The sequence below is a fragment of the Actinosynnema sp. NPDC049800 genome (assembly GCF_040656635.1).
Lineage (GTDB): Bacteria > Actinomycetota > Actinomycetes > Mycobacteriales > Pseudonocardiaceae > Actinosynnema.
Window position 1 is genome coordinate 1 of the sequence record NZ_JBFAMT010000059.1, and the last position, 55174, is coordinate 55174.

The following is a 55174-nucleotide window of genomic DNA, read 5'->3' on the forward strand; positions in this document are numbered from 1 at the left end:
GGTCAGCCGGACCGCGCTGGGCTGGGCGGTCGAGGAGGCGAAGCTGCGCGGCTGCGCGGTCGAGGCGGTCCTCGCCTGGCACGTGGACCACGCCATGGTGATCGGGCCGATGTCGGCGACCGTCGCCGCCATGATGGACCGCGACAAGCTGCGCGAGGAGCACCAGCACGTGCTCGACGAGGTCGTGGCGGAGGCCGGTGGCGACGTCCGCGCGGTGCTCGCCGAGGGCGACGCCCGCGACGTGCTGACCAAGGCGTCCGAGCACGCGGCGCTGCTCGTGGTCGGCAGCAGGGGAGCGGGACCCATCCGCGGTGCCCTGCTCGGTTCGGTCAGCTCCTACTGCGTGCACCACGCCACCTGCCCCGTGGTGGTCTTGCGCGCGCCCAAGCCGGAGCACGTCGACCCGAAGCCCGTCATCACGCCGGGACCGCTGCTGTGACCGCCGCGCTGAACGTCGACCGGGCGTTGCTGGCGGACGGGTCGGTGGTGGCGGTGCGCGAGCTGGGCCCGGCCGACGCGGACGCCCTGCTCGCGCTGCACCGCGACCTGCCGGTGGACGACCGCTACCTGCGGTTCTTCAGCGCCGCGCCCCGCCACCTGGACGAGTTCGTCGTTCGGCTGACGTCACCGGGGGAGCCGCTGCACGTGGTGATCGGGGCGCTCGACTCGGACGTGCTGGTGGGTGCCGCGAGCTACGTCCTGCTGGACGACGACACGGCCGAGGTGGCGCTGGTGGTGGCGCACGACCGGCAGTCCCACGGCGTCGGCACGCTGCTGCTGGAACACCTTGTCTCACTGGCCAGGCGGCGTGGCGTGCGGCGGTTCCGCGCGGACGTGCTCGCGGTGAACTCGAAGATGTTGCGGGTCTTCGCCGACCTCGGTCTGGTGTGGACGTCCGCAGCGGCCGACGGCGAGGTGCGCGTCGACCTCGGTCTCGACCCCGGTGAGCGGTACTTGGAGGCCGTCGCCGACCGCGAGCAGGCCGCCGACGTGGCCAGCCTGCGCGCGGTCCTCGAGCCCGCCTCGGTCGTCGTGGTCGGCGCGAGCCGCAAGTCGTCCTCCGTGGGCAACGCGGTGCTGGCCAACCTGCTCGACGGCGGCTACGCCGGAGCCCTGTACGCGGTGAACCCGCACGCCCGGCGGGTGTTGGGGGTGAAGTGCCACCCGAGGGTGACCGACCTGCCCGAGGCGCCCGAGCTGGCGGTGGTGTGCGTGCCCGCCGAGGCGGTCGCGCGGGTCGCCGAGGACTGCGGTCGGCGTGGGGTGAAGGCGTTGGTCGTGATCACCTCCGGCGTCGATCCCGACGGACTGCTGGAGGTCGTGCGGCGGCACGGCATGCGCATGGTCGGCCCGAACTGCGTGGGCGTGTCCAGCACGGACCCGGACGTGAGGCTGGACGCGACCTTCACCCGCGACCGGACGGAACCGGGTGGGATCGGCCTGGTCACCCAGTCCGGTGGTGTCGCGATCGCCGCGGCCGAGCGGCTGCGGCGGCTGGGTCTGGGCACCTCGCAGCTGGTCTCGACCGGGGACAAGTACGACGTGTCCGGCAACGACCTGCTGCTGTGGTGGGAGCGCGACGAGCGGACCCGGGCGGTGGCGCTGTACCTGGAGTCGTTCGGCAACCCGCGCAAGTTCTCGCGCCTGGCCCGACGGGTGGCGCGCCGCAAGCCGGTGCTGGCGATCCGGGCCGCGAGCAGCGAGGCCGGTCAGCGTGCCGCCGCCTCCCACACCGCCTCGACCGCGACCCCGGCGGTAACCCGGGACGCGCTGTTCCGGCAGGCGGGCGTGATCGCGGTGGACGGCGTCGGCGAGATGGTCGACGTGCTGGCCGCGCTGCACGCCACGCCGCTGCCCGCCGGTCGCGGTGTGGCCGTGCTGGGCAACGCGGGCGGGCTGGGTGTGCTGGCCGCGGACGCCTGCGTCCACCACGGGCTGACCATCGCCGACCTGGGCCCGGGCACGGTCGAGGCGCTCACGTCGCTGCTTCCCGGCACCGCGAGCCCGCACAACCCGGTCGACACGACGGCGGTCGTGGACGACGCGACGTTCGCCCGTTGCCTCGACGTCCTGGTCGCCGACCCGGCGGTGGACGCGGTCATCGCGGTCACCGTGCCCACCTCGTTGGGCGACCCGGCGGGCGGCATCCACCGCACGGCCATGCCGGTGCTAGCGGTGAGCGCCGACCAGGACGGGTCGGTGTCGCTGCGCGCCGACGGTATCGCCTGCTACGCCGAACCCGCCCGCGCCGCCGCCGTGCTGGCCGCGCTGGTCGAGCGCGCAGCGTGGTTGCGCCGTCCGCCGCCGGGGCCGACCGAGCTGCCTGGGACCGACCTGCCGACTGCCCGAGCCGTCGTCGCCGAGCACCTCACCGCCGAGCCCGGAGGCGGCTGGCTGGACCCCGACCAGGTGGTGCGCCTGCTGACCGCGTTCGGGCTGCCCGTTCTCGGCGGCGTGCTGGTGCCTGATGCCGAATCGGCGGTGGCGGCGCAGCAGTCCTTCGGCGGGCCGGTCGTGCTCAAGGCCGTGGCACGCGGGCTGCTGCACAAGAGCGAGGGCGGCGGTGTGCTGCTCGACCTGGCCGGCGAGGACGCCGTGACCTACGGCTTCGAGTCGCTGCGCGAGCGGTTCGGCGATCGGTTGCACGGCGTGTTCGTGCAGCCCATGGCCGAGCGGGGGCGTGAGCTGATCGTCGGCGTGGTGACCGATCCCCAGTTCGGGCCGCTCGTGGTGACCGGTCTGGGTGGGGTGGACACCGACCTGGTGGACGACCGCGCCGCCGCGCTCGCGCCGTTGTCGGAGGCGGACGTGGACGACCTGCTGCACGGCTTCCGCGCCGCACGCCGGGTGTTCGCCGACTACGACGAGGCGGCTGTGCGGGACGTGCTGCTGCGGGTCGGCCGACTGGCCGAACTCGTCCCGGAGATCGCCGAGCTCGACCTCAACCCGCTCGTCCTGACCGACCACCGCGCGCTGGCCGTGGACGCGAGGGTGCGCGTCGCGCCCGCCCAGCCGGTCGACCCGTTCCTGCGCCGGCTCCGCGACCCGAGGAGGACGCCATGACCGTCATCGCCACCGCCCCGGTCGAGGTGACCTACGAGTCCGGTGAGGAGTACGTGGTCCGGCTGCGTGATCACTGGGTCGGCACCGACCAACCGGCGGCGTCCGGCGGCCACGACCTGGGCCCGAGCCCGGTCGAGCTGCTGGTCGCGTCGATGGCCGCCTGCACCGCCTTCTACGCGGGCCGGTTCCTCGACCGCCACGGCCGATCGCGCCAAGGCCTGGCGGTGACCGCCGAGTACCGGACGGCGTCCGACCCGCTCGACCGCGTCGCCGAGGTGTGGCTGACCGTGCGCGTGCCGTCCGGGCTGTCCGAGCGGCACAAGACCGCCCTGCTGGCCGTGGTCCAGCACTGCACCGTCCACAACACGCTCCGGCGAGCGCCGGAGATCGTCATCGAGTTGAACGAGGTGAAGTCATGAACGCAGGTCCGATCGTGGTCGGCATCGACGGCACCCCCGCGGGTGACCGCGCGCTGCGCTGGGCCATGGACGAGGCGGTGCAGCGCGAGCTTCCGCTGCACGTGGTCAACGCCTACGCCTACGAGCCGCTGGCCGACTGGGCGATGACGTCCGAGCAGGACGCGCGGGTCCGGTCGGAGGCGCTGGTCGAGGACGCGCTGCGCGCCGCCTCCGTGGGCAGGCTGAGGTTCCCGCGGATCATCCGGCACTGCGTGCGCGGACCGGCCGCCGAGGCGCTGGAAGCACAGGCGCGGGGCGCGTCGATGCTGGTGGTGGCCTCGCACAGCGGCAGCCGGCTGCGGCGCGTCCTGTTGGGCAGCACCAGCGCGCACTGCGTGCGGCACGCGACCGTGCCCGTGGTCGTCCTTCCTCCGAGCGACGAGCGGCACGACGGGGTCGAGGTCCGCGCGGGACAGGAGGCCGGGCGATGAGGGTCCGCGACCTCATGACGCGCGAGGTGGTGACCGTCTCGCCCGAGACGCCGGCGCGTGACGCCGTGGCGCTGCTGGCCACCAAGGGGTTCACCGCCCTGCCGGTGGTCGACGGAGCCGGCACCCTGGTCGGCGTGGTCACCGAGACCGACGCGCTGCGCGACCGGCTGCCGGTCGACCCGCGCTCGCTGGTGCACGGGCAACCGTCACGAGCGCGTCCCGTCCCGCGCAGGACGGTCGCCGACGTGATGAGCGAGCCGGTCGCCGGCGCGTCGCCCGGCACGGACGTCGCGGAGCTGGCCAGGCGGATGCTGGAGCACGGCGTGCGCAGCGCGTGCGTGGTCGACGGCAAGCGGCTCGTCGGCATCGTCACCCGCCGCGACATGCTGCGGGCGATCAGTCGCGACGACCGCACGCTGGCCGCCGAGGTCCGGCACCGCTTGGGCCTCTACGCCGGCCCGCACCGCTGGACGGTGTCCGTGGTGGACGGTCGGGTGGCGATCGTGGACGAGCTGGACGACGAACGCGACCGCCACGTGGCCGCGGTGCTCGCGGGCGCCGTGCCCGGCGTGGTCGACGTCAGCTTCCCGGAGACCCGTCATGCCGTCGACCACGGCTGAACGCGAGGCCACGCCGCACGGCATGCCGGTGCACGAGGTCGTGCTGCTCGCCGAGACCGACGCCGACACCGGCCTGTCCGGCGTCGGCGCCGCCGAGCGGCTGGCCTCGCTCGGACCGAACAAGCTGCCCGAACGCCGCGGCCCCGGACGTCTGCGACGGATGCTCGCCCAGTTCCACAACCCGCTGATCTACGTGCTGCTGGCCGCCGCCGCGCTGACCGCCGTGCTGGGCGAGACCGTGGACGCCTCCGTGGTGCTGGGCGTGGTGCTGGTCAACGCGATCGTCGGCTACCTGCAGGAGGTTCGCGCCGAACGCGCGCTCGACGCCCTGGAAGCCATGGTCCGCACCGAGGCCACGGTGATCCGCGACGGCACCGCCGCGCGGATCACCTCCGACGAACTCGTGCCCGGCGACCTCGTGGTGCTGGAGGAGGGCGACCAGGTGCCCGCCGACCTGCGGCTCGTGCGCACGCGCGAGCTGCGCGTGGACGAGTCCGCGTTGACCGGTGAGTCGCAGCCGTCCGCCAAGGACCCGCTGCCCGTGCCGCACGACGCCGCGCTGGCCGACCGCACCAACATGGCCTACTCCGGCACGCTGGTCACCACTGGTGGCGGGCGTGGCGTGGTGGTCGCCACCGGCGCGGACACCGAGATCGGGCAGGTCCACCGACTGGTCGGCACCACCACGACCGTGCAGACGCCGCTGACCCGCAAGCTCGCCCGGTTCAGCAAGCTGCTCACCGCCGTCATCCTCGGCCTGGCCGCGGTCACCGTCGTGATCGGCGTGCTGCGCGGCGAGCCGTTCGCCGAGATGGTGACCGCCGCCGTCGCCCTGGCCGTCGGCGCGATCCCCGAAGGGCTGCCCGCGGCGGTCACGGTGACGCTGGCCATCGGCGTCGCCCGCATGGCCCGGCGCAACGCCGTCATCCGCCGCCTGCCCGCCGTGGAGACGTTGGGCAGCACCACGGTCATCTGCACCGACAAGACCGGAACGCTCACCGCCAACGCCATGACCGTGCGCCAGGTCGTCGCCGGTGGGCAGCGCTGGGAGGTCGACGGCATCGGCTACTCGCCGCTGGGGGAGTTCCCGCCGCCGTCACCGGCCGTGCGTGACGTGCTGCTGGCGGGGCTGGCGTGCAACGACGCTCACCTGGTGCTCCAGGACGACCGGTGGACCGCCGTCGGCGACCCCACCGAGGCGGCGCTGGTCGTGTCGGCCCGCAAAGCCGGGCTGACGCCCGACGACGTGCCCGAACGGGTGGACGAGCTGCCGTTCACCTCGCAACGCCGGTTCATGGCCACCCGGCACGCCGGCGGCGTGGTCTACCTCAAGGGCGCGGTGGAGCGGATCTTCGAGTTCACCGGTTCCACCGACCACACCGAAGCCGATCAGCTCGCGCACGAGGGGATGCGCGTGCTGGCGTTCGCGCGAGCGCACGTGCCCGAAGGCAGCCCGTTGACCGAGGACGCTCTGCACGGCGCCGTGCCGCTGGGCCTGCAGGCGATGCACGACCCACCTCGACCCGAGGCCATCGAGGCGGTCCGCGCCTGCCAGGAGGCGGGCATCGAGGTCCGCATGATCACCGGCGACCACCTCGGCACCGCCCGCGCCATCGCCACCCACTTCTCCCTGCCCGACGACGCCGTGCACGCCCGCGTGTCACCCGAGGAGAAGCTGAGGCTGGTCAAGCAGATCCAGGCGGACGGGCACGTGGTCGCGATGACCGGCGACGGCGTCAACGACGCCCCGGCCCTGCGGCGCGCCGACATCGGCGTGGCAATGGGCCGCGGCGGCACCGAGGTGGCCAAGCAGGCCGCCGACATGGTGCTGACCGACGACAACTTCTCGTCCATCCGCGCCGCGGTGGAGGAGGGGCGCGCGGTCTTCGACAACCTGCGCAAGTTCATCATCTGGACCCTGCCCACCAACATGGCGGAGGGCCTGGTCATCCTCACCGCGATCCTGCTGGGCACCGCCCTGCCGATCCTGCCGGTGCAGATCCTGTGGATCAACATGACCACGGCCGTGGCGCTCGGGTTGACGCTGGCCTTCGAACCACGTGAGCCGAACGTCATGCGACGCCCGCCGCTGCCGCCGTCCCTGCCGCTGCTGACCGGGGCCCTGATGCAGCGCATCCTGCTGGTGTCGGCCGTGCTGCTGGCCGGCTCGTTCGCCGCGTTCCACCTGCACGGCGGCACGCTGGACCAGGCCCGGACGGTCGCGGTGAACGTCTTCGTGGCCGCCCAGATCGCCTACCTGTTCAACTGCCGGTCGCTGCGCGACCTCCGGCCGCGCGTCGGATTCCGCCGCAACCCCTGGCTGGTGGTCGGCATCGCCGTCACCGCCGCCCTCCAACTGCTGTTCACCTACGCGTCGTTCATGAACACCCTGTTCCACACCGCGCCGATCGGCTGGCGTGACTGGACGGCCGTGGTGGCGCTGGCCGTCGTCGCCTACGGGGTCGTCGAAGTGGAGAAGTGGTTGCGACGCAAGTGAGCCGGTGATCCGGGAGCTGTCCAGCGCTCCCGGATCACCGGCTCCGTGACGACGGGTTCAGCGGCCCATGTCGGCGAGTTGGTGCTGCAGCTTGTCGTGCAGCAGGTCCACGGCCTCTTGGTAGGTCTCCGCGGTCGCGTCGGCGTTGACCGGCGTGCCGTTGACGTCCAGCGTCGCGTGGGCAACCAGCAGTCGCGGCCCGTCGGTGCTCAGCCGCACCTTGGCGTAGGAGATGTCGGCGGGGGCGTACTTGGCGATGGCGGCGACCTTGGCGCGGGCGTACTCGGCGGCCTCGCCGGGCAGTCCGGTGGCCAGGTCGACCCGGATGTTGACGATCTCGTGCACGTGGCTCATGCCTCCAGACTCCTCTCCGCGCCGAGCACGTCGACAGTGACCAAAGTCCCGGCCGGCAGGGACTCCCGGAACTGGGGCCGGCCCGACGGCGGAACCAGGCTGGGAACCAACACCCCCAACCCTGGTCAGGAGAGCGAGATGTCGCAGCAGCCGGAGAACACCGCGCCGGACTTGTCCTTGGTCGACGCCTACTGGCGGGCCGCGAACTACCTCTCGGCAGGGCAGATCTACCTGCTGGACAACCCGCTGCTGACCGAGCCGCTGACCCCGGAGCACATCAAGCCCCGCCTGCTCGGCCACTGGGGCACCACGCCCGGCCTGAACTTCCTCTACGCCCACCTGAACCGCGTGATCAACGACCGTTCCCAGGACGTGCTCTTCGTGACCGGGCCGGGGCACGGCGGCCCGGCGCTGCTGGCCAACACGTGGCTGGAGGGTTCCTACACCGACACGCACCCGAACGTGCCGCGTGACGGCGAGGGGATGCGCAAGCTGTTCCGCCAGTTCTCCTTCCCCGGCGGCGTGCCCAGCCACGTCGCGCCGGAGGTGCCGGGGTCGATCCACGAGGGCGGTGAGCTGGGCTACTCCCTGGCGCACGCGTTCGGCGCGGCGTTCGACAACCCCGACCTGGTCGTGGCATGCGTGGTCGGCGACGGTGAGGCCGAGACCGGGCCGCTGGCGGCGAGTTGGCACGGCACCAAGTTCCTCGACCCGGCCCACGACGGCGCGGTGCTGCCGATCCTGCACCTCAACGGCTACAAGATCGCCAACCCGACGATCCTGGCGCGCATCCCGAACGAGGAGCTGGACTCGTTGCTGCGCGGCTACGGCTACGCGCCGTACTACGTGGAGGGCGACGACCCGGCCGTGCTGCACCCGCGCATGGCGGAGGTCTTCGACGAGGTGTTCGACGAGATCCGCCGCATCCAGGAGGTTGCCCGCGCGGGGGACACCGAGCGTCCCCGTTGGCCGATGATCGTGCTGCGCACCCCGAAGGGCTGGACCGGGCCGTCCGAAGTGGACGGCGTGCCGGTGGAGGGCACCTGGCGCTCGCACCAGGTCCCGCTCGCCGGTGTGCGCGACAACCCCGACCACCTCCGGCAGCTGGAAGCGTGGCTGCGCTCCTACCGCCCCGAGGAGCTGTTCGACACCGACGGACGGCCGCGACCCGAGCTGCTCGCGCTCGCCCCGCGCGGTGAGCTGCGCATGGGCTCGATCCCGCACGCCAACGGCGGTCTGCTGCTGCGTGAGCTGCGGATGCCCGGCACCACCCCGTACTCGGTCGAGGTGACCAAGCACGGCACCACCACCTCCGAGCCGACCCGCGCGCTGGGCCGGATGCTGCGGGACGTGATGACGCTCAACGAGGCTGAGAGGAACTTCCGCGTGTTCGGCCCGGACGAGACCGCGTCGAACCGGTTGGACGCGGTGTTCGAGGTGACCGCGAAGCAGTGGCTCGCGTCGAAGTTGCCCACCGACGAGCACCTGGACACCAACGGTCGGGTGGTGGAGGTGCTGTCGGAGCACCTGTGCCAGGGGTTCCTGGAGGGCTACCTGCTGACCGGTCGGCACGGGCTGTTCAACTGCTACGAGGCGTTCACCCACATCGTGGACTCGATGTTCAACCAGCACGCCAAGTGGCTCAAGACTCATCGCGAGATCGACTGGCGGCGTCCGGTGGCGTCGTTGAACTACCTGCTGTCCTCGCACGTGTGGCGGCAGGACCACAACGGCTTCTCCCACCAGGACCCGGGCTTCATCGACCACGTGATGAACAAGAAGGCCGAGGTCGTCCGCGTCTACCTGCCCGCCGACACCAACACCCTGCTGTCGGTGGCCGACCACTGCCTGCGCAGCCGCGACTACGTCAACGTCATCGTCTCGGGCAAGAACTTCACCCCCGACTGGCTCAGCCCCGAGGAAGCGGCGCTGCACTGCGCGCGTGGCGCGGGCATCTGGGAGTGGGCGGGCACGGACGACGGCCTGACCGAACCCGACGTGGTCCTGGCCTGCGCCGGCGACGCACCCACGTTGGAGGTCATGGCCGCCACCGCCCTGCTGCGCGAGCACCTGCCCGAGCTGAAGGTCCGCGTGGTCAACGTGGTCGACCTGGCCCGCCTGCAACCGGAGACCGAGCACCCGCACGGCATGCCCGACCACGAGTTCGACGCCCTGTTCACCCCCGACAAACCGGTCCTGTTCGCCTACCACGGCTACCCGTGGCTGATCCACCGCCTGACCTACCGCCGCACCAACCACCACAACATCCACGTCCGCGGCTACAAGGAAGAAGGCACCACCACCACACCCTTCGACATGCTCGTGCTCAACGACATGGACCGCTACCGGCTGGTCATCGACGTCATCGACCGCGTCCCCGGTCTGGGTGTCAAGGCCGCCGGGCTGCGCCAGCACATGCAGGACCAGCGCACCCGCCACCACGCCCACATCCGCGAGCACGGCGAGGACCTGCCCGAGATCCGCGACTGGACCTGGCCGTACTGATGGACGTGCTCGTGGTCAACGCGGGCTCGTCGAGCCTGAAGTTGTCGGTGCTGGGCGAGGACGACACCGTCCTCGCCCAGCACCACGTCGAACGCTGGGACGGCAGCCCCGGCCTCGACCTGCGCCTGCCGCCCGTGCACGCCGTGGGCCACCGCGTCGTGCACGGCGGCACCGGGTTCACCAGCCCGACCCTCATCACCGCCGACGTCCGCCGCGAGATCGCCGCCTTGACCGACCTGGCGCCGCTGCACCAGCCGAGGGCCCTGGCCGGCATAGACGCCGCCCAGGTGCTGTTCCCGGCCGTGCCGCACGTGGCGTGCTTCGACACCGCGTTCCACCGCACCCTGCCCGCCGCCGCGTCCACCTACCCATTGCCGGCCGCCTGGCGCGACCGCTGGGACCTGCACCGCTACGGCTTCCACGGCCTCTCGCACGCATACGCTTCCCGCCGCGCGGTCGAGCTGGCGGGCGGCGGCACCCGCGTCGTGACCTGCCACCTCGGCGCGGGCTGCTCGCTGTCCGCCGTCCACGACGGCCGCTCGGTCGACACCACGATGGGCTTCACCCCACTGGCCGGTCTGCCCATGGCCACCCGCAGTGGCGACCTCGACCCCGGCCTGCTGCTGCACCTGCTCGACCGCCTCACCACCGACGAACTCGCCGACGGCCTCGCGCACCACTCCGGCCTGGCGGGTCTGTCCGGACACGCCGACCTGCGCGATGTCCACGCTGCGCTCGCGGCCGGTTCCGCCGACGCCGCGCTGGCCCTGGACGTGTTCACCCACCGCCTGCGCCAGGGCATCGCCGCCATGGCCGCGTCGATGGGCGGACTGGACCTGCTGGTCTTCACCGGAGGCATCGGCGAGCACGACGACCAAGTGCGAGCCCGAGTGGTGGACGGCTTGGCGTTCCTGGGTCTCACCCTCGATCGCGAGGCCAACGCCGCGGCTTCGGGCGATGCCGGAATCGGCGCGAAGACGTCCCGGACGCCGGTCTGGGTCGTCACCGCCCGGGAGGACGTCGAGATCGCGGCCGGCACGCGGACCACGTTGGCCGCCGACACCGTGTTGTAGAGTTGAAGAAGTTTTCAACTTTGCAACTTGTCGGAGGCCGTCGTGCCACTCCCGCTGTACCAGGCCAAGGCCGAGTTCTTCCGCATGCTGGGGCATCCGGCGCGCATCAGGGTGCTCGAGCTGCTCCAGGACGGCCCGAAGCCGGTGCGCGACCTGCTTGCCGACATCGGCATCGAGGCGTCCAGCCTCTCGGCCCAGCTGGCGGTGCTGCGCCGTTCGGGGATCGTCACGGCTACCCGGGACGGCACGACCGTGGTCTACGCGCTGACCAGTGACGACGTGGCCGAGCTGCTGCGCGTCGCGCGCAAGGTCCTGACAGGTCTGCTGACCGGCCAGAACGAGCTGCTGGAGATGCTGCGCGAGGAGGAGCGGGCGTGACGGCGTTCCTGCCGGCCAGAGCGGACTGGGCCGGCGCGACGCGAAGAGACCTCGTGGCGGGGGTGACGGTGGCGATCGTGGCCCTCCCGCTGGCCCTCGGGTTCGGTGTCGCCTCCGGGCTGGGGGCGGCGTCCGGCCTGGTCACGGCCGTGGTGGCGGGTGCGCTGGCGGCGGTGTTCGGTGGTTCCAGCCTCCAGGTGTCCGGACCCACCGGTGCGATGACGGTGGTGCTGGTGCCGATCGTCGCGCGCTACGGCGTGGACGGCGTGCTCACGGTGGGGCTGCTGGCCGGGATCTTGCTGGTGCTGCTCGCGGTCGCGCGTGCGGGCCGTTACATGCGGTACGTGCCCGTGCCGGTGGTGGAGGGTTTCACGATCGGCATCGCGGCGGTGATCGCGTTGCAGCAGGTGCCCGCAGCCCTGGGGGTGTTCGCACCCGGCGAGGACCACGTGGTGCTCGCCGCCGTGGCGGCTGTCGGGGACTTCGTCGCGGCACCGCGCTGGGAGGCCGTCGCCCTGGCGGCCGGGGTGGCGTCGGTGATGCTGATCGGCGCCCGGTGGCGTCCCGGCGTGCCGTTCTCGTTGCCCGCCGTCGTGGTGGCGACGGTCGTCGCGCAGTGGGCCGCGCTGCCCGTTGCCACGATCGGGGCGCTGCCGAGGGTGCTGCCCGCAGCGTCGTTGGGGTTCCTGGACCTCGGCGCGCTGTGGTCGCTGTTGCCGTCGGCGGTGGCGGTGGCCGCGCTCGCCGCGTTGGAGAGCCTGCTGTCGGCCGCGGTCGCCGACGGGATGAGCGTCAACCAGCGGCACGACCCGGACCGGGAGCTGTTCGGCCAGGGCTTGGCGAACCTGGTGGCGCCGTTGTTCGGCGGTGTGCCCGCCACGGCGGCCATCGCGCGCACGGCGGTCAACGTCCGCTCCGGCGCGACCTCCCGGCTCGCGGCCCTCACCCACGCCGTCGTGCTCCTGTTGATCGTGCTGGTCGCCGCGCCGTGGGTGGCCGGCGTCCCGCTCGCCGTGCTCGCCGGCGTGCTGCTGGCCACGGCCGTCCGGATGGTCGAGGTCGGCTCGGTGCGCGCCCTGGCCCGGGCCGGTCGGCCCGACGCCGCCGTGCTCGGGCTGACCGCCGTGGCGACGCTCGCGCTGGACCTCGTCACCGCCGTCATCGTCGGTCTCGTGCTGGCCGGCGTGTTCGCCCTGCGCGCGGTGTCGCGGACCGCGCGCCTGGAGGAGGTGCCGCTGGAACCGGGTGACCACCGCGAGGAGGAACGCGCCCTGCTGGCCCAGCACATCGTCGCCTACCGGCTGGACGGCCCGTTGCTGTTCGCCGCCGCCCACCGGTTCCTGCTGGAGCTGACCGAGGTCACGCCCGTCGCGGTGGTGATCCTGCGGATGTCGCGGCTGTCCGCCGTCGACGCCACCGGCGTGCAGGTGTTGCGCGACGCCGTGCGGCGCCTGGAACACCGCGGCATCACCGTCCTGCTCTCCGGCGTGCGGGACGAGCACCGCCGCGCACTGGGCACGACGGACCTGCCCGTGTTCGACCACACGCCCGACGCCATCGACCACGCCCGAACCTTGCTGAGGAAACGGGACCTGCTGCCTTGATCAGGCCCGCAGGCCGTGCGCCGCGAACTGGCCGCGCACCCGCTCGACCAGTTCCGCGTCGGGCGTGGGGGTGTCGGCGAGTGGGAACGGCAGGCCGATGGCTTCGTACTTGGGTGCGCCCATTTTGTGGAACGGCAGCACGTCGACCCGCTCGACCGACGGCAGCGTGGCGACGAACGAGGCGATGCCGTCGACGTTGTCGGGGTCGTCGGTCTGTCCTGGTACCAGGACGAACCGGATCCACATCGGTTTGCCCAGGTCGGCGAGGCGGCGGGCGAACCGCAGCGTGGGTTGGACCTCGCCGCCGGTGACGTGGCGGTAGGTGGTCGGGTCCCACGACTTGATGTCGAGCAGTACCAGGTCGGTGTCGGCGAGCAGTTGGTCGGTGGCGCGGTCGCCGAGGAAGCCGGAGGTGTCCAGGGCGGTGTGCAGGCCCAGGTCCTTGACGGCGTGCAGCAGTTCGGCGGTGAACTCGGGCTGGAGCAGTGGTTCACCGCCGCTGACGGTCACGCCGCCTCCGGCGACTTCGATGAACCGGCGGTACTTCGCGATCTCGGCAATGACGTCGTTCACCGTGACGCGCCGGCCGTACCGCGTGAACCGGGTCTCCGGGTTGTGGCAGTACAGGCAGCGCAGCGGGCACCCGGCGGTGAACACGACGAACCGGGTGCCGGGGCCGTCCACGGCCGTGGCGAGGTCCCAGGAGTGGACGGCCCCGGTGGTCATCACAGTCCTCCGTGGAACGTGCGGTTGACCACGTCGCGTTGTTGTTCGGGTGTCAGGCGTACGAAGTTGACCGCGTAGCCGGACACGCGGATGGTGAGCTGCGGGTACTTGTCGGGGTGTGCCATGGCGTCGAGCAGCACCTCGCGGTTGAGCACGTTGGCGTTGAGGTGGAAGCCGCCGGCGTCGGTGTAGGCGTCGAGCACGCCGACGAGGTTGGTCACCCGCTCTTCGGTGTCGCGGCCCAGCCCGTTCGGTGTGATGCCGGCGGTGAGCGAGATGCCGTCGAGCGCTTCGTCGTAGGGCAGCTTGGCGACCGACAGGGCCGCGGCGACCAGGCCGTGGCGGTCCTGGCCGTTGGACGGGTTGGCACCGGGTGCGAACGGTACGCCCCCGCGCCTGCCGTCCGGGGTGTTGCCGGTGTGGCGGCCGTAGACGATGTTGGAGGTGATGGTGAGCACCGACTGGGTGTGCACGGCGTGCCGGTAGGTCGGGTAGCGGCGCACCAGGGCCATGAAGTCCTCGACCAGTCCGACGGCGATGGTGTCGGCGCGGTCGTCGTTGTTGCCGTAGCGGGGGAAGTCGCCCTCCACCGCGAAGTCGACGGCCAGGCCCGTGTCGTCGCGGATCACCTTGACGCGTGCGTGCTTGATCGCGGAGAGGCTGTCCGCGACGACCGACAGACCGGCGATGCCGCAGCCGAGCAGCCGTTGGGCGGGGTGGTCGTGCAGTGCCATCTCGATGCGTTCGTAGGCGTACTTGTCGTGCATGTAGTGGATGATGTTGAGCGCGTCCACGTAGGTGCGGGCCAGCCAGTCGAGCATCCGGTCGAACGCGGCGCGGACCTCGTCATAGTCGAGGTACTCGCGCGCGAGCGGAGGACGGTGCGGTGCGACCTGTTCGCCGGTCATCTCGTCGCGGCCGCCGTTGATCGCGTACAGCAGCGCCTTGGCCAGGTTGACCCGCGCGCCGAAGAACTGCACCTGCTTGCCGACCTTCATGGCCGACACGCAGCAGGCGATCGCGGTGTCGTCGCCGAAGCGGGGCCGGATCAGCTCGTCGTTCTCGTACTGGATCGAGCTGGTGTCCACCGAGACCTTCGCGCAGAACCGCTTGAAGCCCTCCGGCAGCGCGGGCGACCACAGCACGGTCAGGTTCGGCTCCGGCGCCGGGCCCAGGTTGTAGAGCGTCTGCAGGAACCGGAAGCTCGTCCTGGTCACGAGTGGACGGCCGTCCTCGCCGATGCCGCCGATGCTCTCGGTGACCCAGGTGGGGTCGCCGGAGAACAGCTCGTCGTAGGCCGGGGTGCGCAGGAACCGCACGATCCGCAGCTTGATCACCAGGTCGTCGACCAGTTCCTGCGCCTGCGACTCGGTCAACCGACCGGCGTCGAGGTCGCGCTGGAGGTAGACGTCCAGGAACGTCGACGTGCGGCCCAACGACATCGCCGCGCCGTTCTGCTCCTTCACCGCCGCCAGGTAGGCGTAGTACAACCACTGCACGGCTTCACGGGCCGTGGTCGCCGGCCGGGAGATGTCGCCGCCGTAGGACAGCGCCATCTGCTTCAGCTCGTCGAGCGCCCGGATCTGCTCGGCCAGCTCCTCGCGGTCCCGGATGATCTCCTCGGTGGACGGGACGTCGTCGATCGCGGCCCGTTCGGCCCGCTTGGCGTCGATCAGCCGGTCCACGCCGTACAGCGCGACCCGGCGGTAGTCGCCGATGATCCGCCCACGTCCGTAGGAGTCGGGCAGGCCGGTGATCACCCCGGCGCGGCGGGCGCGCTTGATCTCGTCGGTGTAGGCGTCGAACACGCCGTCGTTGTGCGTCTTGCGGTACTTGGTGAACACCTCGCGAACGGCCGGGTCGAGCTCGTAGCCGTAGGCCTCCAGACTCGCCTCCACCATGCGCAGGCCGCCGTTGGGCATGATGGCCCGTTTGAGCGGCGCGTCGGTCTGCAACCCGACGATCAGCTCCTGTGCGCGGTCGAGGTAGCCCGGCCGGTGGGAGGTGATGGTGGACGGGGTGTGCACGTCCACGTCCAGGATGCCGCGCCTGCGCTCCTCGGCGAACAGCCCGGACAGGTCCCGCCACAGGCCCGTCGTCCGCTCGGTCGGCCCGGCCAGGAACGCGTCGTCGCCCTCGTAGGGGGTGTAGTTGTCCTGGATGAACCCGCGCACGTCGATGTCGTGCCGCCAGTCCACGCCGCGGAACCCGGTCCACGCGTCCAGCCGTTCCTCCACGGCGGTCATCGGGTCAGCACCACCTTCAGCGCGCCGGTCTCGCCGGCCCGCGCGAACACGTCGTAGGCGAGGTCCATCTCGTCCAGCGCGAAGTGGTGCGTGGCGAACCGCTCGGCGTCGAGCCGGCCGTTCGCCAGCATCGTGAGCAGCGTGGGTGTGGTCACGGTGTCGACCAGGCCGGTGGTGATGGTGACGTTGCGGATCCACAGCTGCTCCAGGTGCAGCGTGGCGGGCTTGCCGTGCACGCCGACGTTCGCGACCCGGCCGCCGGGGCGGATCAGCCGCGCGCACAGCTCGAAGGTCTCCGGCACGCCCACCGCCTCGATCGCGAGGTCCGCGCCCATGCCGCCGGTCAGCTCGGCCACCACCCGCTCGACATCGTCGGCCGCGTTGACGGTCAGGTCCGCACCGAACTGCTTGGCCGCCTCCAGCCGCGACTCGGCCACGTCCACCGCCACGACGTGGCCGGGGCTGTAAAGGCGGGCGGTCTCGATCGCGGCCAGACCGATCGGTCCGGCGCCCACGACGACGATCGTCCGGCCCGGCTCTACCTTGCCGTTGAGCACGCCGACCTCGTACGCGGTGGGCAGGATGTCCGACAGCATGACCGCGGCGGCGTCGGAGACGCCGTCGGGCAGCAGGTAGGTCGAGGTGTCCGCGAACGGCACCCGCACGTACTGCGCGTGCGTGCCGTCCACCGTGTGGCCCAGCACCCAGCCGCCCCCGCCCAGGCACTGCCCGTACACACCGGTCCGGCAGTACGAGCACCGACCGCACGCGCTGATGCACGACAGCAGCACCCGGTCACCCGGCTTGATCCCGGTGACCGCCGCGCCGACCCGCTCGACCACGCCGACACCTTCGTGGCCCAGGATCCGACCAGGCTCCACCTCGGGCACGTCGCCCTTGAGGATGTGCAGGTCCGTGCCGCAGATCGTGGCCGCGGTGATCCGGACGATCGCGTCGGTCGGGTCGACCAGCTCCGGGTCGGGCACGTCCTCCCACGCCCGTCGGCCCGGACCGTGATAAACGAGTGCCTTCATCGTCTCCTCCTCGAATTCCGTCCACTCCGAGCGTCCACCCGGGCCGGTCCGGGAGGCAGAGCCCGAGGTCCCGGCAGGACAGGGCAGTTGGCCGCTGTCGGCCGGTCCGCGGGAGGGGCAGCGTGGTGAGACGACGAAGCAGAGAAAGGTGGTACCGGCGATGGCACGGGCACTCGTGGTCTTCGAATCCATGTTCGGCAACACCAGGGCGGTCGCCGAGGCGGTGGGTGCGGCCTTGGCGGAAGGCAGGCAGGTCGACGTCGTGGAGGTCGCCGCGGCGCCGGACGTGCTGCCCGAGGGCGTCGACCTGCTCGTGGTCGGCGCGCCGACGCACGCGTTCAGCCTGAGCCGGGTTTCCACCCGCAAGTCCGCCGCCGACCAGGCGACCGGTGGACTGGTGTCGCGTGGACGCGGCGTGCGCGAGTGGCTCGACGCGCTCGCGCCCGTCGACCGCACTGTGAGCGCCATCGCGTTCGATACCAAGGTCAAGGTGGGATGGCTGCCGGGCTCGGCCGCCAAGGCGATCACCAAGCGCCTGCGGCGACTGCGCTTCACCCTCGCGGGCGCGCCGGTGTCGTTCTACGTCGGAGGCACCCCGGGCCCCTTGCTGGAGGGCGAGATCGAGCGTGCGACGGCCTGGGTCCGGACCATCCGCGCCACCAGCCGGACGTGACCCGCCTGGTCGTGCGGGGTGCGCTCACGACCGACAGGACGGCAGAGCACCAGCCACACCGCTGCGGACGGTGAACGGTCCGTGGTCCGCCGCGCGTGGTTTCCGGTCCGGTGTGCCGGGTAGGCGCTGGTGAGGACCCGCCGGCAAGGAGTGGCCGCCCACCGGAAGGCGCTGTCGACGGAAATCACCGGATCAGGGGAAGATTGCGATGAAGGCCCAGGACCTGATGACACACGCCGTGGTGACCGTGCGGCCGGGGATGGCCGCCAAGGACGCGGCGCGACTGCTGGTGGAGCACGGTTTCACCACGCTGCCGGTGGTCGAGGGCGGCGACCGCCTGGTGGGCGTGGTCGCCGAGGCGGATCTGCTGCGCAACCGCGTCCTCCCCGACCCGCGGACATTCGTGCACGGACAGCCGCCCGAGCCGCTCGCGCCGGCGTCGACGACCGTCGCGGAGGTCATGACGACCGACGTGGTCGCGGTCGACCCGCGCACGCACGTGTCCGAGTTGAGCAGGCTCATGCTGGACAAGCACCTGCGCGTCGTCCCTGTCGTGCGAAACGGCGTCCTCGTCGGCGTGGTCAGCAGGCGCGACCTGTTGCGCATGATCGCGCGGGACGACGACGTGATCGCGACCGACGTGCGGCACCAGCTGGCCGTCGCGGCGGGGCGCGTGCCGTGGCGGATCTCCGTCACCCATGGGGTGGTCACTCTTGCGGGTGAAGGTGCGAACGACGGGGAGCGGCACGTCGCCACCGTGGTGGCCGGTGCGGTGCCGGGGGTGGTCGGCGTGGAGGTGGCCGAGCCCGACGGCACCGCGTGAGGTGCACTGGCGTGTCAGTCGGGCACTGTGCTGTAGGTGATGTCCGCGTTCGTGTAGTCGAACTGGGCGTAGGCGAAGGGTCCGTCGGGCAGGTGCCAGACGGCGGTGCCGCGACGGGGGCGCATGCGGCCCGCGACCAGGCACCAGCCGTCGACGGGGGTGGACCAGCGGGTCTTGACCAGGCCCTCGGGCAGGTCCGCCCAGCGGTCGTCGGTGCTGAACTCGCGTGGTGCGCCTCGGTCGTCCACGGTGACCTGTGCGGTGACGGTGTTGTCGTGGTCGGTGAGGGTGAGGCCGAAGGTGTGCTCGTCGATCGGAGTCCACTCGACGGGAAGGCGCAGCAGCATCGACGGGGCCAGCAGGACGGCGTCGTCGAGGAAGGTGACCAGCTCGCCGAGGTCGAACTCGCGGCCCTCGCCGTCGGCGACGGGAAACAGGCCCAGGGCGGTGGCGTGCATCCGGCCGTGTCCGTGCTCGTAGACGTCCTGCGCCCGCACCGGGATGAGGTGCGCGAGCCTGAGGCGCAGGCGGAAGTCGCGGGTCAGGCTGGTGGCGTCGTTGTGCTGCTCGCTGGTGCAGGCGACCCAGCGCTGGTCCGGGCGGGTCCGGAAGAAGCCGTGCGCGGTGGCGTGGAACGACACGTCGGCCGGACGTCCCGGCACGAGGGCGAACCTCAGGTAGCGCTGTGCCGGCTCGGGCAGGTGGGCGAGGTCGCCCGCGGTGATCGGACCGGCGTGAATCGTGCTCGTCATGAGTGGCACCTCCACGTCTGAGCCTGCTCGAACCCCTGGGCGGGCGGCAGGGCCGAAGGCAACCGTCGGGAGAGGACTTCCGGCCGCGTCATGCCGGTGAGCCGCTCGTGCCGTCGACCATGCCCGGTCCGAACACCTCGTGGTGGATGCGGTCGGCGGGCACGCCCCGGCGCAGCAGGCCGTCCCGCACGTGACGCATGAACGGCAGCGGGCCGCACAGGTGCGCGGTGACGTCGTCGGGCAGCGGGAGGGCGTCGACGTCGATCAGGCCGGGCAGTCCGTCCTCGCCGGTCTCGTACCAGGTGAGCACGTCGGCGTCGGTCAGGCCGGTGGCGAGGTGGTCGACCTCGACGCGCAGGGCGTGCCGGTCGGGGGAGCGCTTGGCGTGCGCGACCACCACCTGTCGGGTGGGGTCGGTGCGGGAGATGTGGTCGAGCATCGCCGCGGTGGGGGTGATGCCGATGCCGCCGCTGACCAGCAGCACCGGTCCGGTGCCGGCGGCGAGGGTGTTCTCGCCTGCCGGTGGGCCGACCAGCAGGGTGTCGTCGGTGTGGACGTGGTCGTGCAGGTGGTTGGACACCGCGCCGTCCGGGGCGTCGCCGAGAGCGCGCACGCGGCGCACGGTAATCCTCAAGGAGCCGCGCGCCGGGCCCTGCGACAGGGAGTACTGCCGGGGCTGGCGTCGCCCGTCGGGCAGGTCGACGGCGACGGAGACGTACTGGCCGGGCGCGAAGTCGGGCACCGGGCCGCCGTCGTCGGGCACGAGCGTGAACGACACCGCGTCGACGGCCTCGTCCTGGCGCTTGGCCACCCGCCATCGGCGCCAGAGCGCCACGGGGTCGACGCCGCCGCGCTCGTACAGCCGTGCCTCGGCGGCGATCAGCTCGCACGCGAGCAGCCAGTAGACCTCGTCCCACGCGGAGGCGACCTCGGCGGTGACGGCGTCGCCGAGGACCGTGCCCACGGCGGCCATGAGGTGGCGGCCGACGATCGGGTACTGCTCGGCGCGGATGCCCAGCGACACGTGCTTGTGCGCGATGCGCTCGGCGATCGGGGCGAAGGGCGGGGCGGCGGGGTCGAGCAGGTGCTCGGCGAAGGCCACGACGGCGGAGGCCAGCGCGACGCGCTGTTGCCCGTTGGCCTGGTTGCCCTGGTTGAACAGGTCGAGCAGCTCGGGGTGGGCGGCGAACATCGACGGGTAGAACACGCCGGTGATCTGCACGGCGTGCTCGCGCACGGCGGGCAGCGTGGCGCGCACCACCTCGGCGGAAGCAGCGGACAGCACGGGTTGTCTCCTCAGGGTGGGGAGGGGGGTCTCGGCCACAACACTGGACAACGCCCGCCTCGGCGGCCAGGGATCATGGGGCCACCTCGGTCGGGACTTTGGCCTCTGCCGCTCCTCCGGGTGGTGCGCGGGCACATCGGGCACCTCGGAGCCGTGCCCGACGTCCCGGCCGCAGCGGGTCCGTCGACCCTGTTCCACCGCCCACCCGCGAGGTGGACTGGGGGGCATGGTGCTCGTGTCGGGAAGCCATCACACGCCCGAGGGTCGGCGTGCGCCCCTGGTGAACCGGGTGGTGCTGCGCCTGCTCGGCACGGTGGGACGCCGTGCGCTGGACGGCAAGGTGTGCGGGTTGCGGTATCGCGCGGGCGGTGGTGCCACCGTCGAACTGCCGGTGCAGTACGTCCGCGACGGCGACCGGCTGGTGGTGGTCGCGGGTCGGGCGTCGGGCAAGCGGTGGTGGCGCCACTTCCGCGTTGCTGCGCCCGTCGAGGTGCGGTCGGGCGGTCGGTGGGTCACCGCGTCGGGCGTGGTGCTCGACGCCTCGGAACGCACGGCAGCGCTGGAGGTCTACCGCCGAGTCTTCCCCCGGACCACCGACGACGTCCAGGTCGTGGCGATCATCGGCCTGCCCGCCGGCGGTCCGCCGTTGCGCGGACGGGCCCTGTTCCGCACCTGGTTCCCGCTCGTCACCTTCGCGGAGTTCCTCGGGTTCGCGGTGCCTGCGGGTGTCGGTGCGCTCACCGCGGACAAGGCAGCCGCGCTGGTCGTCCCGGCGCTTCTGGCCGCGGGCGCGGTCGAGGGGGCGGTGCTCGGATGGGGTCAGGCCACCGTGCTGCGGCGGGCACTGCTGGGGGTGTCCCGCTCGCGCTGGGTGGCAGCGACCTCGGGAGCGGCCGTCGTGGCGTACTCGGCGGGCCTCGCGCCGTCCACCTGGGCTGCGGGGATGGCGACGTGGCACCCGGTGCCGTTGGTCGTGGCGTCCGCCGCGCTCGGGTGCGTGCTGCTCGGGTCGATCGGCGCGGCGCAGTGGCTGGTCCTGCGCGGGCACGTGCCGCGGGCGGGCCGTTGGATCGTCACCACGGCGGTCGCCTGGCTGCTCGGGCTGGCGGTCTTCCTCGGGTTCACCATGCCGCTGTGGCAGCCCGGGCAGGCCCTCGCGGTCACCGTGGCCATCGGAGTCGTGGGCGGCCTGCTGATGGCCGCCACCACCGCCGCCGTCACCGGCTACGTCCTGCGACGCCTGCTTCCCGCGTCATCATGATCCGATGGACGTCAACGAGGTGCTGTTGCCCGGTGTGGGGCTGCGCTACGAGTTCACCAACGCCGACGGGGACCGGATCGGCGTGATCGCCCGCCGGGACGGCGACTTCGAGCTGGTCGCCTACCCGCCCGAGGACCCCGACGAGGGCCGGCCGCTGTTCCGGCTCACCCGGCAGGAGGCGGACACGGTCGCCGAGATCCTCGGTGCCCCGCGCATCGCCGAGCGGTTCGCCGACCTGTCCAGGGAGGTCCCCGGACTGGTGTCGGGCCGCGTGGACGTGCCGGCCGGGTCACCGCACGTCGACCACCCGCTGGGCGCGATGCGGGCGCGCACCCGCACGGGCGCGTCGGTGGTCGCGGTCGTCCGCGGCGAGGACGTCGTCGCCTCGCCCATGCCGACGGAGGTCATTCGCGCGGGTGACGTGCTGGTGGTGATCGGCACGGTCGAGGGCATCGAGGGCGTGCGCCGGATCGTCGAGGGCTGAGCACGGGTGCACACGTCACTGGCCCTGCTGCTGGAGCTGGGCGTCATCCTGGTGGTCCTCAGCGCGCTCGGCACGGCCGCCCGCCGGTTCGGTCTTCCGCCGATCCCGCTGTACCTGGTGGCGGGCCTGGCGCTCGGCGAGGGCGGCGTCGCTCCGGTGCCCGCGGCCGGCGGGTTCGTCGAAGCCGGCGCCTCGATCGGTGTCGTGCTGCTGCTGCTCACGCTGGGACTGGAGTTCTCCACCGCCGAGTTCACCCACAGCCTGCGCCGCCACGTGCCCTCCGCCGCGGTGGACCTGGTGCTGGGCGCGGGGCCCGGCGCGGGCGCGGGGTGGCTGCTCGGCTTCGACGCCGTCGGCATCGTCGCGCTGGCCGGCGCGACGTGGGTGTCGTCCTCGGGCATCATCGCCCGCCTGCTGGGCGACCTGCGCCGGCTGGGCAACCGGGAGACACCGGCCGTGCTGGCGGTGCTGGTCATGGAGGACTTCGCCATGGCCGTCTACCTGCCCGTGCTGGCCGTGCTGGTGGCGGGCGGCACGTGGTGGCAGGCGACGCTGGGCGTCCTGGTCGCGGTGGCGGCCGTCGCCGTCGCGTTCGTGCTGGCCCACCGCTTCGGCCACCACGTCAACCGGTGGCTGGCCCACCCCGACGCCGAGCAGCTCATGCTCCGGGTGCTCGGCACGACCCTCGTCGTGGCCGCCCTGGCCGAGTACGTCAACGTCTCCGCCGCCGTGGGCGCCTTCCTCGTCGGCCTCACCCTCACCGGCGAGGCCGCTGAACGTGCCCGCCAGGTGCTGGGACCGCTGCGCGACCTGTTCGCCGCGGCGTTCTTCCTGTCCATCGGCCTGGCCGTCAGCCTCGCCGACCTGCTGCCCAGCCTCCCGACGGCGCTGGCGCTGGCCGTGGTCGGCGCCGCGGGCAAGGTCGCCACCGGCTGGTACGCCGCCCGCCGCGACGGAGCCGCCCGCCGGGGCCGACTGCGTGCGGGCACCGCGCTGATCGCCCGCGGCGAGTTCTCCATCGTCATCGTGGGCCTGGTCGGCGCCGTCCAACCCGAACTGGGGCCGCTGGTCACCGCCTACGTGCTCGTCCTGGCCACCACCGGACCGCTGATCACCCGCTGGGCCGGCTCACCGACCGCAGGCCCACCCCGGAGAGGGTTCCGGCGGACCCCGATGTGAGGTCGGGCAGACCCACCGGCGCGGGCCGGGGGGACCGTCACGATCCCGCGCTTTCTCACCCGGACGTGCCAGAGCGGGCGAGCCGTCGAGCCCGCCCGCTCCAGTGGTCGTCATCGCAGCCAGGCGTGGTCGCGGACCACAGGCAGGGTCGCCCACCAGCGGCCGAGGCCCCAGGTGGCGCCCGCGCCGGCGAAGGCGACCGCGATCAGGGCGACGGCGTAGATGATGTGGTAGTCGATGACGGGGTTGGTGGACATGCTGGGTTCGCCGGCCGAGGTGAATTGGGCGAGTGGCCATTCGGCGGCCCACATGAGCAGCATCATGAGGGTTCCGGCGGTGGCGGCGAGGCGCAGGCCGATGCCCGCCACCACCGCGACGCCGATGGCGAGCAGGCCGAGCATGAACAGCCAGTCGGCCCACCAGGCGCCTGCCACGGCGTGGAAGGTGGACTCGAACGGTCCGACCGCGACCCGGCTGAGGAAGCCCTTGGTGGGCGACCCGCCGTTGATCCACGCGTTGGCGGCCTTCGTGGCGTAACCGAGGCCGAACAGCTTGTCGAAGAACGCCCAGAGGAACACGAACCCGGTCGTGATCCTCAGGACCGCGAGCGCGATGCCCCCGGCGTCGGCGCGGACCGCCGTCGTCGCGGTCGTACGGGCCGTGGCCTTTGTCGTGGCACCGGAGTGGCTGAGCGCTGTCATGGCTTCTCTCCTCTTGCTCTCGTCTTCGCCATGAGCTTCGCGCCGCCGACGGTCGTGCGACGCGGGCGAAGGTCCCTGATCGACTGGGACGTCCGGCACCACGTGAGGCTCGTGGTCGTCACGGGTCGACGTCCGGTGCGACCAGGGCGTGCAGGAGCTTGACGAGCTGGACCAGGAGGGCGATCGACACGGCGACGAGCACGATGGTCAGCGTCGTGCGTGTGATCGTCGTCCACGGGATTTCCGCGTCGTCGAACCGGAACGGCCACACCGCCGACATCGATGTCAGCGCGGCCAGCGTCGCCGTCGTCGTCAGCACGTCGCCGAGCAGCACCAGCCGGCGTCGGGGGAACAGCGCGCAGAGCGTGTTGACGACGATGCCGAGCACCAGCCCGACGTCGACCCACACCACCACGTCGACCGCGTCCTCGGTGAGGAACGGAACGGCACGCCACCCCGGTGACACGTTGACCAGGACCAGCAGGATCACGTTGACCACGGTGCCGACCAGATAGCCGGCACGTGGTCCAGTCGTGACGGTCGGTCGGATCGATGTGCTCGTCATCGTCTCCTCCTGACCGGTCAGGTCCGCGGTGGTTCGTGCCGCTCGACGTCGATCGACCACTCGGTCGCCAGGGCCGCGATCGCCGCGACGGCGGTCACGACGGGGGCCACGACCGCCGCCACGACGCCCGCCGTCACAGGGATCTCCATCACGGTGTGGCCCTTGTCGTCCTTGATGACCAGACGCCGGACGTTGCCCTCGTGGAGCAGTTCCTTGACCTTCTCGACGAGTGCTTGCCCGCGCAGGCGCGTGGTCCGCGGGGTTTCCAACTGCTCGGTCATGTCGAACCTCCGTTCCCGGTCACCTGGTCAGGTGCGCCGGCTCGTGGGTGACACCCTCGATGTCGGACGTCGCGGCGTCGAGGAGTTGGTGGGCGAGGTCGGACAGCGCCCTCGCGGTGGCGAGTTCGTCGCCGATCTCGGGGATGTCGGTGTCGGCCGGGTTCAGCCTTGCCGTGCCGACACCGACCAGGTGGGTGTCGTCGCGTGTGTGCAGGCGCGCCTTCGCCCTGGTCTTGTCGTCGTGCTCGTCGATGGTGACGTTGACGCGCCACTGCTTGGTCTCTCGCATCGGGTCCTCCTTCACTCTCGTGTCCGTGGTCAGCGGTCGCGGGGTTCGACGTGGTGCTCGATCCGCACGGCGACGCGCTCGAGCGCGGCTCGGTGGCGGCGTTCGTGGTGGTCGCAGAACGTCAACTGCCCGTCCCTCAGCACAATGCGCACCCGTCCACGCGCACCACACCGGTCACACCGGTCCGCGACGGGGTTGAGGCTGGTCGTGATGGTGTCGAGCGCGGCGGTCATGGCGTCCCTCTCTCCTTTGTGCTTTCCAGCCTTCTCCCGGGCGGTGCGGCGGTACAGGGACCTTCGACCCGCGCAGGCCGGGATCCGCGCCGAGTGCCGGGACTTGGCCCGTGAGGACCTCCGACCCTGGGGTTCGCGGTTCCGGAAGGCGAAGGTGGAAGCGCACGGGCAGGTGTTCGAAGCGTCACGTCCACCCGGAGGAGGAACCGCCATGACCAGTCGCATGAACGACCACGGCACACGCACGGACCAACCGAAGGACTTCGTGGTCTCGTGGCCCCCGGAGGCCGATCCTCCGGAGACCTTGGCGTTCCCGACGGTCCGGTCCGACACGCCGGCCGGAGAGCGTCCGCTCGACGGGTTCCACACGGGACGGCTGTGGACCGGTGGAGCCGCGACCGCGCTGGTCGCCGGACTGCTGGCGGTCGTCGGGATCCTCGTGGCCCGCGGGTTGCTCGACATCGCGGTGCTCGCACCGAAGGGCGAGGGCGCCTGGGGCAGCGCCAACACCTTGACCTACGCGCTTGTCTCGGCGGTGTGCGCGTTCGCGGCCACCGGCCTGGTGCAGTTGCTGCTGACGACCACCCCTCGTGCGGTCCGGTTCTTCACCTGGATCATGGTGCTGTTGACCGCGATCGCGGTGGTGCTGCCGCTGAGCCTCGACGTGGCCACCGAGAGCCGTGTGTTCACGGCCGTGCTCAACGCCGCGATCGGCTTCTCGATCACGGCGCTGCTGTCCGGTGTCGTGGGCAGCGCCCGCCGACGGTGGAACGCGTGAGCCGTACCGGACGCGTCCAGTAGACGAGGTCGGTGAGTCCTGATGCGACGGTTCCGTGCGCTCTCGCGCGAGCTGCTGCTGTTGATCGCGGTGAGTGCGCTGCTCGTCGGTGGCGGGATCGCCCGGTTGTCCGGGTCGGTTCCGGCGGATGTGTTGTGGGCGGCCGCGGCCGGTGTGGCGTTGGTCCCGGCGATCGCCTGGGTCGTGGCGGACCTGCGTGCCGGTCGGTGGGGCGCCGACCTGCTCGCCGTCCTCGCTCTCGGCGGCACGCTGGCCGTGGGTGAGTTCCTTGCGGGGGCGATCATCGCCGTGATGGTGGCCACGGGACGAGTGCTGGAGAGCGCGGCGCGCCGCCGCGCGCGACGCGACCTCTCCGCCCTGCTCGAACGGGCGCCGAACCGCGCGCACGTGCGACGGGGCGACCGGGTGGACACGGTGGTGATCGGTGACGTCCGGCGTGACGATCGTGTCGTGGTGCTTTCCGGTGGGATCGTGCCGGTCGACGGCGTGCTGCTCGACGGCGGTGTGTTCGACGAGTCGGCGCTCACCGGGGAGGCCGCGCCCGTTGCGCGTGTCCGTGGGGACTCGGTGCGCAGCGGTGTTGTGAACGCGGGGGCCGCTGCGGACCTGACCGCGTCGGCCACGGCCGAGGACAGCACGTACGCCGGTGTGGTGCGGTTGGCCCGTGAGGCTGCCGCGGGCAGTGCCCCGTGGCGAGGCTGGCGGATCGGATCGCGGTGTGGTTCCTGCCCGCGGCCTTGTTGCTCGCCGCGGTCGCGTGGGCGGTGACCGGGGACCCGGGACGTGCGGTGGCGGTGCTGGTCACCGCGACGCCGTGCCCGCTGCTATCGACGTGGCGGTGATCCTCAACGCGCTGCGCGCCCTGCGCAGCCCTGTCCGACGCCACGTCACCGACGAGGCCGACCGGCTGCTGCACCGGTTCGCGCACGAGCACGGGGAGCTGCTCGCCGCGCGCAACGCCGTCCGGCAGGCCGCCGACGCACTCTCGGACGGAGCCTGCCCGGAAGCCGACGCCGCCATCCGCCGGGCGCACCACCTGCTCGCCGAGCGGATCCTGCCGCACGAACGAGCGGAGGAGACCGAGCTGTACCCCGCGTTGGTCGGGCTCCTGAGCGGGCCGGAGAGCACGGTGACGATGAGCCGCGGCCACGCCGAGATCGAGCGCCTGGGCCGCAGGCTGGATCGGCACCTGCGCGAATCACCCGACGGTATCGAGCCGGAGCAGGTCGACGACGTCCGCGCCACCCTCTCTACGGACTGGACGCCGTGCTGACGCTGCACTTCGCCCAGGAAGAAGAGGCCTACTTCACCCTCGCCTCGGCTCATGAGCCGACGCCCCGGAGCTGAGGGCACCACCATCACCCCAGCCGCTCGGCCGCCCGGATAACGCGATCGCTCGGGCCGCTCGGCGCTGCCTGAGCCACACAGTCGTCAGCCCGATGGGCCTCCCGAACGTCGGGTGGCCGGCGGACGCCCGTCCGGGGTCGGCAGACGGATGGTGCAGGTGCTTCCCCCGGCCGCTCCCGACGCAGCCGTGACGGTGCCGCCGTGGGCCCTGACGACCGCGAGGCCGCGGCACCGCGTGCGCCACCAGGGTGGTCCGGGCGGTGGCCCGTGAGAAGGATCGGCCGTCGCAGGAGTCGGGGGGTGATCCCGAGTCCCTGTGTCGTGCCGGATCCACGACTCTGGCGTACCGCACGGCGGCGCCGTCGTGTGACGGTCGGTGCTCGGCGGTTGGTTTCACGCTGTCGAACCGTGTTGTCCACGTCGATCAACGCGACGGACAAGTGCAACCGGGTCTCACCGGACGTGTCGGCGCGGACCGCCGACATCCTGTCACCGCTCGTCCTCCTTTCCGCGCACCACCAGAACCGGGCACGGCGCTTGGTGGATGACGGCGCGGCTGGCGGAGCCGAGGGCGTAGCCGGTGAGCGAGCTCCGACCGCGACAACCGACGACCAGTGGTGACGACGCCGTCGAGTCGTCCGGTCCGCACCGTGGGTCAGGTGCCCTGTGGCACGCGGATGACGTCACCGGGGTTGATGACGTTGGGGTTGGTGATGGTGAGCGGGTTGGCGGCTACCAGTCGGTAGTAGAGGTTGCCGGAGCCGTAGTAGCGGGTGGCGATCGCCCACAGCGTCTCGCCCGCCGAGACGACGTGCTCGAGGTAGGAGTGGTAGCCGGGGACGATCTTGGAGCCGAGGACCACGGGGACGATCACCTTGTCGAGTTCCTCACCGTCTTTGGGGGAGGTGTGGTAGACCTCGATGAATACCCGGTTCAGGGTGAACGCCGCCCCGGTCACGTCCGCGGCGACCTGGAACTGGCCGTGTCCGCCGGTGCCGTCACCGGCCATGAAGTACCCGACCACCTCGTCGTGGCCCTCGTGCACGCGGTAGTTGAAGTTGGCCTCGAACGCGCCGCCGGCCACCCCGGCGAGTTGGATCACGTCGCCCACCAGGTCGTAGGCCTTCGGTTGTTGCACGTCGATCGACATGGTCACACCTCTCTTGTGGACATTCCCGTGGCGATGGCGGGATCACCGCGGAACGCGACCGCCTCGGTCGCGGCTCGAAGCCGATGACCACGAGCCTTCAACGACTCCTCCGACCAGTCTCGGACGCGCTGCGGCACGCCTCCAGGGCAGAAAGTCCCGGGATGGCGGGGAACCCGCCCCGAAGGACCGATCGACCGATGAATCCGGCAGCGGGCCGCACGCGCACGGGGCGAGAGGGGCGAAGTCGCCGCCGCGCCCGTCGCATTGCCGATGGGTGGTCGAGTCGAGGAGCAGGCGGTGCGGCTCGACGAACCCGTGCCCGTGCGCAGGTGGTCCACCGCTTCGTCGGCCCGCGTCCGGATCCGGTCGAGCGGCGGGTCGCGAACACGTCGCGTGGTCCGGCACACCAGCGGACGGCGAGGGGCACCGTCGGGCCGGGACTCCCGACCCTGGGATCCACACGGCGCCGGTGCCGGCGTTGGCGGTTAGAGGTCCGCGTCGAAGGGGGCCGACCCCTTCCGGGACGACGCCGGCGTGTGGGCAGCCGGTTGCCGCACCGGTGAAAGGCGCGGCGAGTCGGACTTCGTTGTGCCGTCACGTCCGTGGTGCCCTCCGGATTCGTCGTCCGAGGGCGTCCTCGGGTCGGGACTGCCGGACCGGCGGGCAACGGCGCCGCGAGACGGAACGGCTGCAAGCGGCGACCGTCCGCTCGCGAGCTGTGGACTACCTACCGGGAATATCGGACGCAGTTGCGGGACGAGTCGATACCCGTGCGTCGAGGCGGACCACCGCGACGTTGAGCCGATTCCGGCATCGGCCGGCGCACCGCCGTTGCCCGAGGTCGGAGGCCGCGGTGGGAAGTGCGTGTCCCGGTGTCGGGCGGTGTCCGATGCGCCCCGTGGTGGCCAGGGACGTTCGGAGCGTCGACCGGGGACCTTCGGCAGCGGCGTGGCCGATGCGGCCGGTGCATCGTGAGAGGGCGGGATGGGACCGGATGGAGTGCCGTCATGAGCGGTTTGATCGTCTGCGGCATCGCGGTCTTCGGGCTGTTGCCGGAGGCGGCGTCGATCAACGTCCTGAAGCGGCGTGAGCAGGGACCACCCCGTGCGCGTGCCGGTCCGAGTGAGCCTCCCGGCTTCCGCCGTGCCGTCCAGGCACCTGTTCAGAAGCGACTGAAAGAGGAGCGATGACGATGCCCAAGTACGTGTACGACTTCGCCGAGGGCAACCGGTTCATGGCGGACCTGCTCGGCGGAAAGGGCGCCAACCTCGCGGAGATGACCGTGATGGGGCTCCCCGTGCCGCCCGGGTTCACGATCACCACCGAAGCCTGCCGCGCCTACCTGGCCACCGGTGCGGTGCCGGAAGGGCTGGCCGCGGAGGTGGACGAGCACCTGCACGCGCTGGAGCGGGCGATGGGCCGCAAGCTGGGGCAGGTCGACGAGCCGCTGCTGGTCGCGGTCCGCTCCGGCGCCCGGTTCTCGATGCCCGGCATGATGGACACGGTCCTGGACATCGGGTTGACCGACGACTCGGTGGCCGGGCTGGCCGCGTGGGCGGGGGACGAGCGGCTCGCGTGGGACTCCTACCGCCGGCTGGTGCAGATGTTCGGCACGACGGTGCTGGGTGTCGACGGGGAGCACTTCGCCGCTGCCCTGCGGGAGGCCAAGCGGGCCAAGGGCGTCACCGGCGATCTCGGCCTGGACACCGCCGACCTGCGCGCGCTGACCGCGACGTTCAAGGACATCGTCCGCGAGCACACCGGCCGGGAGTTCCCGCAGGACCCGCGTGAGCAGTTGGACATGGCGATCGCGTCGGTCTTCGCGTCGTGGCGCACCGAGCGCGCCCAGGTCTACCGGCACGCCGAGCACATCCCGGAGGACCTGGGCACGGCGGTCAACGTGTGCGCGATGGTGTTCGGCAACCTGGGTGACGACTCGGGCACCGGTGTCGCGTTCACGCGCGACCCGGCCACGGGTGCGCCCGGCGTCTACGGTGACTACCTGCCCAACGCCCAGGGCGAGGACGTCGTGGCCGGCATCCGCAACACGCTGCCGCTGCACCGCCTCGCCGACCTGCAACCGAGGGGTCACGAGCAGCTGATGGGGATCATGGCGACGTTGGAGGAGCACTACCGCGACCTGTGCGACATCGAGTTCACCATCGAGCGCGGCAAGTTGTGGATGCTGCAGACCCGCGTGGGCAAGCGCACCGCGGCCGCCGCGTTCCGCATCGCCGACGCGTTGCGCGAGGAGGGCTTGATCGACGACGACGAGGCGCTGCGGCGGGTGACCGGCGCGCAGTTGGCCCAGCTGATGTTCCCGCGCTTCGGCGACACCGACCGGGCACCGCTGGCCACCGGTATCGCCGCGTCGCCCGGCGCGGCGGTCGGCGAGGTGGTGTTCGACTCCGCGACCGCGGTCCGCCGGGGCGAGGAGGGCGCGGCGGTGATCCTCGTGCGCCGCGAGACCAACCCCGACGACCTCGACGGGATGATCCACGCCCGAGGGGTGCTCACCAGCCGAGGCGGCAAGACCTCGCACGCCGCGGTCGTCGCCAGAGGTCTCGGCCGGACCTGCGTGTGCGGTGCGGAGTCGCTGACCATCGACGCCGAGGCCCGCCGCTTCACCACCGCCGACGGCACGGTGGTCGCGGAAGGCGACGTGATCTCGGTCGACGGGACCTCCGGCACGGTGTACCTCGGCGAACTGCCGGTGGTCCCGTCCCCCGTCGCCGACTACTTCGAGGGCCGCCGCCCCGCCGAGGGCGACGACCTGCTGCGGGCCGTGGACCGGATCATCATCCACGCCGACCGCCGGCACCGGCTGGAGGTGCGGGCCAACGCCGACACCCCCGAGGACGCCGCCCGTGCCCGCCGCCTCGGCGCCACCGGCATCGGACTGTGCCGCACCGAGCACATGTTCCTGGGCGACCGCCGGGTGCTGGTCGAGCGGCTGATCCTTGCCGGCGACGAGAACGCCCGTGCCGAGGCGCTCGCCGCGCTGCTCCCGTTGCAGCGCGCCGACTTCACGCGCATCTTCGAGGAGATGGACGGCCTGCCGGTCACGATCAGGCTGCTCGACCCGCCGCTGCACGAGTTCCTGCCCGACCGCGTCGAGCTCACCGCTCGCGTCGCGGTCGCCAATGCGCTCGGCGAGACGGACGCACCGGAGGACCTGCTGCGCGCGGTCGACCGGCTGCACGAGCAGAACCCGATGCTCGGCACCCGCGGCGTGCGGCTCGGGCTGCTCATCCCGGCCCTCTACGACCTGCAGGTCCGCGCGATCGCCGAAGCCGCGGCGTCGCGGATTCGGGCGGGCGGGAAGCCGCACGTGGAGATCATGATCCCGCTGGTCGGCGACTCGCGCGAGTTGGAGGTGGTCGCGGCGCGGGCCCGGCGAACCGTCGCCGACGTCGCCTTCGAGTCCGGCGTGGGCATCCAGTACCGCATCGGCACGATGATCGAGCTGCCACGCGCCGCGGTCACCGCGGGCCGCATCGCCGGGACCGCCGAGTTCTTCTCGTTCGGCACCAACGACCTGACGCAGACCGTGTGGGGCTTCTCCCGCGACGACGTCGAGGGCTCGTTCTTCCCGGTGTACGAGGCCGAGGGCGTGTTCGACGTGTCGCCGTTCGAGACGATCGACCGCGAAGGCGTCGGCCGGTTGATCCAGATCGCGGTGAGGGAGGGCCGTGCAGCGCGTCCGGACCTCGCACTGGGCGTGTGCGGCGAGCACGGTGGCGACCCCGCGTCCATCCGGTTCTTCCACGAGGTCGGCCTCGACTACGTGTCCTGCTCACCGTTCAGGGTGCCCGTCGCCCGCCTTGAAGCAGGCCGTGCCGCGGTCGGCGAGGCCGACGCGACCACCGACAACCGTTAACAAGGGCCCGTCGACAGGACGCTCACCGGAGAACGTCCTGTCGACGGTCTCCCGGACGTGCGCGGGGTGCTTCGGCTACTTGGGGTCGTTGCGGACCTCGACACCACCGAACAGCGCCGTGGCGTTGACCTTGAGCACGGGCGCGTCAAGGGCGTTCGCCGTCTCGCGTTCGGTGTTGTCGTCGTAGCCGCCGAAGAACGGCAGTCCTCCCATCGAGACGCGCCACCCCCTCGGAACGAGGATCTCCACGCCGCCGAACAGCGCGAAGGCGTCGACAGAAGCTTCGTCGTCGATGTGCGCGTCGCGGAGGTCGAGGACCGCTCCGCCGAACACGGCCGACACGCTGGCGCGGGTCAGGTGCTCGGCGCGGCTGCGTACCTTCGTGCCGCCGAACAGCGCCACGGGCACGCCGATGTCGTCGGTGTCGTGGTGGTCCGCCGTGTGGAGGGTGCGCAGTCCGGCGAGAACGGCGACGCCGACGAGCAGCAGCAGGACCGGCCACAGCAGGTTGCCGGTGGTCCACCCCTGGCGGTCGGCCAGGAGCACGAGCCCGATCGCGCTCACCACGGCCGGGCCGAGCGAGACGTGCTTCTGGGTGAGCATGGCGGTGAGGCCGACGCCGATGACGGCGATCGGCCACCAGTCGCCCAACGTGGTGCCGAAGTCGAGGACGTCCGTGGCGTCGAGCACGCCGAGCACGCCGAGCGTGACGAGCACGGTGCCGATCCAGATCCGCACGGGCTTCATGATGGTGCCACCTTCCGGTCCTGGTGCCGTTCGAGGGTGATGGTCCAGCCGCACGAGAGGGCGGCGATGGCGGCGACCGCGGTCACGATCGGCACGAGGGCGCCGAGGACCACGCCGGCGATGACCGGCATCTTCACCACCGGATGACCGTCGTCGTCCTTGACGACGACGTACCGGGCGCCGGCTCCGCGCGCGAGTTCCTCCGCCTTGTCGACGATCGCCTGACCCGTGACCTGTGCGGTGTAGGTCCGTTCCTGTTGTGTGGTGGTCATATCCGTCTGCTCCTGTCATCGTGTGACGTCGTGGCGTTGGAACACTGCAATTGCCGCGCCCATCAGGACTGCTGTGACGAGCAGCAGCACCGCGATCCCGCCCCAACCCGGGTGACCGGCGAGCGCGTCGTCGATCCCGGCGTGGTGGAAGGGCGAGAGCACTCGCCACGGCCGCAGGTCGTCGCTCAGCGCGGACAAGGCGTCAAGCAGGAACGCGGGCAACGCGACACCGACCGGCACCGCCACCGCCCACCCCGGACGGCCGGTCGTCGCACCCACCAACAGGGCGAGCGCCCCGAACGGCAGCGCGACGACCGCCGAAGCGGCGCACGCGGCCATCAGGCCGGGAACCGGCACGTCCAGACCGGCCATCCGGCCACCGACGACGAGCACGGCGGCCAACGCCGCCGTGACGGCCAGCAGGCTCACCACGATCGCGAGTGCTTTGTCCGCCAGAACCCTGGTGCGGGACACCGGGTTGGCCAGGAGCAGGTCCAGGGTCCCGGCGCGCTCCTCGGCCGCGGTGGCGCGGGCGGCTTGGCCGATCACGACGCCGAGCAGCACCAGCGGCGCGAGGAAGCCGAAGACCTCGGCCTGCACGTACCCGACGCCACTGGTGAACGAGCCCTGCACGCCGAACAGCGCCTTGAACGCCTCGGGGTAGGCATCGAGGAGTTGGTCGAGGTCGGCGCGGGCATTGCGGACCGCCGGGTAGACGGCCAGCTGGAGACCGACGCTCGCGACCAGTACCGCACCCCAGCCCAGCGCGCTGCCCCGGTTGTCCCGCAGGGTCTTCCCGATCAGCTCAGCGGCCACGGTCCTCGCCCTCCACGTAGTCGAGGAAGATCTCCTGCAAGTCGGGTTCCTGACTGGTCACGTTGACCAGGGAGTACAACGCCGCGGCACGGACCAGTTCGCCGACCGGGCCCACGACCCGGCAGTGCACGGACATGCCGTCGGCACGCACCTCGCGCACGCCGGCGACGCCTTCGAACACCGAGGCCGGCACCGGCTCGGCGAAGGTGAATGTCAGGGCACGCAACGCCTTGGCCTTCAACGCGTCGACCCGCGCGTCGACGACCAGGGTCCCCGAGAGCAGGATGCCGACGCGGTCGGCGACCTGCTCGACCTCGGACAGCACGTGCGAGGAGAACAGGGCGGTGCCGCCGTCGGCGGCGAACTCGCGCAGGTGTGCGTGGAACTCGCGCTGGGCCACCGGGTCCAGACCGCTTGCGGGCTCGTCGAGGATCACCAGCTCGGGGTGGTGCAGGAAGGCCTGCACGATGCCCAGCTTCTGCCGGTTGCCCTTGGACAGCTCGCCCGCGCGGCGGCCCAGGTCCAGGTCGAGCCGCTTGGCCAGCACGCGGGCCTCGGTCAGGTCCGGGTGCCCGCGCAGCCCCGCGAACAGCCGCAGGTGCTCCTCGCCGGTAAGCCGGTCGTAGAGCACCAGGTCACCCGGCACATAGCCGATGCGCTGACGCGCCTGGACCGAGCCGGTGGCGAGGTCCTCGCCGAAGAGCACCACCCGGCCCCGCGTGGGGCGGATGAGGTCCATCAGCAGGCGGATGGTGGTGGTCTTGCCCGCGCCGTTCGGTCCGAGGAGCCCGTAGACCTCGCCGGCGTGCAGGTCCAGGTCGAGCTGGTGCAGCGCCCGCCGACGGCCGTAGTCCTTGCTCAGCTGTTTGGTGTGGACGACGACGGTCATCGGGTGCCACCTCGTTCGGCGTGTTCCTTGATCGACCGCAGGACCGCGTGTTCCAGCAACGTGACGAATGGGCCGGCCAGGTGCCAGTAGCGGCGCAGGCGTGCCCACGACCGCGGGTCGGTCGCGGTGGTCCGCGTGTCATAGGTCAGCAGCGTCCGCCGCTGCCCGTAGGGGACGACCGACAGGGAGCAGACGACCTTGCCGTAGCCCGGCCGGACGAAGTCGGGGAAGTCGCGCGCTTCGAGATCGCGGACGTGCACGAACGGCCGCCAGAACGTGCCGATGGCGCCGAACACGATCTCGGTGCCCGGCAGTTCGGCGAGGCGGACCCACCCCGAATCGGCGGGGATGTCGTCCAAGGTCATCCGGGCGTGCCAGGTGGGACGCCCCTTGAGCAGGTTGGGCAGCCTGCGCGCCCAGGTCATCGCGTCCAGCACGGGCCCGTGGAGGTCACTGAAGTCGAGCTCGCGCAGCGCGTCGTAGGTCGCGACCGGGTCGGCCTCGACCACGACGTGCGCGGACCGGGTGAAATCAGGCCGCGGCGCGAGCTGGTCGATCAGCAGCGGACGCGGGAGGGTGGAAGTCACGGCGGATCACCTCGGTTCAGGGGTTTCGCAAGAGGTCGCGCACGCGCCGGAACTCGTCCGCGTCGATCTCGCCCCTGGCCAGTCGGGCCTCGAGGACGCGCAGCGCGGAGCCCTGGTCTTCGTGCGGGCGGCGCATCGCCAACACGGTGATCGCGACCGCACCACCGAGCAGCAGGAGTCCGATCAGGGCCATCATCACGCTGCCGTAGCCGATGCCATACCCGTGATACCAGTGCATGACCACTCCTCTCGTCGACACCAGTAGCTCACCCGGCACCCCTCGGTGGATGCGGTCGAAGGCCCTCGACGAGCGGGGCACTAGGTCCAGCGATCGGAGTACAAGGACCCTGTGGTCTCGCACGCCACCGGGAGGACGCTGGCCGGTATGAAGAGGCACAAGACCTGGTTGGAGATGACCTCCGCGCAGCGGCGCGGCATCCTGGCGCTGAGCGCGGTCGAGGTCGCGCTCGCGGGCGCGGCGTGGGCGGACCTCGCGCGGCGGCCCGCCGAGGCCGTCAACGGCCGCAAGCGCTGGTGGGCCCTGGCGATCGCGGTGAACATCGTCGGCCCACTGACCTACTTCCGCTGGGGCCGCAAGGGGCACGCCCCCCGACCTCACCGGGACAGCGACCGGTGCAGGCGCCACGCGCCGAACGCGAACAGCACGACCGCGTAGCCGGCCAGCACGCCGATCTCGGGCAGCACGTCCACCAGACCGCCGTGCCGGGCCAGTTCGGCGAACGCGTTGTTCGCCCACGCGTGGGGCGTGACGAGCGCGATGGTCCGGACGGTGTCGCCGAACAGCTCCAGCGGCACCATCGACCCTCCCAGGGCGGCGAACCCGATGCCCAACATCAGCGCCGCCGCGCCGACCTGCTGCTCGGTGCGGAAGACCGCTCCCAGCACCATCCCCGCACCGCCCGCGACGAGCGCGAACACCAGCAGCAGCACCCCGGCGGCGATCGGATCACCCCAGCGGACGCCGAAGAGCAGCGAAGTCCCGGCGACGATCACGACGCCCTGCACCAGCGCCACCGCGACGCGGCCGAGTCCTTCACCGAGGACGATGGCCGTCGAGGTCGTCGGTGTGGCCAGCATCCGTCGCGACACACCGAGCCGTCGGGTCTCCACCAACGCCGCCGAGCCGGTGAGCGCGGTGAGGAACACGAACAGCAGCAGTTGCGTGGACGCGCTGGTGTCGAAGCGCCCGGCGCTCTCGGGGAACGCCGATCGGCCGCTGGTCGTGACCTCGACCGACACCGGCGGCACCGCGTCCACCACCGAGTCCACGACAGCCAACGCCGCCGACTGGTCCACGCCGGTCTGCGTCGAGGTGAACCGGGCCGCGGCGAGCCGCGCGGACTCGCGGGCCAGCACGTCGTCCACGGCCAGCCGCATCTGCTGCCCACCCTGGTCGGGCCTGGTCAGCAACCGCACCTCGGTCGGTGTGACGACCAGACCCGCGCTGACCTCCCCGCGTTCGACCGCGGTCCGCAACGCGGCGTCGTCGGCCGAGGTCTCCACCTGGAGCGCCCGGTCGGCGCGCAGGGCGTCGAGCAGGTGCGCGTCACCGCCCACCACGCCGAGCTTGGGCGTCACCCCGCCGCCGAAGGCCGCGCCCAGCACGAGCACGAGCAGGAACGGGAGCACGAACAGGAAGAACAGGCCGACGCGGTCGCGGAACATCCGACGCAGGTTCACCCCGGCGATCGCGAGCGCCTTCACAGCGCCACCGCCTTCTTCGTCATCAGCAACGCCGCGCCGATCGTGAGGACTGCGAACCCGCCCAGCGCGGCGACCGACGGCAGCACCGCGCTCACCTCACCGGCGGACAGGTCGGCCAAGCCGCGCAGGAACCACTGGTGCGGCGAGAAGCCCGCCGCTGCCGCCAACGCCCCGCCGACCTGCGCGACGGGGAAGAAGGTGCCGCCCAGCGAGCCGAGCGTGACCGCCACGACCGCCTGCCACCCACTGGCCTGCGCGGCCGTGCGCGCGAGCACGGACACCACGGCGACCGTTCCGGTGGCCGCCGGCACGCACACGGCGACCAGCAGCGCGACCCCGAGCGGGTTGCCCCAGCGGGCGCCGACGAGCAGGGTCGTGCCCACCACGAGCAGGGCCGTGCTCACCCACCCGACGGCGACGCTGGTCAGCAGCTTGCCCACCAGGATCGACGAGGGCCTCAGAGGCGCGGCGAGCAGCCTCGCCAGCGTGCCGTCGTGGCGCTCGTCCAGCAGGCTGGTGATCCCGAACTGCACCGTGAAGAACAGGAAGAACACCACCATGCCCGCCGCGTAGTACGTGGTGGTGTCGAGCTCGCGGCGCTCGGTCGGGTCGTCCACCACCGGCCGGGGGTCGGGTTCCGCGGCGGCCAGCCGGGCCAGTCCGGCCGGGTCGAGCGCCGATCCCGCCCGGACGGCGGCGGCCACCGCGACACGCGTCGAGTGCAACCCGTCGGTGAACGACGCGGCGATCGACCTGGCGACTTCCGTGCCGAGCGGGGCGTTCACGTCGCCCACCACCTCGATGGCGGCGGCCGTACCGGACAGCACGTCGGTCGACAGGTCGGCGGGCAGCAGGAACGCCGCCGAGACCTCGCCGTCCGCGACGAGCCGTCGCGCCTCGTCGGTCGTGGCCGCGGTGCGGACCTCGACCGCCCCGCTCTCCTCGGCAGCGGGCAGCACGTGCTCCACGAACGCGACCGCCACGGGTCCGTGGTCGTCGTCCACGACGACGTACCGGAAGGGCGACGAGCCGGACAGATCGCCCAACACCGGGTTGAGCACGAGGACCAAGCCGAGCGGGAGCAGCAGCCCGAAGAGGAACACGGACTTGTCCCGGGCGCGTTCGCGCAGGTCCTTCGCGGCGATGAGCACAGCGTGGCGCATCCGGCTCACTCCCTCAACGCTCGGCCGGTCAGGTGCAGGAACACGGCCTCCAGGTTCGGTTCGGCAACCTCGACCGACCGCACCACGACCCCGTCGACGCGCACGGAGGCGAGCACGTCGGGCAGGCACGCGCTCGCGTCGTCGACCACCAGGTCGATCTCGTGGCCGTGCGCGGCGGCCGCGAGCACGACGGGCAGCGAGCCGACCGCGCGCAGCGCCTGCTCGGTGTCGCCCTGCAACACCAGCGAGATCCGATCGTGCTCGCCGAGTCGGTCCACCAGCTCGCGCCGGGTGCCCTCGGCGATCAGCCGACCCGAGTCGATGACGCCTACCCGGTCGCACAGCCGTTCGGCCTCTTCCATGTAGTGGGTGGTGTAGAGGATCGCCATGCCGGTGGCCGCGAGCGCGTGGACGTTGTCCATGATCTGGTTGCGGCTCTGCGGGTCCACGCCCGCCGTGGGCTCGTTTAGCACCAGCAGCAGCGGCTCGTGCAGCAAGCCGATGCCGACGTTGAGCCGCCGCTTCATCCCGCCCGAGTACTCCTTGGCGAGGTCACCCGCCCGGTCCGCCAGACCCACGACGTCGAGCACGTGGTCCACGCGCCTGGTCGCGGCCCGGCCGGACATGCCGTACAGGCGGGCGAAGAAGCGCAGGTTCTCCCGACCGGTGAGGTCCGGGTAGAGCGCGAGTTCCTGCGGCACGTAACCGATGAGGCGCTTTGCGTCGGTGGTCTTGGTGGACAACCGCCTGCCATCCACCATGACCTCGCCCGCATCGCGTTCGAGGATCCCGACGGCCATCGAGATGGCGGTCGTCTTGCCCGCCCCGTTCGGGCCGAGCAGCCCGTAGGTCTCGCCGGCGGCCAGGTCGAAGCTCAAGCCGTCGACCGCGACCAGGTCACCGAAACTCTTGCGCAGGCCGCGACAGGTGAGCACCGTCCGCGTTGTCATCGTCCTTACCTCCCACCGGGACGATCACGACGGGGCAGTGGCCGTGCCGCAGGCAGTGCGCGGTCACCGAGCCGACGACCTCCAGTCCCGCCCTGCGGTAGCCGTGGCCGCCCAGGACCAGGACGTCGGCGTCCTTCGAAAGTTCCACCAGCACGTGTCCGGGACCGCCGGTCGGCACGAGCCGCTCGACGCCCTCGGCCTCCGGTCCGACTTCCGCCACCGCATCGCGCAGGAACCGCTCGTGCAGGCCGCGGAACGCGTCCGGTCCGGTCCCGAGTGGCGGTGACGCGTTCGTGGGCACGGGGTGCACTTGGCACACCGAGACCGCCGTCACCCGTGCGCCGTGCTCCTCGGCGTGCCGCACCGCCCAGGCCAGTGCCGCCTTGCTCGCCGCTGATCCGTCGACACCGACCACGATTCGCTTGAAACCGTCCACAGCAGGACTTCCTCTCTGAACGAGGGAGCAGGCGGACCGGGGGAGGGGAGGTCCGCCTGCTCCGGGGCGTCACCGCAGCCAGGCCTTGTCACGGACCTGGGGCAGGCGCGCCCATTGGCGGCCGAAGCCCCAGGTGTCACCCGCGTTGGTGAACGCGACGGTGACCAGGGCGACGGCGTAGACGATGTGGTAGTCGACGATGGGGTTGGTGGACATGCTGGGTTCGCCGGCTGAGGTGAACTGGGCCAGTGGCCATTCGGCGGCCCACATGAGCAGCATCATCAGGGTTCCGGCGACCGCGGCGAAGCGCAGGCCGATCCCGGCGATGACCGCGACGCCGATGCCGAGCAGACCCAGCATGAACAGCCAGTCTGCCCACGAGGCGCCGGCCCAGGCGTGGAAGGTGGACTCGAACGGGCCGACCGCGACCCGGCTGAGGAAGCCCTTGGTCGGCGACCCGCCGTAGAGGTACGCGCCGGCCGGCTTGGTGGCGTAACCCAGCCCGAAGAACTTGTCGAAGAACGCCCACAGGAACACGAACCCGGTCGTGATCCGCAGGACCGCGAGCGCGATCGCACCGGTGTCGGCGCGGGGCGCGGCCTTGGTGTCGGCAATGGCGGTCATGGCTACGTCTCCTCGTCTCGTGCCTCGTCCCCAGCCTGCTGGGCGCGGCTCACGGGCGACGCCGTCGAAAGTCCTCAACGGCCCGGGACGTCTGTCGCGACTTCCCGCATGACCTCGCGCACCAGCTCGGGGACGGCCGCGGCGACCGGTGGGCTGAGGCCGGGGCCGAAAGCCACGTCCGACACCTCCACGGCCAGCACGACCAACCGCCGCGGCAACCGGTCCAGCGCCTGCGCCAGCTCGACCGCTTCCGGAACGCCGAAGCCGTGCGAGCTGGTCGCGCTGCCACCGGCGTCGAGGAACGACACGCGGTGCACCCGCCCCGGTCGTGCGGGCGTGCACCGGACCGCGTCCACGACCACGACGAGGTCGGCGTCCGCCCACGCCTCCATCAGCCGCACCGGGTCGCCATCGGTGATCTCGGCGCGCACGCCGAGGGCGCTCACCGCGCGGGCGACAGCCGGACCGACCCCGTCGTCGCGGCGGAACTCGTTGCCCACGCCCACCACGACGGCCGTGCTCATCCGCGGTCCACGGTGAAGTCGAGGAAATGTGCCGAACACGAGATGCACGGGTCGTAGTTGCGGATGGCCCGCTCGCACAGCGACACCAGCGAGTGGTCGTCCAGGTGCAGGTAGGACGTCACCAGCCGGGTCACGTCGTCCTCGATCGCGGACTGGTTCTGCGAGGTCGGGGGGACGATGTCCGCCGTGACCACGAGCCCGCCCGGACCGATTTCGTAGCGGTGGTACAGCAAGCCCCGTGGCGCCTCGGTGATGCCGTGCCCCACGCCCACCATCGAGGGCACGTCCAGGAACGGCAGCGCGGGGCGTTGGTACTCCGCGATGATCCTGAGGGCCTCCTCGACCGCGTAGACCACCTCCACCGCCCGCACCACGATGCTGCGGAACGGGTTGCGGCACTCGGCGCCCAGACCGCCGGCCGTGGCCGCCTGCGCTGCGACGGTGGACAGCCGGTCGGAGTTGAGCGTGTACCTGGCCAGCGGACCCACCAGGTACATCCGGCCGTCCAGCCGGGCGTGCAACGCGGTCGAGTGCGGCACCTGGTGCTCGACCACGTGCTCGCCGAACTCGGCCGCGGTGAAGGACAGGCCGGTGGTGACGCGCGGTTCTCCTCGGTCGATCGGATAGCCGTCGGTGTCCCGCAACGCCATCAGGTCGTGCGGCACGTCGAGGTCTGGGAACTCGAAGCCCGCCACCCACTGCACCGTGGCGAGCGCGTCGTCCAGCGTGCGGCGCAGCCGCACCGCCAGTGGGCGCAGCTCGGCGGCGGTCGGCGCGCGGTAGAAGCCACCGACGCGGACGTTGACCGGGTGGATCGCCCGACCGCCTACCAGGTCCATGATGGCGTTGCCCGCCTGCTTGAGCGCCAGACCGCGTTCTACCAGAGCGCGGTGCTCGGCGGCCATCGCGATGCCGTCCGGGAAGCCGAGGAAGTCCGGCGCGTGCAGCAGGTAGATGTGCAGGGCGTGGCTGGAGATCCACTCGCCGCAGTACAGCAGTCGGCGCAGTGCCAGGACCTGCCCGTCGACCACGACGCCGCACGCGTCCTCGATGGCCCGGCACGCGCTGAGCTGGTAGGCGACCGGGCAGATGCCGCAGATCCGCGCGGTGATGTCCGGCGGTTCGAGGTAGTCGCGGCCGCGCAGGAAGGCTTCGAAGAACCGCGGCGGCTCGTAGATGTTCAACGCCACGCCCTCGACGCGACCGTCCTTCGTGCGCACGTGCAGCGCGCCCTCGCCCTCCACCCTGGCCAGGCCCGCGACCCGCAGCGTGCGGTTGGCGCGATGCGTCATGCCCACTCCCTCCCGGAGTTGAAGGCGCGGAACACCCGACCCACCTCGTCATCGGTCATACCGCTGCGACGCAGCAGCGGGATTAGGGCGGGCACGTTCGGGCGCGTCATCGGGCCGAAGCAGCCGTAGCAGCCGCGACCCACGGCCGGGCACAGCGCGCCGCACCCGGCGTGCGTGACAGGCCCGAGGCACGGCACGCCGTCGGCCACCATCACGCAGGTCAACCCGCGACGCTTGCACTCGGCGCACACGCTGGTGTCGGGCAGGTCCGGCTCCCGGCCCGCGAGGAACGCCGACAGCACCTCCAGCAGCTGTCCCCGGTCGATGGGGCACCCGCGCAGTTCGTAGTCCACTTCGACGTGCGCGGACACGGGGGTCGACGTCGTCAGCGAGTCGATCAGCTCCGGGGAGGCGTAGACGACGGACCGGAACTCGGCGACGTCGCCGAAGTTGCGCAGCGCCTGGATGCCGCCGCCGGTGGCGCACGCGCCGACCACGACCAGCACTCGTGACTGCTCGCGGATCCACCTGATCCGCCGCTCTTCCTCCGGTGTGGTGACCGATCCTTCCACGATGGAGATGTCGTAGGGGCCGGGTCGGGTTTCCGGTGTCACTTCGAGGAAGTGCGCGATCTCGACGCGGTCGGTGAGGACGAGCAGTTCGTCCTCGCAGTCCAGCAGGGTGAGCTGGCAGCCGTCGCAGGAGGTGAGCTTCCAGACGGCGAGGGTCGGCTTGGCCATCACAGCTCCTTCACGGACAGCAGGCCGGCGGCCACCGGGTAGTCCACGACCGGTCCGTCGCGGCACAGCAGCAGCGGCCCGAGCTGGCAGTGCCCGCACCGGCCGGTGCCGCACTGCATGTTGCGCTCCAACGAGACCTGGACGCGGTGGTCGGGCACGCCGCGTCCGATCAGGACACCGGCGCAGGCGCGCATCATGGGTTCCGGTCCGCACAGCAGGGCGATGGTGCGTCCGGGGTCGAGCGGCATGGCGGCGAGTGGTTCGGTCACGAACCCGATGCGGCCGGTCCACCCGTCGCCGGGCTGGTCGACGGTCAGCAGGACTTCGACGCCGGAATCGTCGTCCCACCGGCGCAGTTCGTCGCGGTAGAGGAAGTCGGTGGGCGTGCGGGCGCCCGCGACGAGCACCACCCGGCGGTAGCGGTGCCGGTGGGTCAGGGCATGGCGCACCGCGGGCCGCAGCGGGGCCAATCCGATGCCACCGGCGACAATCAGCAGGTCGTCCACGCCGTCGAGCCGCCACGCCGTGCCGAACGGACCCCGCACACCCAGCACGGTGCCCGGCGTCGAGTCGTGCAACGCCCGGCTGACCGCGCCGACCGAGCGGATCGTGTGCACCAGGTCGCCGGTCTCGGGGATGCCGCTGACCGAGATGGGCACCTCGCCCACGCCGTGCGCGTAGAGCATCGCGAACTGGCCTGGTCGGAACGGGGCCAGCGGCTCGTCCGCCGGGCGCAGCGTCAACGTCGCCGAGTCCGCGGTCTCCCTGGTCCGCCGCTCCACCCGGTACCGGGTCGGCAGCCAGGCCGCCGGCGGGATCACCGCGGGTTCCGATACAGGTCGAGCAGCCGCAAGCGGGTGGACTGCAGCCGGTTGAGCATGGCTTCGGCGAGCACGAGGGACAGCCGGTAACCCAGTGCAGGGTCTTCCTCGGCCAGCTCCCGCAACCGGGCGGCGTCCCACGCGATGGCGCGGGTCGGGGAGACGACCGTCGCCCCGAAATGCCACCGGTAGGGCGGCACGAACCAGGACAGGCCCAGCAGTTCGCCCGGCCCGATGCTCTGCACCGCCACGGATCCCCGGCCGGGCACCGGGATGTCCACCATCACGCAGCCGCAGAGCACCACCCGGGCGCGGTCGGCGGGCTGCCCCTCCTCGAACAGCCGCGTCCCCGGTCGGTGGGTTTCCAGTTCACCAGTGCCGGCGAGCACCGCCCGCTGGGTGGGGGTGAGCGCGCCGAGCAGCGGCACCGTGTCCAAGTCCGGGATCATGACGCCCCCCGCGCCAGGGCCGCGGCTTCTTCGGTGATGTCGATTCCCGCCGGGCACCAGGCGATGCACCTGCCGCAGCCCACGCAGCCGGACGTGCCGAACTGGTCGAACCACGTGCTCAGCTTGTGGCTCATCCACTGCCGGTAGCGGGCCGCGCCGGACTCGCGTACCGGGCCGCCGTGCAGGTACGAGAAGTCGGTCTCGAAGCACGAGGCCCACCGTTGCCGCCGCTCGGCGTGGCCGTCGGAGAGGTCGGTGACGTCCTCGACCGTGACACAGAAGCAGGTAGGGCAGACCATGGTGCAGTTGCCGCACGTCAAGCACCGCTCGGCGACGCGTTCCCAGTGCGCGGAGTCCCGGTTGGCGGCCAGCAGGTCGCGCAGGTCCGGTTCCGGCATGGCGCGGCCCATGCGCAGGCGCGCGACGTCGACGTCCGACCGCGCCAACTCTTCGTCTGCCGCGCTCGCCGGGGCGGCGTTCAGCCAGTCGAGCACGTCCTTCCCGGCGGGGGTGCCCGCCGTGGCGAGGAACCGGTGCCCGTCGGAGCCGATCCGCTCGGTGAGCGCGATGTCGTAGCCGTCCCGGGCGTCCGGGCCGCATCCCATGGACGCGCAGAAGCACAGCTCACCCGGTTCGGTGCACTGGGCGGCGACCACGAACGGAGCCCGTTCGCCGAGGACCTGGCACAGCTTGCCGATCGCGGCGAGGTCACACGGGCGCACACCGAGGAACGCGTAGCGGGGCCGCGTGTCGGCCACGGAGTGGAAGCCGTCGTCGTCGGCCGTCAGCAGGGTTCGGTGCGACGGGTGCAGGAAGGTCTTCCACGACTGCGGCCCGGCGGAGTGCCCGAACACCGCGTCGTCGTCCCGCCGCCGGACCCGGTAGTGACCTGGCCCGGTCTCCACGCCCCACCCGGCGGGCAGGTCGTCGGCGGTGTCCAGTTCCGCCAACGTGATGGCGTCGTCGCGCAGGACCGGTCCGACGACCGTGTAACCCTGGAAGCGCAGTTCCGCGATCAGCGCGTCGAGACCGGCCAGGTCGAGCACGGCACTCACGGCAGCGTCCCGGCGATGTGGCGGACCAGGTCGATGGTGCGGTTGGCATAGCCCCACTCGTTGTCGTACCAGCCGAACACCTTCACGATGGAGCCGGTTGCCTTGGTCAAGCAGGCGTCGAACACGCACGACGCCTGCTCGCCGATGATGTCGCGGGACACGACCGGCGCGGTGGTGTAGCGCAGGATGCCCTTGAGCCTGCCGTCGGCGGCTTCGGCGAACGCCCGGTTGACCTCCTCGACCGTGGCAGGCTTCTCCAGCAGCACGGTGAGGTCGGTGAGCGAGCCGTCCTCCACCGGCACGCGCACCGCGAGACCGTCGAGCCTGCCCGCCAGCTCCGGGATGACGAGGCCGACCGCCCTGGCCGCGCCCGTGGAGGTGGGGATCATGTTGACCGCCGCCGACCGCGCCCGGCGGAAGTCCTTGTGCGGACCGTCCAGCAGCGACTGGTCGTTGGTGTAGCTGTGGATCGTGGTCATCAGGCCCTCGCGGATGCCGAACGCCTCGTGCAGCACCATCGCCATCGGCGCGACGCAGTTCGTCGTGCACGACGCGTTTGACACCACGTGGTGCCGCTGCGGGTCGTAGGTGTCCTCGTTGACGCCCATCACGATGGTGGCGTCGACGTCCCTGCCCGGCGCGGTGATCAGCACCTTGCGGACACCGTGCGCGAGGTGCGTGCCGGCCGTCTCGCGGGTGCGGAACCGGCCGGTCGCCTCGATCACGACGTCGACGTCCCAGTCGAGGGCGACCGGGTCGGCCTCCGAGGTGACGCGCACCCGGTGTCCGTCGACCACCAGCGCGTCCGCCTCGGCGCTCACCGCGTGTGCCCACGGCCCGTAGGTGGAGTCGAACGCCAGCAGGTGCGCGAGCGCTTCCGGGGTGGTGAGGTCGTTCACCGCGACGATCTCGATGCCCGTGTCGCCGCGGTCGAACACGGCCCGCATCACGTCCCGTCCGATCCGCCCGAACCCGTTGATGCCAACCCGAACCGTCATCTCGTCCTCCTCGGTGGTACTTCGATGCTCGTCGGGGACCGGTCGACTGGGTGAGTGGCGAAGGTCCCGGTCTGCTGGTCCATGGGTCCCTGGTGGGGTCAGCAGATCCTGGGCAGCTGTTCGCCGACGAGGACGTCCACGATCCGCGACGAGCCCACCAGGGTCCGCGCGGTCACGCGGCCCGCGCGCCCGCCGGTCACCCGGCCGATCACGGCCGTCCCGGCGCCCTCAGGCAGGGCGCGCATGGCCGCCAGCACAACCGGTGCGGACGCCGGGGCCACGAGTGCCACCAGGCAGCCCTCGTTGGCCACGTGCATCGGGTCCAGGCCGAGCAGCTCGCACGCCGATGCGACTGCACGCGGCACCGGAACGTCGGCCTCCACGATCTCCATGGCGACCCCGGACGCCTGTGCCAGCTCGTTCAGCGCACTGGCCAGGCCGCCGCGGGTGGGGTCGCGCAACGCGTGCACGTCACGGCCGCCGGCCTCGATCATGGCGGCCACCAGCCGGTGCAGGGGACGGCTGTCCGAGGCGATCTCCGCCTCGAACCCGAGGCCCTCTCGCGCGCTGAGGATCGCCGTGCCGTGCAGCCCGATCGGTCCGGACAGCAGCACCACGTCACCCTCCGCGCCGCCCGCAGCCGACGGCCACGCGTCGCGCAGCCGCACGCCGACACCCGTGGTGGTGACGTAGATGCCGTCCGCCGCGCCGCGACCGACCACCTTGGTGTCGCCGGTGACGATCGGCACGCCGACCGCCTGGGAGGCATTGGCCGCGGACCGGGTGATCTGCCGCAGCTCTTCCACCGGCAGTCCTTCTTCGACCACGTAGGCCAGGCTGAGCGCGATCGGGCGGGCGCCGCGCATCGCCAGGTCGTTCACGGTCCCGTGCACGGCCAGCGAGCCGATGTCGCCGCCGGGGAAGAACCTCGGCGTCACGACGAAGCCGTCGGTGCTGAACGCGAGGTCCGCGCCGGCCACCCCGATCACGGCGGCGTCCTCCAGCGGCCCGTCACCGCCGAGTTCGGGGGTGATGACGTCGGCGAGCAGCTCGGCCATGAGCTGCCCGCCGGAGCCATGACCCAGCAGGACGCGTTCGGTCTCCACCACGGGCAGAGGGCAACTGGTCATCTCGACTCCGATCCGCGCCCGGCGTTGTGGAACGCGGCGCAGGTTCCCTCGCTGGACACCATCGGTGCGCCCAGCGGCGTGCGGGGTGTGCAGGTGCGCCCGTAGGCTCGGCAGTCGGTGGGCAGCTTGGTGCCGCGCAGGATGTCGCCCGCGATGCAGTCCGGTGCCTCACGGGCGGTGATCGCGTCGGTGGCGAAGCGGCGCTCGGCGTCGAACGCGGTGAACTCCTCGGTCAACGCCAGGCCGCTGGCCGGGATGGGGCCGACACCGCGCCACGTCCGGTCGGTGACCCGGAAGACGCGCCCGATCACCTCCTGGGCGGAGGTGTTGCCGGACCGCCGCACCGCCCTCGCGTACTGGTTCTCCACCTCGGCGCGGCCGTCCTCCAGCTGCCGGACGGCCATCAGGATGCCCTCCAGCAGGTCCAGCGGTTCGAAACCGGTCACCACGATCGGCACCCGGTAGCGCTCGGCGATGGGCTCGTACTCCGTCCACCCCATCACCGCGCAGACGTGGCCCGCGGCCAGGAACGCCTGCACCTGGTTGTCGGGCGCGTCGAGCAGCGCGGTGATCGCGGGCGGCACGAGGACGTGGCTGACCAGTGCGCTGAAGTTGGCCACGCCCGAATCGGCGGCGTGCAGCACGGCCATCGCGTTGGCGGGCGCGGTGGTCTCGAAGCCGACGGCGAAGAACACCACCTGCCGGTCCGGGTTCTCCTGCGCGATCCGCACCGCGTCCAGCGGCGTGTAGACCACCCGCACGTCCGCGCCCCTCGCCTTCAGGCCCAGCAGGTCGCCGGTCGTGCCCGGCACCCGGAGCATGTCGCCGTAGCTGGTGAAGATCACGTCCGGTCCGCCCGCGATGGCGATGGCCTTGTCCACCACCTCCAGCGGCGTGACGCACACCGGGCAGCCGGGGCCGTGGATCATCCGGACGCCTGTGGGCAGCAGCTCGTCGATGCCCTGCCGCACGATCGTGTGCGTCTGGCCGCCGCACACCTCCATGACGGTCCACGGGTGGTGGGCGGTGGCGTGCAGTTCGGCCAGCAGCCGGCGGGCCAGTACGGGGTCGCGGTACTCGTCCAGGTGCTTCACGACGGCCCCAGTTCGGTGGCCAGGGCGTCGGGCATGGCCCGCAGCACGGCGAGGGTCTTGGCGGCCTCGACCTCGTCCACCAGGCTGATGGCGAAGCCGACGTGCACGATCACGTAGTCGCCGATGGTCGCGTCCGGCGTGTAGACCAGGCACACGGGTCGGCGCAGCCCGTCGAAGTCGACGGTGCCACTGCGCAGGCCGGTGTCGTCGATCGCGACGATCCGGCCGGGAATGCCGAGGCACATCGTCCTTCACCCCCTCAGTCGGGCCGCGGCGACCACGGCCTGTCCGTAGCTGATACCGCCGTCGTTGACCGGCACGCGCTCACCGACGTGCACCTCGAACCCGGCGTCCGCGAGCTCGCGCACCAAGGCGGTGGTCAACCGGCTGTTCTGGAACACACCGCCGCCGAGGCACACGGTGTGCACGCCGGTGGCGTCGGCGGTCTGCTCGACCAGCGCGCGGGTGGCGTGCACGAGCGTCGTGTGGAACCGGGCCGCGACCACTCCGACCGCCTGTTCGGAGAGCACCAGGTCGCGCAATGTCGGCACGGGGTCGTAGACCCACAGCGAGTCGCGACGGTGCAGTCGCCACGACAGCGGCTCGCCGTCGGGATGGCCGGAGGCGGCGGCCTCCAGCAGCACTGCCGCCTCGCCCTCGTAGCTGTTGACGTCGCACACGCCCAGCAGGGCCGCAGCGGCGTCGAAGAGCCTGCCGACGCTGGAGGCGAGCGGGCTGTTCACGCCCTGGACGATCATCCGACGCACCAGCTCGACCTCCCGCGGCTCAACCCGGTCCAGCAGCGCGGCGGACCTGATCGGCCGAACGCCGAAGTCCTCCGCGCCGAACAGGTAACCCAGCGCCATCCGGGCCGGCCGCCGCACGGCCGCCTCACCGCCGGGCAGCGGTGCGGCGCCGATCCGACCGACCCTGCGGTAGGACCGGTAGTCGGCTAGCAGCACCTCTCCACCCCACAACGTGCCGTCGTCGCCGAAGCCGAGGCCGTCGTAGGCCACACCGATGAACTCGCCGCGCACGCCGTGCTCGGCCGCCGTGGCCACGACGTGCGCGTGGTGGTGCTGCACGGCTACGCGGCGGTCGGCGGGCCACCGCCCGGCGTGCCCGGTCGACAGGTAGCCGGGGTGCAGGTCGTGCGAGCAGTACCGAGGTTCGACGTCCTGCCAACGGCACAACGTCCGCGCGGTGTCCTCGAACGCCGCGTAGGTCTCGACGTCGGAGAGGTCGCCGACGTGCGGGCCGACCACCGCGTGCTCGTCGACCGCGAGCGTCGTCGTGTGCTTGAGCTGTGCCCCGACCGCGAGGACGGGCTCGGCAGCGGGAACGGGCAGCGGCAGCGGGTCGGGCGCGTAACCCCGCGCCCGCCGCAGCAGCGCCGTACCGCGGACCACCGAATCGTCGTAGCGGGAGCGGATCGGCCGGTCGTGCGACAGGATGCCGTCGACAAGCGGGCCGAGCACGGTGCGGGCATCGTCGTCGCGGGTGATGATCGGCTCGCCCGACCGGTTGCCGCTGGTGACCACGAGCGGCCGGTCGAGGTCTGCCAGCAGCAGGTGGTGCAGCGGGCTGTAGGGCAGGAACAGGCCGATCTCGGTCAGGCCGGGCGCGACCGAGGGCGCGAGTCCCGCATCCGTGCGCCGCGGCAGCAGCACGATCGGCGCGGCGATCGAGGTCAACGCCGTGTCCTCCTCCACCACGGACAGCGCGTGAGCGGCGGCGTGTGACGGGACCATGACGGCGAGCGCCTTGGTGGGTCGGTGTTTCGCGGCACGCAGCCTGGCCACGGCCGCATCGTCGGTCGCGTCGCACGCCAGTTGGTAGCCGCCGATGCCCTTGACCGCCACCAGTCCGCCACCGGCCAGCGCGCCGACGGCGGTCCGCAACGCGTCATCGCCGGACAACGCGCCCCACGACAGCGTCGGACCGCAGTCCGGGCAGGCGATGGGCTCGGCGTGGAACCGTCGGTCGCCCGGGTCGTGGTACTCCGCCGAGCACGCCGGGCACATCGTGAACCGGCGCATGGTCGTGCGGACCCGGTCGTAGGGCAGCGCTTCCACAATGGTTGCCCGCGGCCCGCATTCGGCGCAGTTGGTGAACGGGTAGCGGTACCGGCGGTCGGCCGGGTCGAACAGCTCCGCGAGGCAGCGCTCGCAGGTGGCCAGGTCCGGCGGCAGCCACCGGGGGCCGGGGCCGCCGTCGGCCGCGCTGTCCCGCACCACGAATCCGGGCGGTGGCGCCGCCTCGGCCGGCAGCGGCGACACCGTCACGGACTCGACGTGCGACACCGGCGGCGGCCGCTCGCCGACCAGCCTGCGGAACTCGGCGAGAGCCTCCGGCTCGCCCGCTGCGGTGATCACCACGTGGCCGTCGACGTTGCGCACGTCCCCGTCGATGCCCAGCGCCGACGCGTGGCGGTGCACGTGGGGCCGGAACCCCACGCCCTGCACCGTTCCCCGCACCTCGATGCGCTGGACCTGCTTCACCGCCGTCGCTCCAGCACCAGCCGTCGCTCGGCCGCACCGGTCACGGCCCTGGCGGCGGCGACGGGGCTGACCGAGACCGACGTGATGCACAGGCGGACGAGGTGCTCGACGAACTCCGCGATCGCGAAGTCGTGCGCGCCCTGTCCACCGAGAGACCTGCCGCAGCCGCTCATCTCGGCTCCCACTGGTCGATCAGCTCGGTGACCGCGCGACGGGGTGTCGGCGGCAGCGGGTCGGCGTTGAACGCGGCCCAGCCGACGCGCAGGAGGATCTGCGGGCAGGAGGTGCCGTCCAGCACCTCGTCGCGCACCCGGTCCCTGGTCTCGGCGACCTCCAAGGGCTGGCTGAGCGGGCACGTGGCCAGGCCGGCCGCGGTCGCCTCCAGCAGTACCGCGCTCATGGCCTCGCCGGCGCGCAGCAGCGACAGCCGGTCGTCCGAGGACGTGGCGAGGACGAGCAACGAGGCGCCGTCTTCCTCCCACTCGTCCAGCCGCTCGTCGAGGAGCTCGCCGCCGGGGAATTCACGCAGTTGCACGTCACCGTGCTGCGGAACGCCGGCAGGCGCGTTGGCGGCGGGGACACCGTCGACGTTCGCGCGGCCGCCGCTCCAACGGCGGACCTCGGCCTGGTAGGTGGGGTCGGCGTCCTGCACGGCCGCGGCCCTGCCGATCGCAGTGGCGAGGTCGAAGCGGTCACGGGTGCCGGTCACCTCGTGGGCGGTGGCGTCCTCCTCGATGGCCCGTTCGGCCAGCAGGTCCAGCACCGGGCGGGGCACGTCCCAGGAGGAGAAGCGTCGGCGGTCCGTGCGGCGGCGCGGGATGGCCGAGGCCATCGCCACGTCGGCGTCGGTAGGTTCCCGTCGGGTGAACTCGACCGCTGCGAGGTGGTCGGGATCGGCCGGATTGGGCAGCCGGTGGACGACCGCGCGCCAGCCGAGCGCGGCCAGGGCGACGCGCAGGTGGTGCAGCGCGGCGCCGCAGCTGAGCAGCAGGTCCGCGCCGCGCGGGTCGGTGGCGGGCAGCTGCCGGGACGGGTCCGCGTACAGGTGCACGCTCCGGTCGCCCACTCGCCAACGCCACGGTTGGGTGTTGTGCACCGAAGGCGCGCGACAGGCCAGGGCCACCGCCGCCGCGATCGTTTCCTCGTCCGGCCGGCTGCGGTCCATCCGACTCACCTCCACGCTGTTGGTCTCTGTGGTTCGCTTTCGACCGTGGCACCGGCGGTGGGTGCTCTCGCAGGGTCGGAGGTCCCGATCCACCAGGGACCGACGTGCCGTGCCGGTGCCGGAGGACCAAAGGCATCGCCCGGAAGTGCCGATGCGCCCTGCCGACGATCGGCGGGTGAGCGGACCGTTGCGGGGTATGAACGCCGCAGATGTGATGACCCGGCCCGTCTACACGGTCGAACCGTCCACCACCGTGCGCGCCGCGAGCGCCGTCCTGGTCGACCACGGCTTCTCCGCGCTCCCGGTCGTCGGGCCGGGCGGGCTGCTGGTCGGCGTCGTGTCCGGCTCCGACCTGCTGCTCGCCAACCTCGAACAGGGCGTCGCCGCCACCGTCGACCAGGTGATGGCGACCAACGTCACCAGCGCGCCGCTCACCGCCACACCCACCGAGCTGGCCGGCGCGATGCTCGGACACCGGCTGCGTTGCCTGCCCGTGGTGGACGCCAGGGGAGTGGTGGTCGGTGTGGTGAGCCGCGGCGACCTGCTGCGCGTCCTCACCCCGGACGACGACGTCCTCGCCGCCCGCGTCGACCGGCTGCTCACCGCCTACAGCCGCACCCGCCGCTGGGACGTCGACGTGGCCGACGGCCGGATCGTGGTGGCCGGCCAGTTCGACGACGAGGCCGAGCGCCGCGTCGTGACCGCCCTCGTCCGCACGGTTCCCGGCGTGGCGGGTATCGAGCTGCGTCCGGTTCCGGTGTCGACCGGGACCGTCTGACCTCACGGGTGCCAGGGCGGAAGGCCCTGTGCCGCCCGGGATCGCCGACGGGCCGTCCAGTGCCGACGCCTCTGCACCGCTCTCGCATGACGGACGACGCTGAGGTCGGAGAGATCCACAGAGAGGACGGATAGAGGGGAGATCCACGATGTCACGGTTACGGCGATCCATTGGCGCGCTGTTGTTGACGGTCGTCGTCTGCGCGGGAGCGTCGACGGGACCGGCGCTCGGCGACACCTCGGTGCCGTCCGAGCCCGCCGCGACCTCGCCGGCCGAAACGGAGCCGACCACCACCGCACCGGTCGAGACCTCGACGACGGTCCCGACCGAGTCGATCACACCGACCGGTTCGCCCACGACGACCCCGAGCACGCCGTCACCCGCACCCGCCGACCCCACGGCTGCGGAACCCGTTCAAGGATTCGTGGACCTGGTTCTCGCGGTCGTCTTCGACAAACCGGAGTTCGTCGCGGACGAGCCGGTCACCGCACGGGCCACGGTGACCAACGTCGGCACCGCGCCGGCGAGCCGCGTGACCATCGACTCGACCGGGAACGTGGCGGGCGAGCGCTACTGGGAGGAGATCGGGTACTTCGGCGTGCGCGTCGAACCCGGGCAGACCGTGCAGGCCACGTACGTCGGTCGGGTGACGACGACGGAGTACCCGGCGTCGATGGTCGTGACGATCAGGTCGCTCGACGAACCGGACGCGAACCCGGCCGACAACGTCGCCACGATCAGCGCCCCGGTCACCGTCGTTCGCGGCACCTTCACGGGAACCGTCTACGCCGACCGCAACGGCGACGCGACCATGAACGCGGGCGAAGCCCTCACCGACCTCCCGGTCGAGGTCAGAGGCGGGCGGCCGGCCGGCTTGTACACCACGAGAACGGACTCGGCCGGCCGTTTCACGTTCCGCGACCTGCCCCGCGGCGACTACGACGTCCTGTTCGGCACCGGTGAGGTGTCGTTCCCGCCGAAGACGGTGCGGGTGGACGGCGTGCGCGACCCGGACCTGCTGTTCCGCGGTGCCCTCTGGGTCGAACCGGTCCTGACCGCGTCGGCGACGCTCGACCGGCAGACCTACCGCATGGGCGACATCGCCCGCATGACGCTGACCCTGACCAACAGCGGCGCGGTGTCGATCCCGGCAGTGCTGGCGTCGTCGTGGGCCAACGGCGGCGTCCAGGTGGACCTCGGGGACCTCGACAACCCGGGCCCCGGCGTCACCGTGCCCGGGAACGCGACCCTGACCATCGACGTGCCGATCCCGATCGGTGACGCGGTCGCCGACTACGGCTACCTGTCGGTGGAGTGCGTGTTCGGCGCGCCGCCCGTCTACAACGGCAACGTCCGCACCACCGTGCGCGCCAAGGTCCTGGGCGCGGTGGCGCCCAGGGTCACCGGCTGGGTGGCGCAGGAGCGCTTCGTGCCGCGACCCAGCGTGTTGGGCGGTCCCTACACCGGCCCGGCGGTGCCCGGCTTGAAGGTGTACCTCAAAGACCGGGACACAGGTTCGGTCGCCGCCCGCGCCACGACGAACGCCCAAGGCACCTTCGAGTTCCGGGACGTCCCGGCGGGTGAGTACGTGTTCGACGTCGTCGGGCCCTGGAAGGTGATCTTCGGAGGCACGTTCTTCATCCGGGCGAGCGCCGAATCCTGGCGCACGGTGATAGTGACCCCGGGACCGGACCGGCCCGAACCCGATGTCACGCCCCCGCCCGACG

General features: G+C 72.0%; 58 protein-coding genes and 1 pseudogene (1 of these 59 cut by a window edge). 22 read left to right on the plus strand and 37 right to left on the minus strand.

What is annotated here, in order from left to right:
* From AB0I91_RS37845 to AB0I91_RS37870, 6 genes are all read left to right on the plus strand, one after another.
* A partial coding sequence (locus tag AB0I91_RS37845; RefSeq protein WP_499641162.1) for a universal stress protein occupies positions 1-439 on the plus strand: 439 nt, incomplete at its 5' end.
* The gene (locus AB0I91_RS37850; protein ID WP_499641164.1) at positions 436-3063 is read left to right on the plus strand and encodes a bifunctional acetate--CoA ligase family protein/GNAT family N-acetyltransferase; all 2628 of its coding nucleotides are present in this window, start codon (positions 436-438) and stop codon (positions 3061-3063) included. The genes AB0I91_RS37845 and AB0I91_RS37850, both read left to right, overlap by 4 nt.
* The gene (locus AB0I91_RS37855) at positions 3060-3482 is read left to right on the plus strand and encodes an OsmC family protein (protein ID WP_499641166.1); all 423 of its coding nucleotides are present in this window, start codon (positions 3060-3062) and stop codon (positions 3480-3482) included. Before AB0I91_RS37850 ends, AB0I91_RS37855 begins: the two co-directional genes overlap by 4 nt.
* The gene (locus tag AB0I91_RS37860) at positions 3479-3952 is read left to right on the plus strand and encodes a universal stress protein (protein WP_499619021.1); all 474 of its coding nucleotides are present in this window, start codon (positions 3479-3481) and stop codon (positions 3950-3952) included. The genes AB0I91_RS37855 and AB0I91_RS37860 overlap by 4 nt, the downstream gene beginning before the upstream one ends.
* A complete protein-coding gene (locus AB0I91_RS37865) occupies positions 3949-4572 on the plus strand; it encodes a CBS domain-containing protein (RefSeq protein ID WP_499619019.1) in 624 nt (207 codons plus the stop codon). The genes AB0I91_RS37860 and AB0I91_RS37865 overlap by 4 nt, the downstream gene beginning before the upstream one ends.
* Positions 4553-7069 (plus strand): HAD-IC family P-type ATPase, encoded by a 2517-nt coding sequence (locus AB0I91_RS37870; RefSeq protein WP_499619018.1) that lies wholly within the window; start codon positions 4553-4555, stop codon positions 7067-7069. Before AB0I91_RS37865 ends, AB0I91_RS37870 begins: the two co-directional genes overlap by 20 nt.
* A 57-nt stretch (positions 7070-7126) precedes the next feature.
* Here AB0I91_RS37870 and AB0I91_RS37875 read toward each other — a convergent pair whose 3' ends face one another.
* Positions 7127-7423 (minus strand): HPF/RaiA family ribosome-associated protein, encoded by a 297-nt coding sequence (locus tag AB0I91_RS37875; protein ID WP_498785536.1) that lies wholly within the window; start codon positions 7421-7423, stop codon positions 7127-7129.
* A gap of 138 nt (positions 7424-7561) precedes the next feature.
* Between AB0I91_RS37875 and AB0I91_RS37880 the strand changes: the two genes are divergently transcribed.
* The 4 genes from AB0I91_RS37880 to AB0I91_RS37895 are packed head-to-tail and all read left to right on the plus strand — an operon-like array spanning position 7562 to position 12983.
* Positions 7562-9928, plus strand: coding sequence for a phosphoketolase family protein (locus tag AB0I91_RS37880; RefSeq protein ID WP_499641168.1), 2367 nt, complete (start codon positions 7562-7564; stop codon positions 9926-9928).
* Positions 9928-11001 carry an acetate/propionate family kinase gene (locus AB0I91_RS37885; RefSeq protein WP_499641170.1) on the plus strand — a complete coding sequence of 358 codons (1074 nt, stop codon included), beginning with the start codon at positions 9928-9930 and terminating at the stop codon, positions 10999-11001. Before AB0I91_RS37880 ends, AB0I91_RS37885 begins: the two co-directional genes overlap by 1 nt.
* A gap of 42 nt (positions 11002-11043) precedes the next feature.
* Positions 11044-11379 carry an ArsR/SmtB family transcription factor gene (locus AB0I91_RS37890; RefSeq protein ID WP_499617258.1) on the plus strand — a complete coding sequence of 112 codons (336 nt, stop codon included), beginning with the start codon at positions 11044-11046 and terminating at the stop codon, positions 11377-11379.
* The gene (locus AB0I91_RS37895) at positions 11376-12983 is read left to right on the plus strand and encodes a SulP family inorganic anion transporter (RefSeq protein ID WP_499641172.1); all 1608 of its coding nucleotides are present in this window, start codon (positions 11376-11378) and stop codon (positions 12981-12983) included. The genes AB0I91_RS37890 and AB0I91_RS37895 overlap by 4 nt, the downstream gene beginning before the upstream one ends.
* Here AB0I91_RS37895 and pflA read toward each other — a convergent pair whose 3' ends face one another.
* From pflA to AB0I91_RS37910, 3 genes are read right to left on the minus strand one after another with little or no spacing between them, the layout of a single operon-like run.
* Positions 12984-13709, minus strand: coding sequence for a pyruvate formate-lyase-activating protein (pflA, locus tag AB0I91_RS37900; protein WP_498781192.1), 726 nt, complete (start codon positions 13707-13709; stop codon positions 12984-12986).
* Positions 13709-15955: a formate C-acetyltransferase gene (gene pflB, locus AB0I91_RS37905; protein WP_499641174.1), complete on the minus strand. Its 2247-nt coding sequence runs from the start codon at positions 15953-15955 to the stop codon at positions 13709-13711. Before pflB ends, pflA begins: the two co-directional genes overlap by 1 nt.
* On the minus strand, positions 15952-16989 hold the full coding sequence (locus AB0I91_RS37910; RefSeq protein WP_499641175.1) for a zinc-dependent alcohol dehydrogenase family protein: 1038 nt from the start codon (positions 16987-16989) through the stop codon (positions 15952-15954). Before AB0I91_RS37910 ends, pflB begins: the two co-directional genes overlap by 4 nt.
* A 160-nt stretch (positions 16990-17149) precedes the next feature.
* Between AB0I91_RS37910 and AB0I91_RS37915 the strand changes: the two genes are divergently transcribed.
* A complete protein-coding gene (locus tag AB0I91_RS37915; protein ID WP_499641177.1) occupies positions 17150-17662 on the plus strand; it encodes a flavodoxin family protein in 513 nt (170 codons plus the stop codon).
* Between the two features lie 208 nt (positions 17663-17870).
* Positions 17871-18485, plus strand: coding sequence for a CBS domain-containing protein (locus AB0I91_RS37920; protein ID WP_498781184.1), 615 nt, complete (start codon positions 17871-17873; stop codon positions 18483-18485).
* A 14-nt stretch (positions 18486-18499) separates the two neighbouring features.
* On the opposite strand, the gene AB0I91_RS37925 is transcribed toward AB0I91_RS37920, so the two are convergent.
* Both AB0I91_RS37925 and AB0I91_RS37930 read right to left on the minus strand, forming a co-directional pair.
* Positions 18500-19237 (minus strand): DUF6544 family protein, encoded by a 738-nt coding sequence (locus AB0I91_RS37925; protein WP_499641179.1) that lies wholly within the window; start codon positions 19235-19237, stop codon positions 18500-18502.
* 88 nt (positions 19238-19325) lie between these two features.
* A complete protein-coding gene (locus tag AB0I91_RS37930) occupies positions 19326-20522 on the minus strand; it encodes a globin domain-containing protein (protein ID WP_499641181.1) in 1197 nt (398 codons plus the stop codon).
* A gap of 280 nt (positions 20523-20802) precedes the next feature.
* Here AB0I91_RS37930 and AB0I91_RS37935 point away from each other — a divergent pair, with 280 nt between their 5' ends.
* The 3 genes from AB0I91_RS37935 to AB0I91_RS37945 are packed head-to-tail and all read left to right on the plus strand — an operon-like array spanning position 20803 to position 23446.
* A complete protein-coding gene (locus AB0I91_RS37935) occupies positions 20803-21783 on the plus strand; it encodes a PNPOx family protein (RefSeq protein ID WP_499641183.1) in 981 nt (326 codons plus the stop codon).
* Between the two features lie 4 nt (positions 21784-21787).
* Complete coding sequence (locus AB0I91_RS37940) at positions 21788-22267, plus strand: cation:proton antiporter regulatory subunit (RefSeq protein WP_498781177.1); 480 nt, start codon at positions 21788-21790, stop codon at positions 22265-22267.
* Between the two features lie 6 nt (positions 22268-22273).
* A complete protein-coding gene (locus AB0I91_RS37945) occupies positions 22274-23446 on the plus strand; it encodes a cation:proton antiporter (RefSeq protein WP_498781176.1) in 1173 nt (390 codons plus the stop codon).
* Positions 23447-23556: 110 nt separating this feature from the next.
* On the opposite strand, the gene AB0I91_RS37950 is transcribed toward AB0I91_RS37945, so the two are convergent.
* From AB0I91_RS37950 to AB0I91_RS37970, 5 genes are all read right to left on the minus strand, one after another.
* A complete protein-coding gene (locus tag AB0I91_RS37950; protein ID WP_498781174.1) occupies positions 23557-24147 on the minus strand; it encodes a hypothetical protein in 591 nt (196 codons plus the stop codon).
* Between the two features lie 118 nt (positions 24148-24265).
* Positions 24266-24712 (minus strand): hypothetical protein, encoded by a 447-nt coding sequence (locus AB0I91_RS37955; protein ID WP_499641185.1) that lies wholly within the window; start codon positions 24710-24712, stop codon positions 24266-24268.
* A gap of 17 nt (positions 24713-24729) precedes the next feature.
* The gene (locus tag AB0I91_RS37960; protein WP_499641187.1) at positions 24730-24993 is read right to left on the minus strand and encodes a DUF4342 domain-containing protein; all 264 of its coding nucleotides are present in this window, start codon (positions 24991-24993) and stop codon (positions 24730-24732) included.
* Positions 24994-25012: 19 nt separating this feature from the next.
* Positions 25013-25282, minus strand: coding sequence for a DUF1876 domain-containing protein (locus tag AB0I91_RS37965; protein WP_498781168.1), 270 nt, complete (start codon positions 25280-25282; stop codon positions 25013-25015).
* Between the two features lie 29 nt (positions 25283-25311).
* A complete protein-coding gene (locus AB0I91_RS37970) occupies positions 25312-25515 on the minus strand; it encodes a DUF7455 domain-containing protein (protein WP_498781167.1) in 204 nt (67 codons plus the stop codon).
* Between the two features lie 211 nt (positions 25516-25726).
* Here AB0I91_RS37970 and AB0I91_RS37975 point away from each other — a divergent pair, with 211 nt between their 5' ends.
* Together AB0I91_RS37975 and AB0I91_RS37980 are read left to right on the plus strand one after the other, a co-directional pair.
* Complete coding sequence (locus AB0I91_RS37975; protein ID WP_499641189.1) at positions 25727-26293, plus strand: DUF6069 family protein; 567 nt, start codon at positions 25727-25729, stop codon at positions 26291-26293.
* 42 nt (positions 26294-26335) lie between these two features.
* Positions 26336-27661 (plus strand): annotated as a pseudogene (locus tag AB0I91_RS37980) (heavy metal translocating P-type ATPase).
* 489 nt (positions 27662-28150) lie between these two features.
* Here AB0I91_RS37980 and AB0I91_RS37985 read toward each other — a convergent pair.
* Both AB0I91_RS37985 and AB0I91_RS37990 read right to left on the minus strand, forming a co-directional pair.
* Positions 28151-28348 (minus strand): universal stress protein, encoded by a 198-nt coding sequence (locus tag AB0I91_RS37985; protein ID WP_498781164.1) that lies wholly within the window; start codon positions 28346-28348, stop codon positions 28151-28153.
* Complete coding sequence (locus tag AB0I91_RS37990; RefSeq protein WP_498781163.1) at positions 28317-28811, minus strand: Gmad2 immunoglobulin-like domain-containing protein; 495 nt, start codon at positions 28809-28811, stop codon at positions 28317-28319. Before AB0I91_RS37990 ends, AB0I91_RS37985 begins: the two co-directional genes overlap by 32 nt.
* A 1007-nt stretch (positions 28812-29818) precedes the next feature.
* Between AB0I91_RS37990 and AB0I91_RS37995 the strand changes: the two genes are divergently transcribed.
* A complete protein-coding gene (locus tag AB0I91_RS37995) occupies positions 29819-30001 on the plus strand; it encodes a hypothetical protein (RefSeq protein WP_499617223.1) in 183 nt (60 codons plus the stop codon).
* A complete protein-coding gene (ppdK, locus tag AB0I91_RS38000; protein WP_499641191.1) occupies positions 29998-32691 on the plus strand; it encodes a pyruvate, phosphate dikinase in 2694 nt (897 codons plus the stop codon). Before AB0I91_RS37995 ends, ppdK begins: the two co-directional genes overlap by 4 nt.
* Positions 32692-32766: 75 nt before the next feature.
* Here ppdK and AB0I91_RS38005 read toward each other — a convergent pair whose 3' ends face one another.
* From AB0I91_RS38005 to AB0I91_RS38030, 6 genes are read right to left on the minus strand one after another with little or no spacing between them, the layout of a single operon-like run.
* The gene (locus AB0I91_RS38005; protein ID WP_499617218.1) at positions 32767-33438 is read right to left on the minus strand and encodes a LiaF transmembrane domain-containing protein; all 672 of its coding nucleotides are present in this window, start codon (positions 33436-33438) and stop codon (positions 32767-32769) included.
* Positions 33435-33710: a DUF4342 domain-containing protein gene (locus AB0I91_RS38010; protein WP_499641192.1), complete on the minus strand. Its 276-nt coding sequence runs from the start codon at positions 33708-33710 to the stop codon at positions 33435-33437. The genes AB0I91_RS38005 and AB0I91_RS38010 overlap by 4 nt, the downstream gene beginning before the upstream one ends.
* A gap of 15 nt (positions 33711-33725) precedes the next feature.
* Positions 33726-34526, minus strand: a complete 801-nt coding sequence (locus AB0I91_RS38015; protein ID WP_499617212.1) for an ABC transporter permease subunit — start codon at positions 34524-34526, stop codon at positions 33726-33728.
* Positions 34516-35415, minus strand: a complete 900-nt coding sequence (locus AB0I91_RS38020) for an ABC transporter ATP-binding protein (RefSeq protein ID WP_499617209.1) — start codon at positions 35413-35415, stop codon at positions 34516-34518. The genes AB0I91_RS38015 and AB0I91_RS38020 overlap by 11 nt, the downstream gene beginning before the upstream one ends.
* Positions 35412-36002, minus strand: coding sequence for a hypothetical protein (locus AB0I91_RS38025; protein ID WP_498781150.1), 591 nt, complete (start codon positions 36000-36002; stop codon positions 35412-35414). The genes AB0I91_RS38020 and AB0I91_RS38025 overlap by 4 nt, the downstream gene beginning before the upstream one ends.
* A gap of 16 nt (positions 36003-36018) precedes the next feature.
* Positions 36019-36240 (minus strand): SHOCT domain-containing protein, encoded by a 222-nt coding sequence (locus AB0I91_RS38030; protein WP_498781148.1) that lies wholly within the window; start codon positions 36238-36240, stop codon positions 36019-36021.
* A gap of 147 nt (positions 36241-36387) precedes the next feature.
* On the opposite strand from AB0I91_RS38030, the gene AB0I91_RS38035 reads away from it, so the two are divergent.
* Positions 36388-36678 (plus strand): PLD nuclease N-terminal domain-containing protein, encoded by a 291-nt coding sequence (locus AB0I91_RS38035; protein ID WP_498781146.1) that lies wholly within the window; start codon positions 36388-36390, stop codon positions 36676-36678.
* Here AB0I91_RS38035 and AB0I91_RS38040 read toward each other — a convergent pair.
* From AB0I91_RS38040 to AB0I91_RS38125, 18 genes are all read right to left on the minus strand, one after another.
* Positions 36618-37727, minus strand: coding sequence for an ABC transporter permease (locus AB0I91_RS38040; protein ID WP_499641194.1), 1110 nt, complete (start codon positions 37725-37727; stop codon positions 36618-36620). The two genes, AB0I91_RS38035 and AB0I91_RS38040, sit on opposite strands and share 61 nt — an antisense overlap.
* Entirely contained in the window at positions 37724-38890 is a 1167-nt protein-coding gene (locus AB0I91_RS38045) for an ABC transporter permease (RefSeq protein WP_499641195.1), read from the minus strand. The genes AB0I91_RS38040 and AB0I91_RS38045 overlap by 4 nt, the downstream gene beginning before the upstream one ends.
* Before the next feature lie 5 nt (positions 38891-38895).
* Positions 38896-39840 (minus strand): ABC transporter ATP-binding protein, encoded by a 945-nt coding sequence (locus AB0I91_RS38050; RefSeq protein WP_499641196.1) that lies wholly within the window; start codon positions 39838-39840, stop codon positions 38896-38898.
* The gene (locus AB0I91_RS38055) at positions 39788-40276 is read right to left on the minus strand and encodes a universal stress protein (RefSeq protein ID WP_498781141.1); all 489 of its coding nucleotides are present in this window, start codon (positions 40274-40276) and stop codon (positions 39788-39790) included. The genes AB0I91_RS38050 and AB0I91_RS38055 overlap by 53 nt, the downstream gene beginning before the upstream one ends.
* A 69-nt stretch (positions 40277-40345) precedes the next feature.
* Positions 40346-40900, minus strand: a complete 555-nt coding sequence (locus tag AB0I91_RS38060) for a hypothetical protein (RefSeq protein WP_499641197.1) — start codon at positions 40898-40900, stop codon at positions 40346-40348.
* A 74-nt stretch (positions 40901-40974) separates the two neighbouring features.
* Positions 40975-41424, minus strand: a complete 450-nt coding sequence (locus AB0I91_RS38065) for a hydrogenase maturation protease (RefSeq protein WP_499617193.1) — start codon at positions 41422-41424, stop codon at positions 40975-40977.
* The gene (locus tag AB0I91_RS38070; protein WP_499641198.1) at positions 41421-42716 is read right to left on the minus strand and encodes a Ni/Fe hydrogenase subunit alpha; all 1296 of its coding nucleotides are present in this window, start codon (positions 42714-42716) and stop codon (positions 41421-41423) included. The genes AB0I91_RS38065 and AB0I91_RS38070 overlap by 4 nt, the downstream gene beginning before the upstream one ends.
* Positions 42713-43456 carry an NADH-quinone oxidoreductase subunit B family protein gene (locus AB0I91_RS38075; RefSeq protein ID WP_499641199.1) on the minus strand — a complete coding sequence of 248 codons (744 nt, stop codon included), beginning with the start codon at positions 43454-43456 and terminating at the stop codon, positions 42713-42715. The genes AB0I91_RS38070 and AB0I91_RS38075 overlap by 4 nt, the downstream gene beginning before the upstream one ends.
* Positions 43456-44277 (minus strand): FAD/NAD(P)-binding protein, encoded by an 822-nt coding sequence (locus tag AB0I91_RS38080; protein WP_498781135.1) that lies wholly within the window; start codon positions 44275-44277, stop codon positions 43456-43458. The genes AB0I91_RS38075 and AB0I91_RS38080 overlap by 1 nt, the downstream gene beginning before the upstream one ends.
* Entirely contained in the window at positions 44274-44726 is a 453-nt protein-coding gene (locus tag AB0I91_RS38085) for a Crp/Fnr family transcriptional regulator (RefSeq protein ID WP_499641200.1), read from the minus strand. Before AB0I91_RS38085 ends, AB0I91_RS38080 begins: the two co-directional genes overlap by 4 nt.
* On the minus strand, positions 44723-45781 hold the full coding sequence (locus AB0I91_RS38090) for a 4Fe-4S dicluster domain-containing protein (RefSeq protein ID WP_499641201.1): 1059 nt from the start codon (positions 45779-45781) through the stop codon (positions 44723-44725). The genes AB0I91_RS38085 and AB0I91_RS38090 overlap by 4 nt, the downstream gene beginning before the upstream one ends.
* Positions 45778-46779, minus strand: coding sequence for a type I glyceraldehyde-3-phosphate dehydrogenase (gap, locus tag AB0I91_RS38095; protein ID WP_499641203.1), 1002 nt, complete (start codon positions 46777-46779; stop codon positions 45778-45780). Before gap ends, AB0I91_RS38090 begins: the two co-directional genes overlap by 4 nt.
* Before the next feature lie 98 nt (positions 46780-46877).
* Positions 46878-47909: a hydrogenase expression/formation protein HypE gene (hypE, locus tag AB0I91_RS38100; RefSeq protein ID WP_499641205.1), complete on the minus strand. Its 1032-nt coding sequence runs from the start codon at positions 47907-47909 to the stop codon at positions 46878-46880.
* Positions 47906-49003, minus strand: coding sequence for a hydrogenase formation protein HypD (gene hypD / locus AB0I91_RS38105; protein WP_499641207.1), 1098 nt, complete (start codon positions 49001-49003; stop codon positions 47906-47908). Before hypD ends, hypE begins: the two co-directional genes overlap by 4 nt.
* Positions 49000-49248: a HypC/HybG/HupF family hydrogenase formation chaperone gene (locus AB0I91_RS38110; RefSeq protein WP_498781125.1), complete on the minus strand. Its 249-nt coding sequence runs from the start codon at positions 49246-49248 to the stop codon at positions 49000-49002. The genes hypD and AB0I91_RS38110 overlap by 4 nt, the downstream gene beginning before the upstream one ends.
* A 6-nt stretch (positions 49249-49254) precedes the next feature.
* Positions 49255-51504: a carbamoyltransferase HypF gene (hypF, locus tag AB0I91_RS38115; RefSeq protein WP_499641209.1), complete on the minus strand. Its 2250-nt coding sequence runs from the start codon at positions 51502-51504 to the stop codon at positions 49255-49257.
* A complete protein-coding gene (locus AB0I91_RS38120; protein WP_498781121.1) occupies positions 51501-51677 on the minus strand; it encodes a hypothetical protein in 177 nt (58 codons plus the stop codon). Before AB0I91_RS38120 ends, hypF begins: the two co-directional genes overlap by 4 nt.
* Entirely contained in the window at positions 51674-52669 is a 996-nt protein-coding gene (locus AB0I91_RS38125; protein WP_498781120.1) for an Acg family FMN-binding oxidoreductase, read from the minus strand. The genes AB0I91_RS38120 and AB0I91_RS38125 overlap by 4 nt, the downstream gene beginning before the upstream one ends.
* A gap of 196 nt (positions 52670-52865) precedes the next feature.
* Here AB0I91_RS38125 and AB0I91_RS38130 point away from each other — a divergent pair, with 196 nt between their 5' ends.
* Positions 52866-53447, plus strand: coding sequence for a CBS domain-containing protein (locus tag AB0I91_RS38130; protein ID WP_498781119.1), 582 nt, complete (start codon positions 52866-52868; stop codon positions 53445-53447).
* Between the two features lie 424 nt (positions 53448-53871).
* Positions 53872-55174: the 5' portion of a carboxypeptidase-like regulatory domain-containing protein gene (locus AB0I91_RS38135; RefSeq protein ID WP_499617172.1), read on the plus strand. 173 nt of this gene lie beyond the right edge of the window; the window shows 1303 of its 1476 coding nt (coding positions 1-1303); it begins with the start codon at positions 53872-53874; the stop codon falls past the right edge of the window.

What these genes read in the sequence shown, in the direction of transcription:
- AB0I91_RS37855 (WP_499641166.1), top strand. Translation starts at nt 3,060, where the DNA reads ATGACCGTCATCGCCACCGCCCCGGTCGAGGTGACCTACGAGTCCGGT.
- AB0I91_RS37860 (WP_499619021.1), top strand. Translation starts at nt 3,479, where the DNA reads ATGAACGCAGGTCCGATCGTGGTCGGCATCGACGGCACCCCCGCGGGT.
- AB0I91_RS37865 (WP_499619019.1), top strand. Translation starts at nt 3,949, where the DNA reads ATGAGGGTCCGCGACCTCATGACGCGCGAGGTGGTGACCGTCTCGCCC.
- AB0I91_RS37870 (WP_499619018.1), top strand. Translation starts at nt 4,553, where the DNA reads ATGCCGTCGACCACGGCTGAACGCGAGGCCACGCCGCACGGCATGCCG.
- AB0I91_RS37875 (WP_498785536.1), bottom strand. Translation starts at nt 7,423, where the DNA reads ATGAGCCACGTGCACGAGATCGTCAACATCCGGGTCGACCTGGCCACC.
- AB0I91_RS37880 (WP_499641168.1), top strand. Translation starts at nt 7,562, where the DNA reads ATGTCGCAGCAGCCGGAGAACACCGCGCCGGACTTGTCCTTGGTCGAC.
- AB0I91_RS37885 (WP_499641170.1), top strand. Translation starts at nt 9,928, where the DNA reads ATGGACGTGCTCGTGGTCAACGCGGGCTCGTCGAGCCTGAAGTTGTCG.
- pflA (WP_498781192.1), bottom strand. Translation starts at nt 13,709, where the DNA reads ATGACCACCGGGGCCGTCCACTCCTGGGACCTCGCCACGGCCGTGGAC.
- pflB (WP_499641174.1), bottom strand. Translation starts at nt 15,955, where the DNA reads ATGACCGCCGTGGAGGAACGGCTGGACGCGTGGACCGGGTTCCGCGGC.
- AB0I91_RS37910 (WP_499641175.1), bottom strand. Translation starts at nt 16,989, where the DNA reads ATGAAGGCACTCGTTTATCACGGTCCGGGCCGACGGGCGTGGGAGGAC.
- AB0I91_RS37915 (WP_499641177.1), top strand. Translation starts at nt 17,150, where the DNA reads ATGGCACGGGCACTCGTGGTCTTCGAATCCATGTTCGGCAACACCAGG.
- AB0I91_RS37920 (WP_498781184.1), top strand. Translation starts at nt 17,871, where the DNA reads ATGAAGGCCCAGGACCTGATGACACACGCCGTGGTGACCGTGCGGCCG.
- AB0I91_RS37925 (WP_499641179.1), bottom strand. Translation starts at nt 19,237, where the DNA reads ATGACGAGCACGATTCACGCCGGTCCGATCACCGCGGGCGACCTCGCC.
- AB0I91_RS37940 (WP_498781177.1), top strand. Translation starts at nt 21,788, where the DNA reads ATGGACGTCAACGAGGTGCTGTTGCCCGGTGTGGGGCTGCGCTACGAG.
- AB0I91_RS37950 (WP_498781174.1), bottom strand. Translation starts at nt 24,147, where the DNA reads ATGACAGCGCTCAGCCACTCCGGTGCCACGACAAAGGCCACGGCCCGT.
- AB0I91_RS37955 (WP_499641185.1), bottom strand. Translation starts at nt 24,712, where the DNA reads ATGACGAGCACATCGATCCGACCGACCGTCACGACTGGACCACGTGCC.
- AB0I91_RS37960 (WP_499641187.1), bottom strand. Translation starts at nt 24,993, where the DNA reads ATGACCGAGCAGTTGGAAACCCCGCGGACCACGCGCCTGCGCGGGCAA.
- AB0I91_RS37965 (WP_498781168.1), bottom strand. Translation starts at nt 25,282, where the DNA reads ATGCGAGAGACCAAGCAGTGGCGCGTCAACGTCACCATCGACGAGCAC.
- AB0I91_RS37970 (WP_498781167.1), bottom strand. Translation starts at nt 25,515, where the DNA reads ATGACCGCCGCGCTCGACACCATCACGACCAGCCTCAACCCCGTCGCG.
- AB0I91_RS37975 (WP_499641189.1), top strand. Translation starts at nt 25,727, where the DNA reads ATGACCAGTCGCATGAACGACCACGGCACACGCACGGACCAACCGAAG.
- AB0I91_RS37990 (WP_498781163.1), bottom strand. Translation starts at nt 28,811, where the DNA reads ATGTCGATCGACGTGCAACAACCGAAGGCCTACGACCTGGTGGGCGAC.
- AB0I91_RS37995 (WP_499617223.1), top strand. Translation starts at nt 29,819, where the DNA reads ATGAGCGGTTTGATCGTCTGCGGCATCGCGGTCTTCGGGCTGTTGCCG.
- ppdK (WP_499641191.1), top strand. Translation starts at nt 29,998, where the DNA reads ATGACGATGCCCAAGTACGTGTACGACTTCGCCGAGGGCAACCGGTTC.
- AB0I91_RS38005 (WP_499617218.1), bottom strand. Translation starts at nt 33,438, where the DNA reads ATGAAGCCCGTGCGGATCTGGATCGGCACCGTGCTCGTCACGCTCGGC.
- AB0I91_RS38010 (WP_499641192.1), bottom strand. Translation starts at nt 33,710, where the DNA reads ATGACCACCACACAACAGGAACGGACCTACACCGCACAGGTCACGGGT.
- AB0I91_RS38020 (WP_499617209.1), bottom strand. Translation starts at nt 35,415, where the DNA reads ATGACCGTCGTCGTCCACACCAAACAGCTGAGCAAGGACTACGGCCGT.
- AB0I91_RS38030 (WP_498781148.1), bottom strand. Translation starts at nt 36,240, where the DNA reads ATGCACTGGTATCACGGGTATGGCATCGGCTACGGCAGCGTGATGATG.
- AB0I91_RS38035 (WP_498781146.1), top strand. Translation starts at nt 36,388, where the DNA reads ATGAAGAGGCACAAGACCTGGTTGGAGATGACCTCCGCGCAGCGGCGC.
- AB0I91_RS38045 (WP_499641195.1), bottom strand. Translation starts at nt 38,890, where the DNA reads ATGCGCCACGCTGTGCTCATCGCCGCGAAGGACCTGCGCGAACGCGCC.
- AB0I91_RS38050 (WP_499641196.1), bottom strand. Translation starts at nt 39,840, where the DNA reads ATGACAACGCGGACGGTGCTCACCTGTCGCGGCCTGCGCAAGAGTTTC.
- AB0I91_RS38060 (WP_499641197.1), bottom strand. Translation starts at nt 40,900, where the DNA reads ATGACCGCCATTGCCGACACCAAGGCCGCGCCCCGCGCCGACACCGGT.
- AB0I91_RS38065 (WP_499617193.1), bottom strand. Translation starts at nt 41,424, where the DNA reads ATGAGCACGGCCGTCGTGGTGGGCGTGGGCAACGAGTTCCGCCGCGAC.
- AB0I91_RS38070 (WP_499641198.1), bottom strand. Translation starts at nt 42,716, where the DNA reads ATGACGCATCGCGCCAACCGCACGCTGCGGGTCGCGGGCCTGGCCAGG.
- AB0I91_RS38075 (WP_499641199.1), bottom strand. Translation starts at nt 43,456, where the DNA reads ATGGCCAAGCCGACCCTCGCCGTCTGGAAGCTCACCTCCTGCGACGGC.
- AB0I91_RS38085 (WP_499641200.1), bottom strand. Translation starts at nt 44,726, where the DNA reads ATGATCCCGGACTTGGACACGGTGCCGCTGCTCGGCGCGCTCACCCCC.
- gap (WP_499641203.1), bottom strand. Translation starts at nt 46,779, where the DNA reads ATGACGGTTCGGGTTGGCATCAACGGGTTCGGGCGGATCGGACGGGAC.
- hypE (WP_499641205.1), bottom strand. Translation starts at nt 47,909, where the DNA reads ATGACCAGTTGCCCTCTGCCCGTGGTGGAGACCGAACGCGTCCTGCTG.
- AB0I91_RS38110 (WP_498781125.1), bottom strand. Translation starts at nt 49,248, where the DNA reads ATGTGCCTCGGCATTCCCGGCCGGATCGTCGCGATCGACGACACCGGC.
- AB0I91_RS38120 (WP_498781121.1), bottom strand. Translation starts at nt 51,677, where the DNA reads ATGAGCGGCTGCGGCAGGTCTCTCGGTGGACAGGGCGCGCACGACTTC.
- AB0I91_RS38125 (WP_498781120.1), bottom strand. Translation starts at nt 52,669, where the DNA reads ATGGACCGCAGCCGGCCGGACGAGGAAACGATCGCGGCGGCGGTGGCC.
- AB0I91_RS38130 (WP_498781119.1), top strand. Translation starts at nt 52,866, where the DNA reads ATGAACGCCGCAGATGTGATGACCCGGCCCGTCTACACGGTCGAACCG.